This is a genomic window from Vibrio salinus, assembly GCF_021272385.1.
In the GTDB taxonomy this organism is placed as follows: Bacteria; Pseudomonadota; Gammaproteobacteria; order Enterobacterales; family Vibrionaceae; genus Vibrio; species Vibrio salinus.
This window is the reverse complement of sequence record NZ_JAJSDZ010000005.1, coordinates 173,015-230,685: the sequence shown is the minus strand read 5'-3', so window position 1 is coordinate 230,685 and position 57,671 is coordinate 173,015. Positions and strand designations below refer to the sequence as shown.

The 57,671-nt window shown below is 40.3% G+C and carries 50 protein-coding genes (1 of these 50 cut by a window edge); 28 read left to right on the top strand and 22 right to left on the bottom strand.

Going from position 1 to position 57,671, the window contains the following annotated elements; all coding sequences use genetic code 11:
• Positions 1 to 453: the beginning of an MFS transporter gene (locus tag LRQ06_RS01190; protein WP_232764617.1), read on the bottom strand. 765 nt of this gene lie to the left of the window's left edge; only the first 453 of its 1,218 coding nucleotides appear in the window; it begins with the start codon at positions 451 to 453; its stop codon lies beyond the left edge, outside the window.
• A gap of 750 nt (positions 454 to 1,203) precedes the next feature.
• On the opposite strand from LRQ06_RS01190, the gene LRQ06_RS01185 reads away from it, so the two are divergent.
• On the top strand, positions 1,204 to 1,881 hold the full coding sequence (locus tag LRQ06_RS01185; RefSeq protein WP_232764616.1) for a hypothetical protein: 678 nt from the start codon (positions 1,204 to 1,206) through the stop codon (positions 1,879 to 1,881).
• Between the two features lie 85 nt (positions 1,882 to 1,966).
• Here the strand turns inward: LRQ06_RS01185 and LRQ06_RS01180 are convergent, their stop codons facing one another.
• Genes LRQ06_RS01180 through nagB form a run of 3 tightly spaced genes read right to left on the bottom strand, consistent with a single transcriptional unit; the run spans position 1,967 to position 5,149 of the window.
• Positions 1,967 to 3,184: an ROK family protein gene (locus tag LRQ06_RS01180; protein WP_232764615.1), complete on the bottom strand. Its 1,218-nt coding sequence runs from the start codon at positions 3,182 to 3,184 to the stop codon at positions 1,967 to 1,969.
• 5 nt (positions 3,185 to 3,189) lie between these two features.
• The gene (gene nagA, locus LRQ06_RS01175; protein ID WP_232764614.1) at positions 3,190 to 4,335 is read right to left on the bottom strand and encodes an N-acetylglucosamine-6-phosphate deacetylase; all 1,146 of its coding nucleotides are present in this window, start codon (positions 4,333 to 4,335) and stop codon (positions 3,190 to 3,192) included.
• 4 nt (positions 4,336 to 4,339) lie between these two features.
• Positions 4,340 to 5,149 (bottom strand): glucosamine-6-phosphate deaminase, encoded by an 810-nt coding sequence (nagB, locus tag LRQ06_RS01170; RefSeq protein ID WP_232764613.1) that lies wholly within the window; start codon positions 5,147 to 5,149, stop codon positions 4,340 to 4,342.
• Between the two features lie 216 nt (positions 5,150 to 5,365).
• On the opposite strand from nagB, the gene nagE reads away from it, so the two are divergent.
• From nagE to LRQ06_RS01145, 5 genes are all read left to right on the top strand, one after another.
• Positions 5,366 to 6,874 carry an N-acetylglucosamine-specific PTS transporter subunit IIBC gene (nagE, locus tag LRQ06_RS01165; RefSeq protein ID WP_232764612.1) on the top strand — a complete coding sequence of 503 codons (1,509 nt, stop codon included), beginning with the start codon at positions 5,366 to 5,368 and terminating at the stop codon, positions 6,872 to 6,874.
• Between the two features lie 152 nt (positions 6,875 to 7,026).
• Positions 7,027 to 7,374, top strand: a complete 348-nt coding sequence (locus tag LRQ06_RS01160) for a hypothetical protein (protein ID WP_232764611.1) — start codon at positions 7,027 to 7,029, stop codon at positions 7,372 to 7,374.
• Between the two features lie 11 nt (positions 7,375 to 7,385).
• On the top strand, positions 7,386 to 8,129 hold the full coding sequence (locus LRQ06_RS01155) for an alpha/beta hydrolase family protein (protein WP_232764610.1): 744 nt from the start codon (positions 7,386 to 7,388) through the stop codon (positions 8,127 to 8,129).
• A gap of 24 nt (positions 8,130 to 8,153) precedes the next feature.
• The gene (pncA, locus tag LRQ06_RS01150; protein WP_232764609.1) at positions 8,154 to 8,780 is read left to right on the top strand and encodes a bifunctional nicotinamidase/pyrazinamidase; all 627 of its coding nucleotides are present in this window, start codon (positions 8,154 to 8,156) and stop codon (positions 8,778 to 8,780) included.
• A gap of 2 nt (positions 8,781 to 8,782) precedes the next feature.
• On the top strand, positions 8,783 to 9,742 hold the full coding sequence (locus LRQ06_RS01145; RefSeq protein WP_232764608.1) for a ketopantoate reductase family protein: 960 nt from the start codon (positions 8,783 to 8,785) through the stop codon (positions 9,740 to 9,742).
• 538 nt (positions 9,743 to 10,280) lie between these two features.
• Here LRQ06_RS01145 and LRQ06_RS01140 read toward each other — a convergent pair.
• Positions 10,281 to 11,168 carry an AEC family transporter gene (locus LRQ06_RS01140; protein WP_232764607.1) on the bottom strand — a complete coding sequence of 296 codons (888 nt, stop codon included), beginning with the start codon at positions 11,166 to 11,168 and terminating at the stop codon, positions 10,281 to 10,283.
• 192 nt (positions 11,169 to 11,360) lie between these two features.
• Here LRQ06_RS01140 and LRQ06_RS01135 point away from each other — a divergent pair, with 192 nt between their 5' ends.
• The 3 genes from LRQ06_RS01135 to LRQ06_RS20990 all read left to right on the top strand — a co-directional run bounded on the left by LRQ06_RS01135 (position 11,361) and on the right by LRQ06_RS20990 (position 12,695).
• The gene (locus LRQ06_RS01135; protein ID WP_232764606.1) at positions 11,361 to 11,642 is read left to right on the top strand and encodes a DUF134 domain-containing protein; all 282 of its coding nucleotides are present in this window, start codon (positions 11,361 to 11,363) and stop codon (positions 11,640 to 11,642) included.
• Between the two features lie 130 nt (positions 11,643 to 11,772).
• Positions 11,773 to 12,264, top strand: coding sequence for a NifB/NifX family molybdenum-iron cluster-binding protein (locus tag LRQ06_RS01130; RefSeq protein ID WP_232764605.1), 492 nt, complete (start codon positions 11,773 to 11,775; stop codon positions 12,262 to 12,264).
• Positions 12,265 to 12,410: 146 nt separating this feature from the next.
• Positions 12,411 to 12,695 (top strand): PaaI family thioesterase, encoded by a 285-nt coding sequence (locus tag LRQ06_RS20990; protein WP_232764604.1) that lies wholly within the window; start codon positions 12,411 to 12,413, stop codon positions 12,693 to 12,695.
• 17 nt (positions 12,696 to 12,712) lie between these two features.
• Here LRQ06_RS20990 and LRQ06_RS01120 read toward each other — a convergent pair whose 3' ends face one another.
• From LRQ06_RS01120 to LRQ06_RS01110, 3 genes are all read right to left on the bottom strand, one after another.
• Entirely contained in the window at positions 12,713 to 13,063 is a 351-nt protein-coding gene (locus tag LRQ06_RS01120) for a DnaJ family domain-containing protein (protein ID WP_232764603.1), read from the bottom strand.
• 21 nt (positions 13,064 to 13,084) lie between these two features.
• Positions 13,085 to 13,798 carry a DUF554 domain-containing protein gene (locus tag LRQ06_RS01115; RefSeq protein ID WP_232764602.1) on the bottom strand — a complete coding sequence of 238 codons (714 nt, stop codon included), beginning with the start codon at positions 13,796 to 13,798 and terminating at the stop codon, positions 13,085 to 13,087.
• Between the two features lie 392 nt (positions 13,799 to 14,190).
• Entirely contained in the window at positions 14,191 to 15,384 is a 1,194-nt protein-coding gene (locus LRQ06_RS01110) for a class I SAM-dependent methyltransferase (RefSeq protein WP_232764601.1), read from the bottom strand.
• A gap of 203 nt (positions 15,385 to 15,587) precedes the next feature.
• Here LRQ06_RS01110 and yccX point away from each other — a divergent pair, with 203 nt between their 5' ends.
• Positions 15,588 to 15,860, top strand: a complete 273-nt coding sequence (gene yccX / locus LRQ06_RS01105; protein WP_232764600.1) for an acylphosphatase — start codon at positions 15,588 to 15,590, stop codon at positions 15,858 to 15,860.
• A gap of 11 nt (positions 15,861 to 15,871) precedes the next feature.
• Here the strand turns inward: yccX and LRQ06_RS01100 are convergent, their stop codons facing one another.
• The 6 genes from LRQ06_RS01100 to LRQ06_RS01075 all read right to left on the bottom strand — a co-directional run bounded on the left by LRQ06_RS01100 (position 15,872) and on the right by LRQ06_RS01075 (position 21,475).
• Positions 15,872 to 16,201, bottom strand: a complete 330-nt coding sequence (locus LRQ06_RS01100) for a TusE/DsrC/DsvC family sulfur relay protein (RefSeq protein ID WP_232764599.1) — start codon at positions 16,199 to 16,201, stop codon at positions 15,872 to 15,874.
• Positions 16,202 to 16,376: 175 nt separating this feature from the next.
• A complete protein-coding gene (locus LRQ06_RS01095) occupies positions 16,377 to 17,039 on the bottom strand; it encodes a Bax inhibitor-1/YccA family protein (protein WP_232764598.1) in 663 nt (220 codons plus the stop codon).
• A 237-nt stretch (positions 17,040 to 17,276) separates the two neighbouring features.
• Positions 17,277 to 18,038, bottom strand: coding sequence for an amino acid ABC transporter ATP-binding protein (locus tag LRQ06_RS01090; protein WP_308218810.1), 762 nt, complete (start codon positions 18,036 to 18,038; stop codon positions 17,277 to 17,279).
• A gap of 22 nt (positions 18,039 to 18,060) precedes the next feature.
• Entirely contained in the window at positions 18,061 to 19,158 is a 1,098-nt protein-coding gene (locus tag LRQ06_RS01085) for an amino acid ABC transporter permease (protein WP_232764597.1), read from the bottom strand.
• Between the two features lies 1 nt (position 19,159).
• Complete coding sequence (locus tag LRQ06_RS01080) at positions 19,160 to 20,365, bottom strand: amino acid ABC transporter permease (RefSeq protein ID WP_232764596.1); 1,206 nt, start codon at positions 20,363 to 20,365, stop codon at positions 19,160 to 19,162.
• A 78-nt stretch (positions 20,366 to 20,443) separates the two neighbouring features.
• Positions 20,444 to 21,475, bottom strand: coding sequence for an amino acid ABC transporter substrate-binding protein (locus tag LRQ06_RS01075; RefSeq protein ID WP_232764595.1), 1,032 nt, complete (start codon positions 21,473 to 21,475; stop codon positions 20,444 to 20,446).
• 452 nt (positions 21,476 to 21,927) lie between these two features.
• Between LRQ06_RS01075 and LRQ06_RS01070 the strand changes: the two genes are divergently transcribed.
• The gene (locus tag LRQ06_RS01070) at positions 21,928 to 22,878 is read left to right on the top strand and encodes a precorrin-2 dehydrogenase/sirohydrochlorin ferrochelatase family protein (RefSeq protein ID WP_232764594.1); all 951 of its coding nucleotides are present in this window, start codon (positions 21,928 to 21,930) and stop codon (positions 22,876 to 22,878) included.
• Between the two features lie 84 nt (positions 22,879 to 22,962).
• Here the strand turns inward: LRQ06_RS01070 and LRQ06_RS01065 are convergent, their stop codons facing one another.
• Complete coding sequence (locus tag LRQ06_RS01065) at positions 22,963 to 23,445, bottom strand: YajQ family cyclic di-GMP-binding protein (RefSeq protein WP_232764593.1); 483 nt, start codon at positions 23,443 to 23,445, stop codon at positions 22,963 to 22,965.
• Positions 23,446 to 23,679: 234 nt separating this feature from the next.
• On the opposite strand from LRQ06_RS01065, the gene LRQ06_RS01060 reads away from it, so the two are divergent.
• A complete protein-coding gene (locus LRQ06_RS01060; protein ID WP_232764592.1) occupies positions 23,680 to 24,576 on the top strand; it encodes a putative PEP-binding protein in 897 nt (298 codons plus the stop codon).
• Positions 24,577 to 24,605: 29 nt separating this feature from the next.
• Here the strand turns inward: LRQ06_RS01060 and LRQ06_RS01055 are convergent, their stop codons facing one another.
• Positions 24,606 to 25,955, bottom strand: a complete 1,350-nt coding sequence (locus tag LRQ06_RS01055; protein ID WP_232764591.1) for a hypothetical protein — start codon at positions 25,953 to 25,955, stop codon at positions 24,606 to 24,608.
• Between the two features lie 130 nt (positions 25,956 to 26,085).
• Between LRQ06_RS01055 and LRQ06_RS01050 the strand changes: the two genes are divergently transcribed.
• On the top strand, positions 26,086 to 26,925 hold the full coding sequence (locus LRQ06_RS01050) for a CvfB family protein (RefSeq protein WP_232764590.1): 840 nt from the start codon (positions 26,086 to 26,088) through the stop codon (positions 26,923 to 26,925).
• 183 nt (positions 26,926 to 27,108) lie between these two features.
• On the opposite strand, the gene rsmF is transcribed toward LRQ06_RS01050, so the two are convergent.
• The 3 genes from rsmF to LRQ06_RS01035 all read right to left on the bottom strand — a co-directional run bounded on the left by rsmF (position 27,109) and on the right by LRQ06_RS01035 (position 32,438).
• Complete coding sequence (rsmF, locus tag LRQ06_RS01045; protein ID WP_232764589.1) at positions 27,109 to 28,533, bottom strand: 16S rRNA (cytosine(1407)-C(5))-methyltransferase RsmF; 1,425 nt, start codon at positions 28,531 to 28,533, stop codon at positions 27,109 to 27,111.
• A 99-nt stretch (positions 28,534 to 28,632) separates the two neighbouring features.
• Positions 28,633 to 31,278 carry a PqiB family protein gene (locus tag LRQ06_RS01040; protein ID WP_232764588.1) on the bottom strand — a complete coding sequence of 882 codons (2,646 nt, stop codon included), beginning with the start codon at positions 31,276 to 31,278 and terminating at the stop codon, positions 28,633 to 28,635.
• Complete coding sequence (locus LRQ06_RS01035) at positions 31,275 to 32,438, bottom strand: paraquat-inducible protein A (RefSeq protein WP_232764587.1); 1,164 nt, start codon at positions 32,436 to 32,438, stop codon at positions 31,275 to 31,277. Before LRQ06_RS01035 ends, LRQ06_RS01040 begins: the two co-directional genes overlap by 4 nt.
• 142 nt (positions 32,439 to 32,580) lie before the next feature.
• Between LRQ06_RS01035 and msrC the strand changes: the two genes are divergently transcribed.
• The 13 genes from msrC to rmf all read left to right on the top strand — a co-directional run bounded on the left by msrC (position 32,581) and on the right by rmf (position 53,179).
• Positions 32,581 to 33,066, top strand: a complete 486-nt coding sequence (gene msrC, locus LRQ06_RS01030; protein WP_232764586.1) for a free L-methionine (R)-S-oxide reductase MsrC — start codon at positions 32,581 to 32,583, stop codon at positions 33,064 to 33,066.
• A 97-nt stretch (positions 33,067 to 33,163) separates the two neighbouring features.
• Positions 33,164 to 33,790: an RNA chaperone ProQ gene (gene proQ / locus LRQ06_RS01025; RefSeq protein ID WP_232764585.1), complete on the top strand. Its 627-nt coding sequence runs from the start codon at positions 33,164 to 33,166 to the stop codon at positions 33,788 to 33,790.
• Between the two features lie 17 nt (positions 33,791 to 33,807).
• Positions 33,808 to 35,814: a carboxy terminal-processing peptidase gene (gene prc / locus LRQ06_RS01020; RefSeq protein ID WP_232764584.1), complete on the top strand. Its 2,007-nt coding sequence runs from the start codon at positions 33,808 to 33,810 to the stop codon at positions 35,812 to 35,814.
• A gap of 125 nt (positions 35,815 to 35,939) precedes the next feature.
• Entirely contained in the window at positions 35,940 to 36,617 is a 678-nt protein-coding gene (locus tag LRQ06_RS01015; protein WP_232764583.1) for a hypothetical protein, read from the top strand.
• 237 nt (positions 36,618 to 36,854) lie between these two features.
• Positions 36,855 to 39,461 (top strand): aminopeptidase N, encoded by a 2,607-nt coding sequence (pepN, locus tag LRQ06_RS01010; protein WP_232764582.1) that lies wholly within the window; start codon positions 36,855 to 36,857, stop codon positions 39,459 to 39,461.
• Positions 39,462 to 39,512: 51 nt separating this feature from the next.
• The gene (locus tag LRQ06_RS01005; RefSeq protein WP_232764581.1) at positions 39,513 to 39,731 is read left to right on the top strand and encodes a DUF2835 domain-containing protein; all 219 of its coding nucleotides are present in this window, start codon (positions 39,513 to 39,515) and stop codon (positions 39,729 to 39,731) included.
• Between the two features lie 148 nt (positions 39,732 to 39,879).
• A complete protein-coding gene (locus LRQ06_RS01000) occupies positions 39,880 to 44,721 on the top strand; it encodes an NAD-glutamate dehydrogenase (protein ID WP_232764580.1) in 4,842 nt (1,613 codons plus the stop codon).
• A gap of 43 nt (positions 44,722 to 44,764) precedes the next feature.
• Complete coding sequence (gene pyrD, locus LRQ06_RS00995; protein ID WP_232764579.1) at positions 44,765 to 45,775, top strand: quinone-dependent dihydroorotate dehydrogenase; 1,011 nt, start codon at positions 44,765 to 44,767, stop codon at positions 45,773 to 45,775.
• Positions 45,776 to 45,953: 178 nt separating this feature from the next.
• Positions 45,954 to 46,502, top strand: a complete 549-nt coding sequence (locus LRQ06_RS00990) for a cell division protein ZapC (protein ID WP_232764578.1) — start codon at positions 45,954 to 45,956, stop codon at positions 46,500 to 46,502.
• A 462-nt stretch (positions 46,503 to 46,964) separates the two neighbouring features.
• Positions 46,965 to 49,100 (top strand): bifunctional 23S rRNA (guanine(2069)-N(7))-methyltransferase RlmK/23S rRNA (guanine(2445)-N(2))-methyltransferase RlmL, encoded by a 2,136-nt coding sequence (rlmKL, locus tag LRQ06_RS00985; RefSeq protein WP_232764577.1) that lies wholly within the window; start codon positions 46,965 to 46,967, stop codon positions 49,098 to 49,100.
• 71 nt (positions 49,101 to 49,171) lie between these two features.
• Positions 49,172 to 51,082: an ABC transporter ATP-binding protein gene (locus LRQ06_RS00980; protein ID WP_232764576.1), complete on the top strand. Its 1,911-nt coding sequence runs from the start codon at positions 49,172 to 49,174 to the stop codon at positions 51,080 to 51,082.
• A gap of 10 nt (positions 51,083 to 51,092) precedes the next feature.
• Positions 51,093 to 52,844 carry a DUF3466 family protein gene (locus LRQ06_RS00975; RefSeq protein WP_232764575.1) on the top strand — a complete coding sequence of 584 codons (1,752 nt, stop codon included), beginning with the start codon at positions 51,093 to 51,095 and terminating at the stop codon, positions 52,842 to 52,844.
• A gap of 161 nt (positions 52,845 to 53,005) precedes the next feature.
• Positions 53,006 to 53,179, top strand: coding sequence for a ribosome modulation factor (gene rmf, locus LRQ06_RS00970; RefSeq protein ID WP_232764574.1), 174 nt, complete (start codon positions 53,006 to 53,008; stop codon positions 53,177 to 53,179).
• 157 nt (positions 53,180 to 53,336) lie between these two features.
• Here rmf and fabA read toward each other — a convergent pair whose 3' ends face one another.
• Positions 53,337 to 53,855: a bifunctional 3-hydroxydecanoyl-ACP dehydratase/trans-2-decenoyl-ACP isomerase gene (gene fabA, locus LRQ06_RS00965; protein WP_232764573.1), complete on the bottom strand. Its 519-nt coding sequence runs from the start codon at positions 53,853 to 53,855 to the stop codon at positions 53,337 to 53,339.
• Between the two features lie 66 nt (positions 53,856 to 53,921).
• Positions 53,922 to 55,583, bottom strand: a complete 1,662-nt coding sequence (locus tag LRQ06_RS00960; protein ID WP_232764572.1) for a S16 family serine protease — start codon at positions 55,581 to 55,583, stop codon at positions 53,922 to 53,924.
• 174 nt (positions 55,584 to 55,757) lie between these two features.
• Here LRQ06_RS00960 and matP point away from each other — a divergent pair, with 174 nt between their 5' ends.
• Positions 55,758 to 56,207 carry a macrodomain Ter protein MatP gene (gene matP / locus LRQ06_RS00955; protein ID WP_232764571.1) on the top strand — a complete coding sequence of 150 codons (450 nt, stop codon included), beginning with the start codon at positions 55,758 to 55,760 and terminating at the stop codon, positions 56,205 to 56,207.
• Between the two features lie 18 nt (positions 56,208 to 56,225).
• Positions 56,226 to 56,546, top strand: coding sequence for a DUF3634 family protein (locus LRQ06_RS00950; protein ID WP_232764570.1), 321 nt, complete (start codon positions 56,226 to 56,228; stop codon positions 56,544 to 56,546).
• A gap of 9 nt (positions 56,547 to 56,555) precedes the next feature.
• Here the strand turns inward: LRQ06_RS00950 and LRQ06_RS00945 are convergent, their stop codons facing one another.
• A complete protein-coding gene (locus LRQ06_RS00945; RefSeq protein ID WP_257794070.1) occupies positions 56,556 to 57,671 on the bottom strand; it encodes an ABC transporter ATP-binding protein in 1,116 nt (371 codons plus the stop codon).

Sequence of the window (57,671 nt, the reverse complement as noted above, 5' to 3'; positions counted from 1 at the left end):
TGCAACCGTTGTGCCCAGGCCAAAATAGCCCATGCCTTCCCCTTTTCTTGACTTAGGAATGATGATCGCAGCCAGTGTGGCATAAAAGGTGGTTGCAATACCGAAACCGACGCCATGTAGTATCCTTATAGCCAGTATTCCATCAACAGTATTGAACAGGGAGTATCCCCAGGCACAGGCAAACGAGATCACAATGCCGAGGAATAAACAGCCAATAGTTCCAATGTATTTTTTACCAACATCAGAGAACATTCTGATGATAATCGCTGAGAAAACGAAAATACCGGCGACTAACCCAACTTGCGTTGCTGATCCTCCCATCTTGGATACATATAGAGGAAGTACTGGTAAGAGTAGGTGAAAACCCGCAAAAAATATTCCATTAGTGATAATGAGCGAAATAAAATTAGCGCTCCATAATCGGGTATTCCCCGAATTAAAATTGTCTGACATATATTTTTCCTTGAATACGATGCTTATTAAAATAAGCATAAATACATTGCAGGAAATAAATATATAACAATAATTTGTTATAAAATATATTCTGCTTTTAATAGGGATATTTATTGGATAATTAAAATATTGGGTAGTAACGAAAGATTATTACTGAAGATTTAATTATAGAAATATATTAATTGGTACTTTAAAAATTACTAAATGATATTATCATGTACAAGTATTACCACCACGATCTATATTCAACGAGCTTATTATCTGGTTATTTACGGAATGTGTCAACACAAGCATGGATAGTTTTGATTTGATAATTTAATTACAACTATCTAATAATTTAATTGTTAGATTATTATATTATAAGTATTGATGACATGCTGAGAATGAGGTTAACAAAAGCCTATCGTATCGGGAAGGATATCAGGATGGTAGAAAGCCGGTAACTTTGCGGTTCGGTTAAGATTCGAATAAGATAGAGCTGGTAAGTTGTAAAGAACACTTCATTGATGCTTTGATTTGTTCTGATTCGTACCGAAATCATTATTTATTCAGATAGACCTTGTACTCGTGCTCTATTCTGATATAACAGTTCACCATTAGAGTCGTGTTAGAAAATTTTGAGATATGTTGAGTAAATCGATAGCGTTTTTCTTCGTTTGTGTGTCCCTGGTACTGTCGGGCTGTACCACTTTTCACTCACAGGTGACCGCTAAAAAAGAAATTTATCAGCAAATAACGATAGATCCGCATGTGAAAGATCATTTAGTAAAAATTATTAATGATTCATATGGTCCGGGTGATAAGTTATTGAATCAATTATTAACATCTGATGTTAATGTTGAAGACCATGGTAGTTTTTCTGTGATTTCGGCAAGATATATTACACCGACCAGCCCCATAAAAATTCAGACTCAAATAGACAGTTACTGTCGCTCTGAACGTGGACATCTGGTGAACGGGGGATGCGAATTAAGAACAAATCCGATAGCTCTTGCTTTCTTTTATAAATTATCCGGTTCCCTTAACAGTAAGTATGTTAGCGCTTATGACATTGACTTTTATGCGATTGTTCCTAAGAGTGCTGATCAGTCTGATGTTCTGGGATTGGCAAGAGAGCAGGGATATGTCAGCTCTGTTGATGTAAAAAAACAGAAGCGTAAAATATCAAAAAAAGAGAAGCAGTTGGCGAAAAAGAAAGCCGAATATGATCGGGAACTAGAGAGACAGGCCAGATTAGCGGCTATGCAGAAAGCAAGCATAGATACAAGAGCCCAAGTTTTAAAAAGAGGCACAAAAGTGTGTCAGGTAAGTCTGGATCATGTTGTTGTTGGGTATACAGAAGACTCTGCAAACGGAAAAGTAAAAGTGTTGGTTAACAATAAGCTGATTTGGGACTGGCCGGATAACTGGTTTGCCTGTGACAGATAAGCTTTAAATTAAATTACCAGCTACCTCAAATTTTTATTCCGATGATCGATCATGTCCCAATCTGTTATGCTGTCATTGGGTTTGTTTATGATTGTGTTTCCAGGATTTTCGACAGCAACTCCCCGTTGTGCATGGCTCTTTTCACTAATGCGTATCCGCCCATCGTGCCTTGTTTTTGATATTTTGCCATGCACAAATGCATTTCTTTATTGAATTTATTTAGTGCTTGACGTTCTATCTGTGTCTGTAGGACGGGGAACAATATTTTTTTTGAGTTCTGTATGATTTCACCGGCCAGTAAGACTTTCTCCGGATTAAAAAGATTTACAAGAGTGGAAAGAACTTGTCCCAGGTATCTGGCTGTTTCTTCTACGATGTGGATGGCTACCTCATCGCCAGATTCCGCTGCCTGGCATATGGTTTCTACAGATAACGTTTGGTTTGACAGAATCGTAGGATGACCACGCTTAATTAACTGACTGGTCCTTGATACGATAGCATCATTAGAAACCAGAGTTTCGAGACACCCAAAATTGCCGCAATGGCATTGCTCCCCGAATGGATCGATTTGGACATGGCCAATTTCGCCGACGGTTCTTTGTTTTCCGCTTAATAAATTACCATTAGAGACAATACCTGCACCAATTCCACCATGGATAGTGACGAGAATAAAATCATCACACTGCCTGGCATGCCCAAGATAATATTCGGCCAGAGCAAGAGCTCTGATGTCATTACCAATGAAGACTGGAAGGCCGAAATGATTGAGCGAACTGATAAGATTCAATCCGCCGATCTGGTGATTAGGAGAATAGTTAACTAAACCGGTATTTGTGTCAACTAACCCAGCCATTGTGACTGAAATTGCAATCAGATTTTTTTGATTACTACAGGAAAGGCATTGTGAGATTTCCTGCTTAAGTGTGGCGACAATGTTTCCGGCATCGTGACTGAGGATAGGAGTTATATGGTGAAATATAATATTTCCAGCAAGATCCATCAGACTTGAATGAATATCTGTTCTTCCTAACCGGCAAGAGACGAAATAAAAATCTTTTTGATTTGTGGTTAGTGCTATTGCCGGCCTTCCTCCGGTCGATGCTTCCTGAGACAGCTCCGAAACAAGATTATGTTTCATAAGCTGTCTTGTCAGATTCGTGACACTTGCCGGGGCAAGGTCACTTTTCTGAACAATATTGACTCTTGATATCGGGCCGTTTAAGTCGATGAGTTGATATACCAGTGCGGCATTATTGTATTTTACTTTTTCGTACGCATTTTTTTGACCACTGATATTACTCATCGAAATCAATTCCTTACTATGACTCCATTCACTATGGATGCCGATACTTTATAGTCTTGATTCATAACAATCAAGTTAGCCACAAAACCGGGTTTAATACATCCCAGATGGTCTGAGACTCCGATGGCTTTTGCAGGATAGAGAGAGGCCATGCGAAGAGCTTCATCCAGAGATACGCCAGCGTTTTCAACCAGTCTTTTTACTCCTTCATTCATCGTCAGAGATGACCCTCCGAGAGTTCCTTTTTCATCAAGACATTTGCCATTTTTGATATAGATAGTTGTACCGCAGAAGTCGAACTTATCCAGTTCTTTGGGGGCGGATGAGCCAGCGGTACCATCAGTAACCAGACACAAGCGGTTACCGAGAGTTTGTTTTGCAATTCTTATATTTGCCCAGTGAACATGATGCCCATCGGCAATGATTCCAGCGTATAGGCTGCCACTATCAAGTACTGCACCAACTGCGCCAGGTTCTCTGGCTCCTGATATTGGGCTCATGGCATTATACAGATGAGTAGCGAAGCTTATTCCGTAAGAAAACGATTGTTTTGCTTCTTGATAACTGGCTGCGGTGTGGCCGATACTGACTATTATCCCGGATCTTACCAGGGCTCTAATATGCTCCGGTTTATTCATCTCCGGTGCTAAAGTCACTTTTTTTAACCATGGCGTCTGTCCACTAAGCCATTCAACCATATTGTCGCCGGGAGCCCTTAACTGTTCCTGTGGATGTATCCCTTTTCTGACCGGGTTGGTATATGGACCTTCCAGATGCATGCCTAAAACATGGTTTGGATTTTCATTCATGTATGCTTTGCAGGCATTAATTCCATTACGGATGGCTTCATCACTATCGCTTATCAACGTAGGAAGAAAACTGGTTGTTCCGGTTTTGATATTCGTCTTATGCATGTGCATAAGCGTCTGTTTGCTTGGTGATGTATTGAACATGACTCCCCCACAACCATTTTGTTGCAGGTCAATGAAGCCGGGACACAGTATTTGTCCCTTAAGGTCGATGTGTTTTACGTTTGTTGGGATATTTTCTGACGGGACGATATCAATAATAGTACCGGAATCTATGAGTACAGAATGAGTTGTCAGACGTTGTTCGCCCGTAAAAATAATGCTGTTATCAAGGGAAATCATTAAATTACAACTCCTTTGCTATATTTATTTCGGATGCTTCCAGTTGTTGAAAATAGCGGAGTGTTTTTACTTTTAATTCCATCGATGCTGGTTCATCACATATCAGAATACTTTTTGCGTGTAACTGGAGCGCTGAAATTGTCCAAAGGTGATTAACCGCACCTTCTACGCCAGCCTGTACCGCCTGAGCTTTATTGGCACCTGTCGCCAGAATTAAAATTTCTTTCGAATCAAGCAATGTTCCCACACCAACAGTCAAAGCCATTTTTGGAACCTGTGAAATATCATTTTCGAAAAAACGGGCATTATCTATAATGGTTTCAGGAGTCAATGTTTTTATTCGTGTTCTTGAATTAAGAGAAGAAGCCGGTTCATTGAATGCAATATGTCCATCGCTACCTACACCGCCAAAGAAGAGGTGAATACCGCCATAATTTTTTATTTTCTCTTCGTAATTACGGCATTCTTCTTCAAGATTGTCTGCCATTCCGTTCAAAATATGGATATTTTTTTTATTGATATCTATATGCTTAAAGAAGTTTTCGTACATGAAATAGTGATAGCTTTGAGGGTGTTCTGCTGGAAGTCCAACATATTCGTCCATATTAAAAGTCACTACATTTTTAAAACTGACTTCTCCTTTTTTATATAGCTGAATTAATGCTTCGTATGTTGTTAAAGGTGTACTGCCTGTTGGAAGTCCCAAGACAAAAGGACGATCGGATGTAGGTGCAAATTGTTGAATTTTTTTCACTATATAATTTGCAGTCCATTTTCCGACTTCGGTTTTATTTTTTAGTGGTAATAAGCGCATGATACATCTCCGTCTACAGTAAATTAATCTTACTTAATTTATATATTGAATAAAGTTACAGGATTAAGCAAGGGATATCAGAGATAATTTTGCAATCATGATTAAAATGTGACATATATATTAACGCTTAGTTTATTGGATGAACTAAGATGTGTGAGAACAATTGGCAAAGTGATTTAGCTTTGACCACAGTACAGAATTCAATTGGAGGAAGTTATGAACGTACTGGGATATACGCAAAAACTCGGGAAGGCGATCATGCTCCCGATCGCTATCCTACCGGTTGCGGCGATTCTGCTTCGTCTCGGACAGCCAGATATGCTAGGTATTGCATTTATGGCTCAAGCCGGCGGAGCGATTTTCGGGCAGTTACCACTTTTGTTTGCCATCGGTATTGCGATTGGGCTATCTAAAGATGATGCCGGTGCTGCAGGTCTGGCGGGTGCGATAGGTTACCTGGTTTTAACTGAGGCTGCTAAAACAATCAATGCGGACATCAACATGTCCTTCTTCGGTGGCATTGTGGCTGGTATTGTTGCCGGGCATTCATACAATCGCTTCTATAATTATAATCTTCCAGCTTATTTGGCATTTTTTGGCGGTAAGCGTCTAGTACCCATAATGACAGGTCTTATTTCTCTCATTCTTGCTGCGATTATGGGTGTTGTCTGGCCTTCGATTCAACATGGTATTGATTCATTTGGACATGCAGTTGCCACATCCGGTGCTTTTGGTCAGTTTGCTTACGGGACGCTCAACCGGGCTCTTATTCCAGTAGGCCTTCATCATGTTATGAATTCTATTTTCTGGTTTGGTCTGGGGGATTGTACAAAAGTAACTTATGAATTAGCCGGAGCATTGCAAAATGTTTGTGTTGATCCGTCTGTTGCGAAATCTTTTGTTATTGGTTCTTCTGTTCCTGGTATTGATGGCAGTATTATTAAGGAAGTTGCTGAACAGGCCACTCGTGGTGACTTAAACCGCTTCTTTGCCGGAGACCCGCACGCCGGTGTATTTATGACCGGATTCTTCCCTATTATGATGTTCGGGTTGCCAGGCGCAGCGTTAGCTATGTATTTTGCTGCTCCTCAGAATCGACGTAAACAAGTCGCCGGGCTACTTGCATCCGTTGCATTAACCGCATTTTTGACTGGTGTAACAGAACCGCTTGAATTTACCTTTATGTTCCTGGCTCCGGTACTTTATATTGTTCATGCAGTGCTAACCGGGCTTTCTCTGGTTGTAACTAATTATCTTGGGATTTTGGATGGCTTTGGTTTCTCTGCCGGTTTGTTTGACTTTATCATTAACTGGGGACTTGCGACAAAACCAGCTTTGCTTATAGTTGTCGGGCTGGTTTTCGGGGTCGTGTATTTTGTTATCTTTTACTTTTCGATTAAAGCATTTGATATTAAAACGCCCGGAAGAGAAGACGATACAGACGAAAACGAAAAAGTATCCGGTAGTGGACAGAGTGGCGATATGGACACCCTTGCCCGTCAGTATATAGAAGCGTTAGGAGGGCAGGAAAACCTTTCTCAGATTGATGCCTGTATAACCCGTTTACGTTTGTCTGTGAAGAGCATGGATGTGGTTAATGATGCTTCTCTGAAATCGTTGGGGGCTAAGGGAATTGTAAAACTTAATGCAACAAATATTCAGGTTGTCATTGGACCTCAGGCTGAAATTATTGCTGATGGGATGAAAGAAATTACTCAAAGTTAATGATTTCGTAAATGATTGTTTGTACCGGCCAGATACGTCAGTATCTGGCTTTTTTTTTGAGTTACACTGGCAGAAAAGCGGTTTTCCGTTTTCATCAGACTTGATATGCTTGAAAAGTGAGGATAAATATTTTTAGGTAAGGCTCTTAGAACATGAAAAAACTCAGTGTTATTATGATGTTAACATTAGTACTGACAGGTTGTAAAAACGGTTTTGAAGGCGAGTATTCAGCAAAAACCGGTTCAGATAACGAAGTTCTTAGCAATATTGCTCAGTATGCGCCTCATGACAATATTGTTATTGGCGAAAATTACATTGATGTTGAAGGTCAAAGAACTCAGTTTGATAAAATTTTTGAACGCAAGTCCGGTGGCAAGCGTTATCTTGTCTTTGTTAAAAATGGGAATGAAGACGTTTGGAAGATTATTGATGATAATACGCTGGTGCAGGAAAAAGGTATTCTGAACGTCACTTATCATCGGATAAAGATTGTAAAATAAGGAGACTGAATATGGCGGCCTTAGTTACTACCTATCAGTATGGAAGGAGTGAAAGCCAGAGTGGCGATTTGTTTTTACCAAAAGGCGGGGTTTCTAAAGGTTTTGTCTGTTTAATCCATGGTGGATTTTGGAAATATCCCTATGGTAAAGATCAAATGAACGAACTGTCAGCTCACCTTGCTCAAATGGGGTATGGTGTCTGGAACATTGAATACAGAAGAACAGGGGAAAAGGAAGGCGGTTGGCCCGGTACATTTGATGATGTGGTTGATGCTGTGAACTATCTTGGAACGCTGGATGTTTTTAACAAAACGAATATTAGTATCATTGGTCATTCTGCCGGAGGACATTTAAGCTTGTGGTTATCTCACCAGCAACATCGTTTGAATTTAGCAATAACAGAAGTGATTGCCCTGGCTCCCGTTGCGGACTTAATTGGCGCTTTTAAGAAGAATATGGGAAATGGAGCAGTATATGATTTACTCGGCGTAACCCCATCGGAGGATATTAACCGTTACCTTGTCACATCACCCATGGAGTTATTGCCCGGAAATATTCCTCAGTATGTGCTGCACGGGACCGACGATGAGTACGTTGATATTAATATGACATATTCCTACTCAGAAAAAGCGCTGGCGCTCAATAGTAATGTCATGTTTTTGGAAATTGAAAAAGGTACCCATTTTGACTTTCTTGACCTTTCGTCGCCCTCGGTAGGAAAGCTATTTGATATATTAAATGGATTATTAGACTAGTAATTGGTTTTTCAGGAGATAATTATGAGCAAGGCGCTTTTGTTGGTTGATATACAAAATGATTTTTCACCGTCAGGTACATTACCAGTGCCTGATGGCGATGAAATTGTTCCTGTTATTAATAACATATTAGATCAGTTTGATTATGTTGTGGCGACGTTGGACTGGCATCCTGAGAACCATGGCAGCTTTGCTTCACAATATACTGGCAAGAAACCCGGAGATGTTGTGAATTTGTCCGGTACTGAGCAGATTTTATGGCCAATGCACTGTGTTCAGAATAGCGAAGGCGCAAAGTTCATTCCAACACTGAATACAGCCTCTATTAACCATATTGTTCACAAAGGTACGCATCCGGATGTAGATAGCTATAGCGGTTTTTATGATAATCAGAAACGCCATATGACAGGTCTGGCTAAGTATTTAAAATCAAATGCTATCACGGATGTTTATGTGGTCGGTCTGGCGGCTGATTATTGCGTAAAATTTACTGCCTTAGATGCAGTAGCTGCTGGTTTTAATACTTTTGTCATTAAGGATGCTACCAGAGGAGTAAACGTCCAGGATGGTGACGTAGATGCTGCTTTTTCGGTAATGGAAAATGCAGGCTGTAAAATCATTCAGTCTGAAGAACTGAAGGGTGAGAAATAAAGATGAAATTTGCAATATTAGGTGCCGGAGGTATCGGTTGCTACTATGGTGCAAGACTGGCGGCTGCTGGTCATGATGTGGTGTTTGTTGCCCGTGGGCTGCATCTTAAGGCGATGCAGTCGCAAGGCTTGTCAGTGACTCAAAATGATTTTTCTTTTAATTCGAATGTGATTGCTGTGGATTTGGACACTCTGATGTCTGAATTTAACTGCGAAGAATTTGATCTCTTGATTCTTGCTGCGAAAAGTGCAGCAACGAAGCAGATAATGGGTGATTTGAGTGATTGGTTGTCATCAGGTTCAACTCCCGTGTTGTCCATTCAAAATGGTGTTCGTAATGAAGAAAAAATTGCTGCAGTTGTAGGTAAGATGCGCACCCTTGGTGGTTTGGCGGTCAGAATCGGTGGGCATATCGTTAATCCTGGTGTCGTGCAGGTAACCGGTGTTGCTGAAATTGAGATGGGAATATGGCCAAATAGTAGGGTTCATCCTGATTCAGAGCGTTACGTTAACTCTCTCGGAAGTGTATTTAATGAAAGTGGAATCCCAACTAGTATTCAGGAAAATATTGAGTATGCGCTATGGAAAAAACTGATCATCAATAACAGTGTTAATCCATTGTCCGCGTTAACCGGACTTGATACCCGGCAAATGCTTGCTGAAAAAAGCCTGAGAAATGTGGTGTATCAGATGATGCTGGAAACGGCTAAAGCTGCAAACTATGCTGGTGTAGAAATAGTAGAAAAAGACGTTGATGAGATGTTTGACTTAATTTCTAATTTTGCGGCAATTAAAACATCGATGTTAGTAGACCGGGAAAAGGGCAGACCATTAGAGCTTGATGATATATGTGGCCCTGTACTTGATTATTATCGTATTAATAATAATGAGGCAAAAACAACGTCGTTAATAAAGACATTACTTGAGTCTAATTTACATTTTTGTGCCTTCAATGTCTCCTGAACAGCCTTTTGAATGTATGGTTTGATTTTTTCACATTATCAGATTGATCTGAATTTTTTCACAGTTGATAGTAAAGAATTCGATATGAGATCAAGTTCAAATTTTTTGGAAATGTTTAATTTTTGTTCGTTTTTTAAGGGCGATTTTCACAAAAAATTCATCAATTATTAGAGTTGGTCAAATTTATTTATGGTAAAAACGACTAAGTTGTTTTTATGAGAGTGAAAAGAGGACTACACATCAACAATAATAAAGGTCATTAAGAGCGAACACTATATCTTATATAGAGATAGAGAGATTAGACGTATGAAAATATTATCGAAATCTTATAATGTATTGGAACAGCTTTTAAAGCCACTTCCACTTTCTGCTGTTATCACAATTCTAATTTTTGCCTCAATGTTATACATGAAGTTACATGGGTATGATCAATCTCTTTGATAAAAGCTGAAGGAGTTCGTTGGAGTTGAATAGACGTGTTTAGCTCCAATGAAAAATAACATTTCTTGGATTCCCCAATCCGAAATGCCGATGATTACTATTTCACAACTGAAAGCGCGTACCATAATAAAATCGGCATTGTAATAATCGACAGAAAATTGCCATACAGAACCATCGAGGCAACAGTTGGTCCATCGAGTTTGTATCTTTCGGCAAATAAGTGATTCATTACAGCAGGAGGAAGCATAGTAAACAGAACCATCATTTGTTTTTCTAAAACAGGCAAGTTTATTGTGTGAATGATCATGATGTATGCCATAGCGCCACTTAGTAGTGAAGTGAATGTACTTAATATACCAATTTTTATTCCTGAACGGTTTAGGTATATAAGTTGCGAACCAAGAGAAAAAAGCATTAGGGGTATTGAACTTTCCCCAAGCAAAGTCGTTGCTTTTAATAACGGCGTCCATATATGTATACCACTGTAATTGATTGCTAAAGATAATATGGTGGCGTGAATCATCGGCATGCGAATCAGTGTTTTCAGTCCCTGCTTATTTAGTCCACTGATAATAATAAGACCTATAGTCACCTGTAGACAGGTTGAAACAACCATGAGGAGTACAGCATCTGACTTGGCTATTTCACCAAAAGTGTATACAAACAGGGGAATAGCCAGATTACCGCTGTTGCGAAACATGTGTGGTGGAACCCAGACTTTGTGATCGAGTTGTCTAAATAGGGTAAATAACCATATAACGATTCCCGGAACAATAACAGCCAATATACCGGCATTAATTAGAGCGATTTGTTTATTTCCAATTGGCATATCTACCAGGCAGGAAAATACCAGAGCGGGTGCAAAATAATCAATATTAAGGCGATTAATTGGTTTCATGTCGATTGACGTTTTTTTTGCGCACAAATAGCCGACAATAACGACAAAAAACATCGGGAATAAGATTTCAATGACTCGAATTAACACGGCTGAAAGGATTTTGTGAAAAAAGTATAGCCATTACAGCACTTTCTTGGGATCATGACTAGTATCAAACTGAGAAATAAAATTTAAGAAAACTATCTCAGATATGGTGAATTTGCTTGAATTCTCATTCACTTTCTTGTTGAATACGGCGATGATATCAATTCTCATATTTACGACTAAAGAGGCTAAGCTATGGGACGACCTAAAATCCCGAGAAAAATATGTGGTGCTCCGGCTAATAGCTGCTTTAAGCCCAATGGAATCCAAATGGGGGACTTAGAGCAAGTTACCCTGCATCCTGATGAATTTGAAGCCATTCGTCTTGTTGATTATCAGGGGATGTTGCAGTTGGAAGCAGCATCAGTGATGGGTGTATCAAGACAAACGTTGGCCAATCTGGTGAAATCAGGCAGACAAAAAGTTTCAGATTGCTTATTAAATGGCAAAGCTTTGATGATGACTCCTTCCGAATAAGAAACTACTTGTTATAAAGCCGCATGATGGCTTTCTTTACCAATTATTATTGGTTCTTTCACACATAAAATATTGGCATATGCTAATTATGGGGGTATGATTGTGTATATTTTTATTGTGAGGACCAAGTATGATTACAGCAGTACCTGTGATGGATAACCGATTATCGAATCATTTTACGAAAGCACACCACTTTATTTTTGTGAAAGACACCGGAGAACTTGTTAGTTCGGCACCAAATCCGGCACTAGATTCCGGATGTTCAGGAAAATCGCGCCTTCTTGAAATGTTAAAATCCAATCATGCCAAAAGAGTATTAGTAAAAAACATTGGTTCGAGAATGCTGTCCCGCCTTTTTGAATGTGAAATAAAAGTGATCATGGCAGAAAAAGGTCAGTCAGCAGACCTGCTTAGTTTGCTTCGGGGAGAAAATGTAACAACTTTAGTTGATTTGTCACGAGCTCGTATATCAAAGAAATACGAAGATAAAAAAGCGGCAGGTCAGCTATGTTGTCATTCCGGTAAAAATCATTCAGGTAAAAATCATTCAGGTCATTCTTGTTGCCACTCAGACAACCATTCTCAGTCCGACAATAAGAAAAAATGTTGTTGCAGAAAATGATCGGAGCAGAGATTTCAGAAAGAAGATCCGAAGCTGATGCTGTTTTGAAATTGCATTCAGGCTGTTTTGCCTGTGGCTTAGAATCGCCAGAGCTTGGTTTGCATTTTTTTCCTTTGTCCTCTGGTGGGCTGAAAGGAGAGTTTATTGTGGCTCAAAAATATCAGGGTTATGGTGGTTTGCTTCATGGTGGTATTGCAGGAACAATGCTTGATTCAGTAATGACGCACTGCTTGATGCAGCGGGGAATTAAAGGTCTAACGGCTGAGCTGAATATTAAATATCATAAACCGATTGAAGTTGGCAGTATTGTTTCTATTTATGGGAAAATAAACAAAAAGTTAAGAAAGGTTTATTTCTTATCTGCATATTTGGAAACAGAGCAGGGTATTTGCGTTAGCGCACACGGTAAATTTATTGAACCCAAAAAGTAGAGACAAAAAAATCACTTCTATTTAGTTTTTGAAAGGTATTGATAAATAAAACGGGTGTCAATGCCTTTTAGCCTCATTTTTAATTCGAGCGTCTTTAACTTATTTGAGATGTCTTTTATTGTTGTATCAGTAGCCTCGACACTATTAATCAAATCACATAACCGTAAAGCATGATTTCGATCTTCTAATTCCGGTGGAAGGTATCCCGAATTTTTAAGAATTCGGTAGCAAGCTCTTAATTCTTCGGGAATAAAAGTTTCATCTTCAAAGTCAACAGGTTTACCTTTCCCTGGTAGGTTATCTAATTTACCTTCCTCTATGGCTGACTGAATTACTTTTTCTGCTATCTGATCGATCAGAAGAGTCAATGTTACAGTACCTCCGGATATCTAAACAATAGATGCCCATAAAGCAGATATTGGCATTGCAATGATAAGAGCCGGGAGCATATTTGCTACCGGGAATTGTAATATACCACAAATGCGAAATCCTGTTGCAAGCATAACTAGCCCACCAACAGCGGAAAAGTCAGCAATCATGACATCATTAGTGAGAGGCATAATGCTTGATGCAGAATAATAAAGAACTGCTTGTACGATTGTCTGTGGGATAGCGAGTGATGCGACCGGAAACCCCAGACGAATTGCAAAAATAATGGCTGTAAAAAAATCCAGAAATGATTTTACAATGAGCAGCGTAGGGTCACCTGTTACCCCTTCGTTCATGGAACCGAAAATACCGGTTCCACTTACACTAAAAAGAATTAGAACAGAAATAAATGCTTCAATATATTCATTCTGACTGATACTGGAGTTGGGTTTTGGCAATGTGCGTTCGATAAAATCTTTCAGAAAGTGAGCCAAAGATTTGATTTTTTCTTCTAAGTCGAATATTTCTCCGATAAGAGTACCAATGAGCATGGCAAGAACAACGGCCGGCAATAGTTTCACCTTCATTATCATAGCGATACCTAATCCCATTGATGTCAGGCCAAATACCATCGGCATGCGTTCTCTTATTCGTTGTGGCACTTTTGTACCACCTACAGTACCGATTATGCCACCTAAGATGATTGCAGTTGCGTTTATCAATGGACCGATCATTAAATATCCTTATGATTTTAAAGACTAATTTGTTGGGAGAGTATTGCCGGCAAGATTCATCATTGGCAATAATGTGATGATTGTCACTATGTAAGTTGGTTCGATCAAGCTTTATATCTATATTGTATTGCTAATGTTATATTTATTCATAATTTAAATTGATTAATTTTATCCCTAAATAACATCATGATTCAGAACTTAATAAATGGTTTGGTTCTGGGGATATATTGTCATCAGCAGGTATTCCTTCTGACAAATTCAGTGATTACTGTGACTTTTCTGTTCATTTATAAACAAAGAAAATATGATTTAGCGCTGCTGCCATCAATAAAAGCGCTGTAGGATAGAGCGCTTTTATTGATAAGAATCTGACTGTTATTTACCTTAGCTTCTTATATCACCTTGCAGGCAAAACCTTTCAGATAGAATCCTTCCGGATAGGCTGTATCGATAGGGTGATCGGCGGCCTGTTCAAATCTTTCAACGAATCTTACGGTACGACCGGAATCAACTGCTGCATCAGCGATGATTTTTTGAAACAAAACCTGATCCATAAGTCCGGAACAGGAGTATGTCAGCAATGTGCCACCAGACTTAAGAATTTGCATAGCCAGCATGTTAATGTCTTTATACCCACGGCAAGCACCATTTAGTTGTGCTTTAGATTCAGCGAATTTTGGTGGGTCCATTATTACGACATCAAATTTTGTGCCCTGATCACGGTATTCTCTTAAAAGCTTAAAAACATCGGCATTCAGAAAAACGGCTTTTTTCTTACTTATATCAAAGTTATTCAGAGTTGCATTGTCTTTTGCTATATTTAGTGCTGGTTGAGAAACATCTGCATTAATAACCCGTCGGGCATTGGCTTTTAAGGCATACAGCCCAAATCCTCCGGTATAAGAAAAGCAGTTAAGGACTTCTTTATCTGCAACATACTTCATTGCCTGAAAGCGGCTGTCTCTTTGATCTAAATAAAATCCGGTTTTGTGGCCATTTTTTATATCGACCTGAATCTTGATGTCGTTTTCTTCAATAACGACGAATTTAGGTGGTTCATTACCCCGTAGAACCCCTGTTATTTCTTTCAATCCTTCTTTTTTACGAACAGAAACATCAGAACGTTCATAAATATTGTGTTCTGGAAAGCAAGTTAACAAAGCATCGCAAATTGTCTGTTTGAGTTTATCTGCAGCTGCACTAAGAAACTGACAAACAAGATAATTATCGTATTTATCTACAGTAACTCCCGGCATTCCGTCAGATTCAGCTGCAATGAGACGGTAACCGGTTAGTTTACCCTGTTCAATAATATCATTTCTTATTCGTTGAGCTTGCTGAATGCGCTTAGTAAAAAAATTCTGATCAATATTCTGCTTATTAAATGTCCAGACTCTGGCACGGATTTGAGAGTGAGGTGAATATCCGGCTTTAGCCAGCCATTGTCCTTTATTGCTAAAAACATCAACAGTATCTCCGGGTTCAGGTGATCCTTCGACTTTTTCTATTGCTCTGGAGAAAATCCAGGGATGTTTTCTGAGAAGGGACTTTTCACGACCTTTAGCTAAATAGACGGCTGCTGACATGGGTTAAACTCTGTGTTTTTAACATGGGCGGGTATTTTCATAGAACTAATTCGGAAAAGCAAATGGTAAGGCATTCTTACTGGGAAATAATAATCTCGATGGTGTAATGATTTTTGAATAAGTTAAGTAGCTAAATATGGCGAAGTTAAGTTACAGTAACCATACTGTTTTATAAACAATCTCGGTTTTTCTGGAGGCCCGTTATGACCAAAAGTGAAAAGTTTATTGTTTCCGGAATCGTACAGGGTGTTGGATTTCGTTATTTTACTGCTCATCAGGGAATCAACCTGGGGTTAACCGGTTTTGCCCGAAATTTAAGTAATGGTAATGTAGAGGTTATAGCAACAGGAGAACCCGAGCAGTTAGATGATTTATATGAATGGCTGAAACAGGGCTCACCAATGGCATCGGTGGAAAGTATTCAAAGGGTTGAGTATTTTCCGGAGAAGCCTTTTAAGGGCTTCTCAATACATTGAGATAATCAATTTTACAGGCATTTGGCCGGTTTTGGTAACCCTGCAAGTTTTGTCGCTTGTTTAGCCGGCCCTTCGCGAAATAACTTAAACAGATATTTGCTGCATCCTTTTTCGGGACCGTATTCTTTTGCCATTGCCTTAACCAGCATTCGTATGGCTGGTGATGTGTTATATTCTTCATAAAACCGGCGAACGAACATAATAATTTCTATATGGTCAGCGGTTAATTCAATACCTTCCTGCTTTGCCAGAATAGGAATCAGCCCTTCATCCCATTGTGAAAAATCAACCAGATAACCTTCATTATCAGTCTCAATATTTATGTCATTATAAATTAACATATTCGAAATAATGCCTTCTCATAAATCCTATTTACAAAGGTGGATTGTTTACGTTACTGCTCGCAAGTTTACGCTGATAGATGTGAGATGCCAATAAGGTGTTTCCAACAAAAATCCCCTCGCTTAAGAGGGGATTTGATAGTTATTTCGTTAATAACCAAAGTTGTTAACGGAATTAATCGTCGTTCATGACACCAAGAATACTTAGTAAGCTGATGAACAGATTGTAGATTGATACATACAAAGTAATCGTCGCTGAAATATAGTTTGTTTCACCACCACGAACAATTTGCTGAGTAGTTAACAAGATTGCACCGGTTGAGAACAGAACAAACAACCCACTCATTGCAAGATAAATCATTGGCATTTGTAGGAAAATATTTGCAATCATACCAACCAGTAGAACAACAAAGCCAGCTAATAACAGCCCATTAAGGAAGGACAAATCCCGTTTAGTTGTCAGAGCATAAGCAGAGGCAGCCATGAAGGTTAGCGCTGTGCCGCCAAGAGCAGTGATAACAACATCGCCCATACCATGACTGACGTACATGTTTAAAATCGGGCCCAGTGTGTACCCAAGAAACCCCGTAAACAGGAAGGCGAAGACGACGCCAAGGGTGCTGTTACGATTTTTTTCAGTAAGAAACAGTAAGCCATAAAATCCGACAAGTGTAATGATTAGTCCTGGACGTGGTAAGTCCATTGCCATTGAAATCCCCGCAATGACAGCAGACCATAAAAGTGTCATTGATAATAATGCGTAAGTGTTACGTAAAACCTTATTGGTTTGTAAAACACCGCTTTGAGTTGATGCTTGAGAATACATAGGTCTGTTCATACTCTTCCTCGTATGGTGGTTACCTTTTGTTTATATGACATTTATGAGGGCAAAAGTTCAAAAATTCAAGCCCGGAAAATGTTTTTTAAATTCTTTCCTTAATATGATACTCAATTTCAGTTAACAAGTAATGATTAAGTTGTAACACGATTTTTCTATATTGAGTGATCAAAAAAAGAGACACTGTGAATAGTGCCTCTTATTTCTCCTGATAGCTAACTCTAACTCATGAACGAATTAATGAGAAAGAATCTGAGATAGGAAGTTTTTCGTACGGTCCGACTGTGGATTTTCGAAGAAGTCTTTTGGATTGTTCTCTTCGATAATCTCACCTGCGTCCATGAAGATAACTCTGTCCGCAACTTCTTTCGCAAATCCCATTTCATGTGTTACGCATAACATTGTCATGCCTTCTTCCGCCAATTCTACCATTACGTCCAGAACTTCCCGAACCATTTCCGGGTCGAGTGCAGACGTTGGTTCATCAAACAGCATAACTTGCGGGTTCATACATAATGAACGGGCAATGGCAACACGTTGTTGCTGACCACCAGACAACTGGCCTGGATACTTCAGAGCCTGATTTGGAATTTTTACACGTTCCAGATATTTCATTGCGATGGCTTCCGCCTCTGCTTTAGGCATTTTTTTTACCCAGATTGGAGCCAGCGTACAGTTTTCTAAAACTGTCAGGTGAGGGAACAGGTTAAAGTGCTGAAAGCACATACCAACCTCACGGCGGACGGTTTCAATATCTTTCAGATCTTCAGTTAATTCAGTTCCGCTAACAATGATTTTGCCTTTCTGGTGTTCTTCCAGGCGATTAATACAGCGTATCATGGTTGATTTACCTGACCCGGAAGGACCACAAATAACGATCTTCTCTCCTTTGGTTACGCTGAGGTTAATGTCTTTCAGTACGTGGAATTCTCCATACCATTTGTTCATATGTTTAATACGAATCATTAGATCGTCATTTTTTTGAGTTTGTAGCGTCATAATACGTCCCTTTCATTTTTGCTTATCGTTTGTGGCCGGTATTTAATTTATTTTCTAGCCATATCGAGTATCTCGAAATGCCGAAACAAAATATCCAGAACACTAACGCGACAAATACATAACTTTCTGTTGCAAAACCAAGCCATGATGGATCGGTATTTGCTGCCTGCCCAATCCCCAAAACATCAAACATACCGATAATAAGAACCAGACTTGTATCTTTAAATAAACCAAGAAAGGTGTTCACTATTGAAGGAATGGTAATTTTCAGTGCCTGAGGCAGGATAATTAGCACAATTTTTTTCGTATAATTCAGTCCAAGAGCATCGGCGGCTTCATACTGGCCTTTAGGTATAGCCTGTAATCCTCCCCGGATAACTTCGGCCATGTAGGCAGCGCTAAACATAACGACACCAATTAGCGCCCGGACTAATTTATTTGCCTCTGCACCATGTGAGAGAAAGAGTGGAAGCATGACCGATGCCATAAACAAAACGGTAATCAACGGCACACCACGCCACACTTCAATATATACAGTACTCAGGCTACGGATTACGGGCATATCCGATCGGCGGCCAAGAGCCAGCAAAATACCGATGGGAAGAGATACCACGATACCAACAAGAGCAATGATTAATGTAATCAGTAAGCCGCCCCATTTATGTGGTTCTACAACCGGCAAACCAAACAGAGTTCCTTCAAGCAATTCTGCCATCAGAAATGGATAAATTGTTACGGTAAACAAAAAGATCCAGGTACGCTTAGGCGTCTTATGATAAGCAAGTAATGCTGTCAGGATAGCCAGGGTGGCAAAAAAGAGTTTTGGTCGCCATAATTCCGCTTCAGGGTAGAAACCAAACATAAACTGTTCAAAACGAACACTTATAAATACCCAGCACGCACCACTTTTCGTACATGCGTCACGGGTAGTTCCTATCCAGTTAGCATCCAGAATTGCCCAGTCGAATACAGAGATAATTCCTTTACATGCGAAGAATGCAATAACGAAAGTCAGAATTGTGTTCAATGGACTGTTGAACAGGTTTTTAAGCATCCATCCCATCATACCGCGAGTGTTTGCCGGTGGTGGGAGATCAGGAAGAAATTCGTGTTTTTTCATTTTATCTTTCCACCAGTGCAACTTTTTTATTGTATATATTCATTAACACGGAGGTTAATATACTCAAAGTCAGGTAAACACCCATTGTCATTGCGATGATTTCGATTGCCTGTCCGGTTTGGTTGAGGGTTGTGCCTGCAAATACCGATACCAGATCCGGATAACCGATAGCCATTGCCAATGACGAGTTTTTTGTCAGATTTAGATATTCACTTGTCAGTGGAGGGATGATGATCCTCATCGCCTGAGGAATGATGACCAGTTTCAATGTCTTAGAGCGCGATACACCCAGAGACATTGCCGCTTCGGTTTGCCCGTAATTTACGGCATTGATGCCGGAACGAACGATTTCTGCAATAAATGCAGCCGTATATACACTTAGTGCCACTAGCAGTGCCGCCAGCTCAGGAATGATGGCAATACCGCCTTTAAAGTTAAATCCTTTCAGGTGAGGATATTCTGTGGATATTGGCATTCCTGAAATGAAATATACAATCAGAGGTAAACCGATAATCAGGCCAAGAGCTATCCGTATCATTGGTGTCTGCTGACCTGTCTGTATCTGACGTTTGTTTGCCCATACTTTAATAAATAAGGTGGCAATAATTCCAACAATCAGAGCTGCCAGTACAAAACCACTTCCTGATTCGAACACCGGAGCCGGCATATATAGCCCTCTGACATTCAGGAACAAGGCATTGCCCAGTTCGTAGCTTTGTCTGGGAGAGGGTAGAGCCTGAAGTACAGCAAAGTACCAAAAGAGAATTTGAAGCAGGAGAGGAATATTACGGAAAATCTCAATATAAACGGCAGCCATTCGGCTGACCAGCCAGTTTGATGATAACCGGGCGATACCGACTAAAAAGCCAATAATTGTGGCAAAGAAGATACCCAGAGCGGATACCAGAGCAGTGTTAAGAAGCCCTACAACAAAGGTCCGGGCATATGTGTCCGTTTCATTATAATCGATCAGTGATAAACCTATACCAAATCCGGCAGGTTGATCCAAAAAGCCAAAGCCTGTTGCGATACCACGTGCTTCCAGGTTTGATAGTGCATTATTCACTAACGTATAGATAAACAGAGCAAGTGCAACAACAGTAATGACCTGGAAGGCAACTGATCGAAAAGTGGGATTGTATAATAAGTTTGTACTTCTGGACGGGCTGGTTTCCATCTCAGAGACATGACTATTCTCAGGTTTCATACAGCTATAACCTCAAATCCATGTTTTCGATAAATGGGCGGAGAAAGGTTCCGCCCAGTTTTTAGCTTAGAAAGGCAATTAACGAAGTGGAGGCGCATACATAAAGCCGCCTGCGTTCCAAAGTGCGTTGACACCACGAGAGATTTGAAGTGGAGAACCCTTACCTACAGTTCTTTCGAAGACTTCGCCATAGTTACCAACCTGTTTGACAATTTGGTAACCCCAGTCATCACGGATGCCAAGTCCTTTACCTTTAGGTCCGTCTTGTCCCAGAATGCGTTTAATATTTGGATCAGTTGATTTCAGCATTTGGTCGACATTCTTTGAAGTGATGCCATATTCTTCTGCATTGATCATCGCAAAAAGTGTCCATTTGGCAACGTTAAACCATTTGTCATCGTCCTGACGAACTACCGGGCCAAGGGGCTCTTTAGAAATGATTTCTGGTAGTACGACTGCTGAGCTTGGATCTGCCAGGTTCAAACGAAGTGCGTATAAACCAGATTGGTCAGTTGTCAGAACGTCACAACGGCCTGCATCAAAGCCTTTGGCTGTCTGAGCACCGGTATCAAATACCACTGGTTTGTAACTCATACCGCTTTTACGGAAATAATCTGCAAGGTTAAGTTCGGTAGTTGTACCTGATTGAACACAAACTGAAGCTCCATCAAGTTCTTTTGCACTTTTAACGCCAAGATCTTTTTTCACCATGAAACCCTGGCCGTCATAATAATCAACACCGACAAAGTTCAGACCAAGAGTGGTATCTCGTTGAAGTGTCCAGGTTGTATTACGGGAAAGAACGTCAATTTCACCAGACTGAAGGGCAGTAAATCGTTCTTTTGCTGTTAATGGCACGTATTTAACTTTTGTTTTATCTCCTAAAACTGCAGCTGCCAAAGCCTGGCAGTATTCAACGTCGATGCCTTCCCATTCACCTTTTTCATTTGGGTTTGAGAAGCCTGGCAGACCAGTACTTACGCCACAAGATAAATAGCCTTGAGAAAGTACTTTGTCTAATGTGCTTTCAGCAGCAGATGCCGATGCAGAGGCTGCCAGTGCGGCAGAAACGGCTACCGTTGAAGCAAGAAGTTTAAGTTTATTTGCCATTTGTGTCCTTCCTGTATGATCCATATATAAACAGGTAAACCCTGTTATCAATATAATAGTCTGTTGTGTTTATTATTTATTTTTACTGCGTTATGAAGCATTTTACGTGCCTCTTAATAGTGCAGATTTTTTCATAAGTTAGGTTTAAATTTTTCTCAAATATGTGGTCTTAAGACTTATAATAGAAACCCGACCTATGTAATTTAGAATGGCGAATTGTTATTCAAATGTAAATGGTGCAAGTGAGCTCCATTGTGGTGCAACAGAATGTCCTGTTTTGTATGGAATAGCTTTTTGGTATTAAATGCCTTTATTGAATATTAAAATGGAATTAAATTTTAAAAGAACATTAAATTCAAACGATCATTTTTACCGAATGGTATTTTAGAGCGTAGCATGCACATTTTTAGGTAGTGTCATTTTGACCAAAATTAAGGAGATTTTTAGGATAAATGCGATATTTTCCACTATTTATGGATCTTGTGGACAAACCGGTATTGGTTATTGGTGGCGGTGAAGTTGCAAGTCGAAAAGTTGAAGCTTTGATTAAAGCTCAGGCTGACGTGATGATTGTATCTCCTGAATTGTCTTCTTTTTTAAAGACTTTAGTCAGTAGCAAAAAATGCAAATGGCTAAACGAGCCGTATGACGAAGACAAACTGACTTTACAACCATTCAGGCAGGTGTGGGCGACAACGGATAACAGGGAACTGAACCACAGGGTTTATGAAGATGCCAGAAAAAGAAATCTGTTAGTTAATGTTGTTGACGATCAGCCCTATTGCGATTTTATTACCCCGTCCATGATAACCCGTGGAAGGATTCAGGTTGCGATTTCCAGTGGGGGTTCCTCACCGGTTCTGATTAGGAACCTGAGAGAAATGATTGAAACGGTTTTGCCTCAGAATGTGGGGCTTCTTGCTGATTTTGGTGCATCAAAACGTGATGATATCAAACAAAAATTACCAGAAGTGGATTTAAGAAGAAAATTTTGGGAAATGTTTTTTGCTGATGCCCGAGTCAAAGAATCTACTGAGTATCAGGATCTGGATAATTATTATCAGGAAATGAGCCGTCATCAGGTTTTTGAAGCAGACGATGAACATTGGGTTGTTATTGAAAGAGATGTTGAGCTTTTACCGATCAAAGCATTAAGATATATGCAGCAGGCTGAAGTCGTTTTTTATGGTAATCATGACTGTCAGACCTACCTGGAATTATGTCGTAGGGACGCTGAGCGGGAACAGTATAAAAACAGGAAAGAGCTTCTGGAGCTACTTAATCAGTACCGACAGAAAAAAGCCAGGATTATTGTATTAATTCATCCCACGCTTCGTTATCTTCATCAGCAATGCAGCGATGGAATTGCCCCTCTGTTTCTTAATGGACGAATAGAAAAGTAGGGTTTAACCGGAAATCACAAATCAAGATGTAATACAAACGCCATTAAGTTACGACGTAACTTAATGGCGTTTAAGTTTCGAAATTTAATCACGAAAATTATTAAACTGGAAAGGTTGGTCAAAGTCACTTTCTTTAATCAGAGCAATAACGTTTTGCAAATCATCCCGTTTTTTCCCTGTGACCCTCACTTTATCTCCCTGAATGGAGGCCTGAACTTTTAGTTTTTTATCTTTAATTAATTTGATTATTTTTTTTGCAACCGGTTGTTCTATGCCTTGTTGAAAACGGATGTCCTTCATCCAGCTTTTCCCTGACTGCTCAGCTTTTTGTGGATCAGCGGAACGTGCATCAATGTTTCTTTTTGCCATATTGCCACGAAGTATATCCATCATCTGAGTAAGCTGAAAATCGCCTTCAGCTTTCATTTTGACGACTTCATCTTTTAGTTCAAAACTGGCATCAACATTACGAAAATCAAAACGTGTTGCCAGCTCTCTGTTTGAGTTATCGACGGCATTGCGTAGCTCTACGGTATCAATTTCTGAAATAATATCGAAAGAAGGCATTATTTTCTCCTGGTACGTAATCCTGATGGATTGGTGTGAATGTTAATATGCTCAGTAAGATAGCTCATATCGTATGGCTAATAAACCCAAAGATAGGTTTACCAGTGAAATCTGATACCGATGTACCGATTTTTAATCTTAAATTCGGAGATTTGTATTGATTCCCCTTGTATTTATTAGCGTCTGTCGGTATTTTTCAGTGATAGATGATGATAATAATGAATTGGAGCGGTAATGAGCTTAGAGCATCCTCAGGTTGCTAACAAAAGAGTGAGCAACGGAAATGTCTATCCATCTGAAATCAAAGATACAAGTGCCAGTCACATGTATATTTCTATGTCAGAACTGGTGGCGGAAAAAGTTTTTTATCATCCTTCTCTGGCAAAAGAACAAGAAGGATGTTTAAGTGAGAAGGATCAACAGGCATTGAATGACATTGTTGGTTCTGAGTCTACGTCTGAGCATTTTGTTGCTGTTTTAGTTGCCAGTATCACAGAGGAATTTAAATCCCAGTCTTATGAATCTGTGAAAATTTGTCTGAGCGATGCAGATAGCTATGAATACGGTGCTTTAATTGGTGGTCCTCATGAAGAAGAACATGAGGTTAACCCGTTCATGGGAGTTCGTGGCGTTTCCCGTTTCGCTTCTGAAAAATACACCCTTGCTTTCGCCCTTGAATGTGAAGTAATCAAATCTCTGCGTCAGCAGGGGATTGACGTCGAAATTGTTGTTCCGTTTGTCAGGGCGTTGAGCGATGCTGCAACTATTATTGATCGTCTTGCCGAGAATGGCTTGCCCAGAGGGTTAAATGGGTTAAAGGTCTTTTATTCCTGTGATGTCCCATCATCTGCTTTGCTTTCTGAAAAACTTCTTCAGTATTTTGATGGTGTGGTTATTAATGTTGACCATCTTACGCAATTTACATTGGGCGTTGACCGTTTCAATGAACAGCTTGCTCATTTGTTTAAACCAGATAATGAAGCCGTTACTTCATTAATCGATACTGCGATAAAATGTGCACATATTGCTAAAAAATCGGCTGCAGTCGTGTACGATGCATCGAATGAAAATGTAAAATTTGAACATTATGTCTCTGAGCATTGTCATGCTGATGTGAACTATCGCTTTTGATATTTTAAGTGATGAAAAGTAGAGCCCGGTCAGTCGAGCTCTATTTTCTCAATATCGACAATTTTGCTTCTGTTTAAGACTACTTTCCAGCGATAGTAGTTGGGAGGCGCGAGTCGGTTGTTTTCTTTAATTACAACGTTCAACAGATGACGTTCTTCTACTTTTTCTTTACTGACCTGATTATTGTTCAGCACATAGATATGATCAGAGCGTTTATCAAACAGCCGGGTTAATGTCCGAAAGTCAATGTGCAGTGTGTCTCTTGTTTCTTCATAGCCGCTTAAAAATCTTGATGTACTCATTTCTGTTTCTGAACGATAATGAATGATCTGTTCTCCTCTCTGAACAATGCGTTTTTTGCGTATGTACTTAATTCGATCCGGTAATTCAGACAGACTTACATAATCCAGCCATTCAGTTTTCTGTCCGATTAATTTTTTTGTTGTCGGGTCATAATAACGCCTCTTCCATTTGGGTTTTCCTTTCCTTAACCAGCGCCATAGAATTTCTCTTAAATCATCTTTAAATATTTCTCTGACAGCGTAGAGTAGTGACATCGCCAGAATAAATGAGGCGGTGATTTCTCCAAGGTAATCACGTGCGGTTACCGCGGTTATGGTGACAAAGACCATAACAAGACCGGTTGCCAGTCCCTTTACTGCTCTCCGGATATTTTTACCTAACGATACCATTTGTTGCTTCAGCACTACCGGATGTTCAATCAAGCGTCTGAGTAAACGCATTTTATTTGCGAGCCGGTTAATGTTTTCTGATGCTTTTTTTGAGTTGTAATGATTCAGTGTCCGGTGGGCTTCTTCTTTTTCTGCCAGAGTTATCAGACGTTTTTTCGCTGTGGAATAGATATCATTTCTTGGCATATTCGAAACCAGACTCAAAAAATTTTGTTCTGTGTACCAGGAAAGATAGTTATCAATATTAGTATAATAACGTTTCAGGTTTTCATCATAAGGAATGGTTCTTCTCAGGCGTCTTAAAATATCAATAGAAAGTTCAATGACACTATCAATTTCATCCTCGGTTATTGAATCACCATGCTGAGATAAATCGTGAATGGCTTTGTCTAATGCCACCACATACTGGTAAGCAAACAAACTTAAGCTAACACGATATTGGGTGGAAGACAGTCTTCCTCTCTGGGCCAGACGGCTGTGAATAAGGGGTAATAGGATTTTGTCACTGTAATAGGTTCGTTTCTGACTGATGCAGTTATAAAAAAAATCTGTTTCAGATAAAACATGACTTGTGAGTCCGATTTCTCCGGGAACAAAAAAGTAGATGTCTAAATCGCATGCTTTTGCTTCGGGCATTGCGTTGGTTATTTTGAGCGTGATTGCATCGTGTTTCCCGACGTTAATCAAAGGTTCTTTCTCCTTTTTTCTCACCTGTTAATCGGTTTAACCCCAAGAGGCTGAGTTTTTATTATTTTTATTAAAAGCATATCAGAGATGACGTATAATCGCTGTAAATTTGAAGTGAGACTGAAATAACATGGCCGACATAGGACGAATCAATAAACTAACAGTGACACGTATTGCCGAATTTGGTGTGTTTTTAGATGCCGGTGACTATGGTAGTGTCCTTCTTGCTAATCGTTGGTTACCAGATGAAGAAGTGCAGATTGGTGATGAATTAGATGTTTTTATCTATTTTGATTCCGATAACCAGGTAGTGGCAACGACTCAGAATCCTATAGCCCAGGTGGGTGAATGGGGATTAATGAAGGTTGAAGGGGTAAATAGTACAGGCGCATTTGTTAACTGGGGAATCAAAAGTAAAGATTTGCTGATTCCGTTTAGTGAGCAGCGGGGCCGGTTGTCAGTTGGGCAAACACGCTTAGTGTATGTTTATACAGATAAGGCATCAGGACGTATTGTCGGAACAACAAAATTTAATAAGTGGTTAGATAAAACTCCTGCAAGATATACTTGCAATCAACAGGTTGATATTCTGGTAGCAGAAAAAAGTGAGCTGGGCTTTAAAGTCATAATTAATGAGAGTCATTGGGGAATGCTGTTTCCAAGTGATGTCTTTGGTAAGGTTTTTGTTGGTAAAAAACTTAGAGGATATATAAAACAGATCCGCGATGATGGCAAAATAGACGTATCGTTGCAAAAAATAGGTGTTGCTAAGTTTGATGATCTGGGTGAAAAAATCTTACATAAACTTGAGCGAAATAATGGCTATCTGCCATTAGGTGATAAATCCTCTCCTGAAGACATTTTTGCTGAATTCAGAACCAGCAAGGGCACATTTAAAAAAGCGATTGGTACATTATATAAATCAGGAAAAATAAAGATTGAGCCGGATGGGATTCACCTTGTTTCTTAACGAGATAATAAATAACTAAAAAAACCCCAAATCTGTGAAGAGTTGGGGCTTCGTGTAGTGGCTCCGGGGAAAGAGCCTGCGCTAATCGGTTATTTCGACGTACTGCGCTTCGTCTACTTCATTGTAGTACATTAATTTCAGAAACGTAAAATTTTAAAGTATAGAATTCTATAAACTAATGATTCAGAATAGATTTTTGTCTCTTACCAATTCCCGGGGAAGGCCATTTTTTATTCTGTTACCAACCCATTTACCCAATCCAATGATCATGTTATCGAAACTGACTAATACTTCTCCTTTTCCCGGAGTAATGTCAGGCCGAACATCTCTTCCCATATACCATTCCCGGGCTTCGTTTTCAGATAGTTGTATTGTCACGGATTGGTTGTTGTGGGCTGCTAGTGCCAATGCAACCTGATGCTGCCACCTGTAACCATTTTTATGGGCTTCGGCCAGTTTAATACCAATTCTGGAAAATCGTAATCTGCCTATTAAGGGTTCAAACTCTTCAGGAAACAGCCAGATTTCTTTATCCCGGCGCCATAATTTCTTATCAGAAGGAATAGAAATATGAAATGTATGGTGTAGCTGTGTGATGATATCGTCTGCCTGTTTCTTTGAAATTATCTGGAAAGGGAATTTACCCGCTTTTTTCTTATTTTCCGGTGTCGGTACCGATGTTGTTTTTTTAATTCTGGCGACGAAAAATCCTTCACTATTATATAATTGAGGGAAAATATGCAAAAAACCTTCTTTTGTGGCCGCTTCTGAAGCATTAGGGAATAGCTTACTCAAATTATCAAATACGACACTATCGCCAAAGACGTTTTTTAAGTGGTAACAGACGTGCTGATTTTCTTCCATACTAAGGGCACATGTTGAATAAACGAGTGTGCCGCCAGGTTTAAGTGCGTAAAAGGCGGATTCAATCAACTCTTTTTGAGTTTGGGCAATGTCCTGAGAAGACTCCAGACTCCAGTTTTTTAGTGCATCGTTATCTTTTCTAATTGTTCCTTCGCCAGAGCATGGGGCATCAAGTAGTATTGCATCGAATGTTTCCGGTAGCCATGAACCAAAAATTCGCGCATCGAAATTGGTTAGGGCGCAGTTTGAAATACCACATCTTTCGATATTAGCGTGCAGTGTTTTTACCCGGCTGGCAGAAAATTCGTTTGCGACAAGGATTCCGTGATTATCCATCAAAGCCGCCAGTTGAGTCGTTTTTGAACCTGGTGCTGCTGCCATATCCAGTATGACGTCCCGATTACTTAAATCATTGAACAAAGCAATGGCCGGCATCATTGAACTGGATTCCTGAATATAAAAAAGTCCTGCCATATGTTCTGCTGTATTTCCTAATGGCGTTTGAGATTCGTCTGCATCTATCCAAAATCCGTTTTCGCACCATGGTATTGGTTCTAGGTTCCATCCTTTATTTGAAGCTCGGGCTTTAAAGTCTGCGACCGAAGTTTTCAGTGTATTGACTCGAATTGATTTTCGTAATGGTTTCTGGCAAAAATCGATAAAATCCTGAATTGAGAGATGATCGGGAAGCGAGTTTTGAATATGCTCAATAAATTCATCAGGAATGTAGGCTCTGTTTTGCACTTGTCTGGTCTCATTATTATTTTGACGCGATTATATACGTTATTTTTGATGAGAGGTAGACGCGCCGTAGCTCATTGATTTGCGCTACGGCGTTACCGATTAAGGTTTAGGAATAGGTTGATTCCAGGTTTGCCATTCAGGTTGCTTACTCTGGTTTAGCAAATAGGCATCGTTAGGTTTTGCTGTGGGGGTCAGAGTTTCCGTATTTGGTGTATTGAAAGCGATTGAACCTGTCATCAATGTTTGTAAAGAGCCGGTTCGGATGTCTGCACCTGTGAGTCCGACGGACATATCAACACCTGTTTCATTCCAGAAAATACTGTTTTCTCTGACTAAGTACTGATATTTACTCTCAATATTGATATAGATAAGCACTCTGTCAGCCAGATCACCCAAATTGACTTTTGTCACCTCCCCAACCTGAATACCTCGGTAGGTGATTGGCATACCGACCGAAACTGAGTTTTTATTTACTGATTGCAGTACCAGCGGTAATCCAGGTGTTTTGTAAGGCGACTCATATAGGGTAAAACGAAATTTTGTTTTACCGGTTCCAGGGTGAACCTGGATTGTTGGTTTTATCAGATTTTTAATGTCTTTAACGGCATTGACCAATCCGGCTTTGTTATTCCCAAACCAGAAATAGCTTTTAGCTCTGGCTATTTCACCCTGATATTTTGGTAATATATAAGCCGAAATGATGACATTCTGATGCCGGAAGTCAGGAGTAACCGACGATACCTGTCCTACTTTTACGCCCTGAAATATAAGATCTGAACCTTTGTCGATTCCATGACTTTCGGAAGAAAGTAGGGTAATGACCGTTCCGTGCTGCTTTGCCTCATCAAGACTATTGAACAGACGGTAATGATGGTCAGTTGTATTTTCAATTCCACGAATCGAATCAAATTCGATTCCTCCTTTAAGGATGGCCGCCAAGGGTTTTGATTTTAATCTGACGCCATTTAAAGATGCGTCCATTTCAAAGCCTGACGCTCCCCAAAAAACAGTATCACTATTAATTAAGTGCTTGTAGTGATTCTCAATGAGTAGCGATACTTTTACGCCGGTAGAAGTCAGTACATGGTTTTCGACTCTTCCGACTTTTATATTGTGATAGAGAACTGGCGCATTGTCTCTGAGCGGTGGAAGTGCCGGAGCGATGAGCTCAATCCGTGTTGAGCCGTTGTCGTCTGACCTTGCCAGTTTTGCTGACGCTTTATTGTTGTATAACTGATAAGAGGGGCTAATATGCGGCTTACCTTCGCTGATAAAGCTAATGCTTCCACTAAATATATCTGAGGGTGGTGGGATGGAAACATCAATACCATTATCCGTCAGTTGAGCTGATGCTGAACCATTGACATAAAATTTATTATGATTTTTAATCAAGTGCTTATATTTGTTTTCCACATAAGCCATTATTGTGACGTCGTCACCTTTAAGGGCTACTTTGGTAACCGCGCCAACAGGAATGCCCCGGTAACGAATCATGCTTTCTTCTGATAATCCGTAAGTATTATCTGCCGATAATTTGATGATGACGGATTGATTCATCTGCTGGTTATATTGGTTTTCACCGATCGCTTTAAAGAATCGAACTTGTTTTTTCCCACTTTTATTTGGAATCAGAATTAAATCATTTCCTTTGATGAGATTGGGAAGTTTATGAATGCTGGACAGAGATAACTTTGTTTTGTCGATGATAAAGTGACTGCCATTGACTAACATATCGCTGAAAGCCGGTTGGATAGCGATATTTGCAATCACTTTCGTTTTGGTCGGATTAAGCTCTAAATCGAGGACCTGACCAATTTTTATATCTTTAAATAATACCGATGATGAGCGTTCTGCGAGGCCGTGATGTTTCGGTAGTTCAACCTGAATGTGTACGCCACGCCCAGCGGAGCGAATGTCTTTATATAACGGAAATTTATGGCCGGATTGAATGGGTTTACCACTATCCGGAGAGTCGACAGAGATAGCACCTGTTAACAGTGAGGACAGGTTCTCCAGTTGAATATCAATATTATTCAGATTGATATTCGCGCTGATACCACTGACGTTCCAGAAACGGCTTTTATCCGTTATCAGTGATTTATACTCATCTTTTACTGAGGCCTGAATCAGGACTGACTGAGAATCTTTTGCCAGGTGGTAACCAAAAACTTCGCCAATTGGTATCTTTTTGTAAAGAATTTTAGAACCAATATTTATCCCCCCAAGATCGTGGGAAGTAAGATTTACGGTAAGATCGTGGGAGTTTTGTGAAATATTTGGTGCATTTTTAAGAGCATAATAAGCATCTTTTATGTCTGAATTGTCATTAATGTTTGATGGCAGAAGAGAAATATAATTACCTGAGACCAGTGCATCCAGCCCAGAAACACCGGATAAGCTTGCAGAAGGTTTTACCAGCCAGAACTGAGTATGTGAATTGACCAGATATTGAGCTTCCGGATAAATTTCAGCTTCAACATAGATGCTGTCGGTTTTCTTGTTTAGCTTAATATCATTGACCATACCGACTTCAAGGCCCTGATACCGGATTGGAGTTCTTCCGGCAATTAATCCCTGTGCATCATCAAAATAGATATTGATTATTTCACCGGATGCATTGATTGCCCTGAATACCAGCCATCCGGTAAGAATAAGAGTCACTAGTGGCAGGATCCATAACGGAGAGATTGTGCCTGATGATTTTATTTCTGGTTGTGGAGGAGGATTTTGCTCACTTTTACTCATTCACTAGCCTTTTTTTCTATTTTTTGCCATAACAGCCGGGGAGAAAATGTTTCCGTAGCCAACATGGTGAATACAACGACACCTGCAAACGGGATTGCAGCATAACCGGGTGTAAAGTCAAGAAGTTGTCCCCGATCAACTAAAGTCAGGGTAATCGCAATAACAAACAAATCAATCATTGACCACTTACCGATCCACTTCAGAACAAAATACATTTTTGTGTTTTGCCGCTGATAGCGCTGGACATTAAAGTTCGAGCAAAAAAGTAAATATCCCAGCCCCAGGATTTTAAGAAGTGGAACAATAATACTGGCAATAAATATGATTGCAGCAATGCCGGCCATACCACTGGTTATCAGCGATATAACTCCGGAGAAAATGGTGTCTTCTACTCTTGAACCATTGGACATCAAAATTGAAATTGGAATGACGTTAGCAGGAACAAAACAAATGGCTGCACATAAAAGCAAAACTGTGCTTAATAACAGGTTTGGTTTCCTTTTTTTACTGGCCAATAGTTTGCTTAGTCTTGACGGCAAAATTGTTTCAATATAGTGAAAGTAAATTTTAGGATGGGAACGAATAATTAATAATACCGTCAGCACCTGAAGAATGATGAATGAGTATAGTCCCGGGGTTGCCTGAATTTGCGCGTAGTCACTAAGCTTGATACAGGCAATAGCGATGCTAATTAGGAATACATCAATCATCACCCATGAACGGATATGCTTTGCAATGATTAATGAATGTGATAGTAATTTAATATTTTTATTTGATAATGAAATATGAATAATTAACAAAGTTACGCAGTAGGCGGTTGGTGTCAGCAGTCCACAAAAACCGATTAATATAGCCAGTATACCAAATCCTTCATGGAACATTGCGAGTAGCATGGATGGAAAAGAGGCAGAGATCTTCATTCCCAAAAGATAAATAGTTAAATAATTTAATGAGTAGGCTGGAATGAATAGAAACAGACAACATACGACCAGAATTAAATTACCGGATAATGAAGGATAGCTGGATTTATATAGTTGTGTCTGACAACGGGGACAGTTTGCCCTTGTACCTTTGGATAAAGGTGTTTTTAATAGGGTTAAGCCACAGGTTGGACAGCGGGTTTTAGGATGTATTTGCGAATGTTTTACCACTGCATCCATTATTTTTAATCTCAAATTCATACTTAGCTGTTCAAGTTTACAGCAATTGCCATCAAATTTGCAAAATTCGCTTGCTCAGTGATGCGATTCTTTCTTTTATGCTTTATTGTATTAAGTCAGTCACGAATATATGAAAATGAGAATGAAATCAGAACAATACGAACTATTAGCAAAACAGGCTGTCGCTCTGATTGAATCGGAACCCGATCTTATTGCTAATCTGGCGAATATTAGTGCATTACTTTCACTTGAATTGACAGATGTTAATTGGGTAGGATTTTATTTAGTGAAAGGTGATGAATTGGTTTTGGGGCCTTTTCAGGGTAAACCCGCTTGTGTCCGGATTCCGTTAGGTCGGGGAGTTTGTGGTTCGGCTGCGCTTGATGAGCGGGTATTAAGAATTGATGATGTTCATCAGTTCGAAGGACATATTGCCTGTGATGCTGCAAGTAATTCGGAACTTGTTGTTCCCTTTAAAATTGATGGTGAGATTGCCGGGGTTCTGGATATTGATAGTCCGTTTGTAAAACGATTTACTGAAGTAGATGAAAAAGGACTGGTTATAATGATGAAACAAGTAGAAAATGTGCTTAATTCACATACGAATAATTCAGAATTTCTCGATTGACAGTGGTTTTTCCAATTTAGCTCACTATAATACCGAAAATATTTAATAAACATATTTATACATGCTTAGCGGCGAAGCCGCATAACCAGGAACCCTCATGGAAAACACTGAAAAGTTAAAAAACAGCAAAGAAGTGATTGCATATATTGCTGAATGTTTCCCTAAATGCTTTACTTTAGAAGGTGAAGCCAAGCCATTAAAAATTGGTATTTTTCAGGATCTTGCTGAACGCTTAAGCGAAGATCCAAAAGTCAGTAAAACTCAGTTGCGTGCTGCCTTAAGACAGTACACATCATCTTGGCGTTATTTACATGGCGTAAAACCTGGTGCTGTTCGTGTCGATCTGGATGGAAACACATGTGGTGAGTTGGAGCAGGAGCATGTTGAGCATGCCCAGACTGCACTTGCTGAAAGCAAGGCCAGAGTAAAAGCTCGTCGTAAAGAACAACAAGCAAAAAAAGGCCAGGATGATAAGGTTAAAGCTAAGCCTAAAGCGAAAAATAACCAGACTCGTAAGCCAAAAAATAGTAATAGAACAAGTAATAAGGTAGCAGATACAAAACCTTTGACCATGGATGACTTGAATGTGGGTAAAACCGTCAATGTCAATATGGGTAAAGGTAATATGTCCGCGACTATCGTAGAAATTAATAAGGAAGAAGTGCGAGTTCAGTTAGTAAATGGCCTACAAATGGTTGTGAAAGCGGAGCACTTGCGCGCATAAAGGAGAATCTCCTACGCATGAAATGCCGTTCAAAATTGACGATGATTGCTACTGGCTTATTGCTGGTAGCTTCTTCAGTATATGCTGTTGAGCCTACAATTAGTGAAAAAGATCTTCCTGTTCTTTCTCCTGAAGCACAACATGCAACAGCAACCAAGAGAATCACTTCTCGTTTTACTCGTTCTCACTACAAACATATTGATTTGAATGATAATTTTTCAAAGAAAATGTTTGAACGTTATCTTGAAGCACTGGATTATAACCGGAGCATTTTCACTCAGAAAGACATTGATAATTTTAAAAAGTGGTCTGTTGAGTTAGATGACCAATTAAAATCCGGTAGCGATCAAATTGCTTACGACGTATACAACCTATCGGTTAAGAAGCGATATGAGTGTTTTAAGTATGCGTTGTCATTATTGGATCATAAAATAACGTTTGATGCGGATGAATATATTCAGGTTGACCGTACAAAAGCGCCCTGGCCGAAAAATCAAAGTGAAATAAAAGAACTTTGGAGAAAACGGGTTAAGTATGATGCCTTAAACCTGAAATTAGCAGGTAAGACCTGGCCGGAAATAAAAGAAACGCTTGCTAAAAGGTATAATAACGCCATTAAGCGGCTTGCACAAACGCATAGCGAAGATGTGTTTCAGGCTTATATGAATGCTTTTGCAAGACAAATTGACCCTCATACCAGTTATTTGTCGCCACGTACTGCAGAACAATTTCAGTCTGAGATGAATTTGTCTCTTGAAGGTATTGGTGCTGTTTTGCAAATGACGGATGATTATACTGTGATTCGTTCTTTGGTTGCTGGTGGGCCTGCATCCAAAAGTAACCGTCTCTCTGATGGTGATCGCATCATTGGTGTCGGACAGGAAGATGGTGATATTGTTGATGTCATTGGGTGGCGTTTAGATGACGTTGTTGAACTGATCAAAGGTCCGAAAGGAACAAAAGTCAGATTGCAAATCTTGCCTGAAGGAAAGAATGCAAAAAGCTACGTTGTCACAATTGTTCGAGATAAAATTCGTTTAGAAGACCGGGCCGTTAAATCAAAGATTATTGATAAAGATGGCAAAAAAATAGGTGTTCTTGAAGTACCAAGTTTTTATGTCGGATTGTCGCGGGATACCAAAGTTCTTTTGGATGAGTTCCACAAGAAAGGTGTTAATGGCGTTATTGTCGATCTACGTAATAACGGCGGCGGCGCACTAACCGAAGCAACGGCCTTGACGGGTTTATTCATTAAAAGTGGCCCTGTGGTTCAGGTTCGGGATAGTTATGGAAGAGTGAATGTAAACAGCGATACTGATGGAGACATCAGCTATGCTGGTCCGATGACAGTGCTTATTAATCGGTATAGTGCATCAGCCTCTGAAATATTTGCTGCCGCAATGCAGGACTATGGACGCGCCGTTATTTTGGGTGAAAACTCTTATGGTAAGGGAACTGTTCAGCAGCATCGTTCACTAAATCATATTTATGATTTGTTTGATGAGAAACTTGGATACGTTCAGTATACCATCCAAAAGTTTTACCGGATAAATGGCGGCAGTACGCAGAACAAAGGGGTAGTACCTGACATTGCATTTCCTACAGCAGTTGATCCTAAAGATACCGGGGAAAGTGTTGAAGATAATGCGTTGCCATGGGATCAAATCAGCAAAGCTGATTATCACAAGGTTCTTGATGAAAGTGGATATATTGCGCAGTTGCGTAGGGATCACAAAGCAAGAATTCAGCATGATATGGAATTTAAATTTATTGATGAAGATATTGCTCGTTACCGTGCTGATAAAGACGATAATGAAGTCTCTTTAAATGAAGCGAAACGGTTGAAGAAAATGGACGATTCAGAAAATCTGGAACTGAAGCGTGTTAATCTTCGCCGAAAAGCCAAACACGAAAAACCTTATGCGTCTTTCGAAGATATTCCTAAAGATTACAAAGCCCCTGATGCTTATTTAGATGAAGCCGTTTCTATTACCAGTGAATTGGTTTCATTAGAAAAAGCATAGCTTGTATCATTATTTCCTTTGTTAATAACGGGAGTTGCGTTGCAACTCCCGTTTTTTATGCGGTTTATGAAATTCGCTTAATGTATTGGTCTTGCCTAAGCTTAAAGAAAAGTGAGGGGATTTATATGAAAAAGCTTTTTCAGTGGCTATCACTGACATTACTTTTGATATCGACTCACGTTACGTTGGCAAATGAAAATCGAATTACCAAAGATTTAACTCAGTTTGATTATCCTTTTTTGTTGGGAGACTGGGTATTAATCAACAGAGCACCAGTCGATGAAAGTCAGGATTACCATTCAATTCATTTAAAATTACAATCGGACTATTCTTTTTTTATTCAGATTCAAAAGCTGGATAATACGATGGAATACTGGGATGGTTCGTATGAGGTTAGTGGTGATACATTAGTACTTGGTGCCAACAGTCTGGATCCTCAGCAATATTCTTTTGTGAATTCTCATAACCGCCTTATGCTAAATGGTGTTACTTTTTTTAAAATGTTGTCCAGGTCATTATCAGGTGCCTGGATGAGCGAAAAGTTGACAGGCGATGATATGAATGCGTTGAGTGTAAATAAAATGCTGCTAATACTTCAACCCGATTTTGTCTTCTACTTCAAAGCAAGTAATGCTCATGGTAAAGAAGTTCTGCATAAAGGTGTGTATTATCTGGAAGATGATCATCTTGTTCTTGTATATGAAAATGGAGAGCTAAATACGACATTCTCTGTAAAGAACAATGAAATGAAGTTGAGTTCGGATGATGGCGGGATGACAGCTTTATTGACTAAATTGCAATAATATCAGGTACATTTTCGTCTTTTGACCATATAGTGGGTTGATTATTCTTATGTTGTCCCCAAATAATATGCATTATGCTCTGAAAACTATCTGCATTACGTCTGTCAGGTTTACTTTGTATAAAGTTCGTAAAACATACCTGAAAGGTTAAAAGACAGTCAATGCACAGAGTAAACGTGTTTTTTCATACATTCTTATATCATTATTTTCTATGATAAAGAGAAAAGGATTCCTGCCATGGCTAATGTTCCTCAAGCTAAGTACAGAAAAGATTATCAGCGACCCACTCATACTATTACGGATATTAATTTAACGTTCCATCTGGATGCGTCGGTAACTCAGGTTACCGCTGTTTCGTCGGTGAAACAGCAGGGAGATGACAATACCCTTGTTTTAGATGGTGACAATTTAGTGTTGAAATCGGTGACAGTGAATGGCGCTGAATGGGAGCATTATCAGGAATCTGAAGGTCATCTTATTTTGACTAAACTTCCTGACGTTTTCGAATTATCGATAGTAACCACGATTGATCCTTTGAATAATACCGCATTAGAAGGGTTGTACATTTCAGATGGGGCATTTTGCACTCAGTGCGAAGCCGAGGGATTCAGAAGAATCACCTATTATCTTGACCGGCCCGATGTGCTTGCCCGTTTTATCACAACGATTATTGCCGATAAAACGCGTTATCCTTATCTGTTGAGTAATGGCAACATGGTCGAGAAAGGGCAGACGGATGACGGAAAACATTGGGTGACCTGGAAAGATCCTCATCCGAAACCCGCCTATTTATTTGCACTGGTTGCCGGTGATTTTGATGTTCTTAGAGATCAGTTTACTACCCGGTCCGGACGGGACGTCGCTCTGGAAATCTTTGTCGATAAAGGCAACTTAGAACGTTCTCACCATGCGATGGTGTCACTGAAAAACGCCATGAAATGGGATGAAGAACGGTTTGGGTTAGAGTATGACCTCGATATTTACATGATTGTTGCCGTTGACTTCTTTAATATGGGAGCCATGGAGAACAAAGGGTTGAATGTGTTTAACTCAAAATATGTTCTTGCTAACGATCAAACTGCAACCGATAGCGATTATTTAGGCATTGAATCCGTTATCGGACATGAATACTTTCATAACTGGACCGGTAACCGGGTCACCTGCCGGGACTGGTTCCAGCTAAGCTTGAAAGAAGGCCTGACGGTTTTCCGCGATCAGGAATTTTCTTCTGACTTAGGCTCCAGAGTAGTGAACCGGATTCATAATGTCCGTATCATTCGAGGCCCTCAGTTTGCTGAAGACGCTTCGCCGATGTCACATCCAATTCGCCCTGAAAAAGTAATAGAAATGAATAACTTCTATACTTTAACTGTGTATGAAAAGGGCAGTGAAGTGATCCGGATGATTCACACGCTTCTGGGTGAAGAAAATTTTCAAAAGGGAATGCGTTTATACTTTGAACGGCATGACGGAACGGCCGCAACCTGTGAAGATTTCGTCTCAGCGATGGAGGATGCCTCCGGAGTGGATTTAGCGCATTTTCGCCATTGGTACAGTCAGTCCGGAACACCGGTACTCGATGTTGAAGGAACCTATAATGACGTTGAGAAAACCTATACTCTGAAAGTTAAGCAGCAGACCAATCCTACCGTTGATCAGCCTGAAAAATGTGCGCTTCATATTCCACTGGATGTGGAGTTATATGCACCTGATGGGACCATTATTCCGTTACAATGTAACGGTAAAAAAATAGCGAATGTACTCAATATCAAAGAGTCTGAACAGGTCTTTGTTTTTGATAACGTCGAATCTAAGCCGGTTCCTTCATTACTGAGAGAATTTTCGGCTCCGGTAAGATTAAACTTCTCCTACACCGATGACGAATTATCATTTTTGATTGTGAATGCAACGAATGATTTTGCGCGTTGGGATGCCGGACAAATGTTGCTGGCTAAACATATTCGCAGCAATATTTCCCGGGTCGAAAAAGGTCAGGATGTGATTTGGCCTGAGTCCATTATTACTGCTTTTAAAGGGGTATTAACAAACGATTCTCTCGAAGCGGCATTTATTGCTGAGATGCTAACGCTCCCGGGACTTAGCGAAGTGTTTGGTTGGTATGAACAGATTGATATCGACTATATTGATACCGTGCTTACTTCTCTGAAAAAAACGCTGGCATCCGAATTAAAAGAAGCGTTTGCACAATGTTATCAGGCTCTGTTCCTGCCTGAGTATACGACTGACCACGGTTCTATCGGGAAACGGGCACTTAAAAATGTCTGTCTTTTATATCTTGCATATACAGAAGATGGTGATGCGCTGGTAAATGAACAATACCGGACTTCCAATAATATGACCGATACCATTGCGGCTATGACGGCAGCGAATCATGCTGAGCTGCCATGCCGTGAGCCTTTGATGGAAAGCTACAGTGAACACTGGAAACACGATGGGCTCGTGATGGATAAATGGTTTATTTTGCAAGGTTCCAGTCCGTCAGAAAGTGCATTGTCTGTCGTGAAGCAATGCATGAATCATGATGCGTTTTCCATGAAGAACCCAAACCGAATCAGAAGCTTGATTGGTTCATTCATGAATCAAAACCCATCCCAATTTCATAAAAAAGATGGCTCCGGTTACCGGTTTGCTCTGGATATCTTAAAACAGCTGAATGTATCAAATCCGCAAGTAGCCGCAAGACTGATCGATCCTTTGCTGAAATTTAAGCATTATGATGTTGCCCGGCAGGAACTCATTCGTTCGGTGCTTGAGGAACTTCATACCATGCAAGGGCTGGCAAAAGATTTGTATGAAAAAGTATCGAAGGCGTTAGAAAGCTAAATCAGGACGAATATACAGGACCATGTTTATGGTTCTGTATTCTTTATAACCATGAAGCATTATTATTTTTCTGTTTATATCAGTTATCTTGAGTTTCAAAGATTGTATACCGGATCGGCTTCTGTTGTGGTAGTCACGACGGAGGACGGTCTGAAATTACAGCTACCGGCGATTAAACTCAGACCGTATTTATCTCAGTTAGGTATTCGGGGACGCTTTCGACTCACTGCCGATAATAACAATAAATTTATTGAATTACAGCCCGTCTAGTTCGTTCATTTAATGAGAAAAAAGTAATTATTAGACCTTAATCATCAATCCGAAATAAATTTCCTTTTAAAACATTTCTTTTCTACATCACCAACTATTATTAAGTTACGACAATAATAATCAGTTTCAATAGGATACGAGGTGGTGTATGGGAGCAAATGACTCTTTACAACCAGTACTAATCGAGAAAGTTAAGCAACTTATAGAGCAAAAATTCGAATTAAAATTACAACCATTAGTGATTCGTTTTGCCCATCACTTGCTTAAAAATATTGCCTTTGATGATTTGGTGGATAAAACCGAATCGGATTTATATGGGGCAATCATCAGTTTATGGCATCACATTAATGAAGTCGATCCAGACAAAACCTCAGTCAGAGTATTTAACCCACAGGTGAGTAAGCATGGCTGGCAATCCAGTCATACGGTGATTGAGATTGTTCGTCCGGATTCTGCTTTTCTTGTTGATTCGGTAAAAATGACGCTGGCCCGTTTGGATTTGGCGACACATATTTTATTACATGGCCCCATTAAAATTGATCGCAATGACAGGGGAGAGATTTCGGAACTCGGAGGAAAGTCAGGAGCATTGACATCAATGTTTCACATTGAGATCGATCGGTTGAATGACAGGAAAAAAATTACCGAGCTGAAAAACGAACTGTCTTCCGTGCTGGATGATACTGAACTGGTTGTCCGGGACTGGAAGACAATGGTTGAAAAACTGAATCATGTGATTGATAACCTTGAAAAACAAAAAAGTATCATCCCATTGAGTAGTCAGCTTTTTACTGAGAATATGGAATTTTTGCGCTGGCTTGTCGATCATAATTTCACGTTCATGGGTTATAAAGAATACGATCTGGTTAATATCAAAGGTGATGTTGAATTACGGCCAACGAAAGTACCGGGGTTAGGTATATTTTTCAAAAAAGAAAGAGTCCGTAGTGTCAAATTATCTGAATTTTCAGAGTCAGCCAGACTTGAAGCGACAAAACCTTATATTACCATTTTGACAAAGGGAAATTCCCCATCCCGAATTCACAGGCCTGCTTATACCGACTATATCGGCATTAAAAAATTTGATGAGAAAGGAAAGGTGGTTGGCGAGCACCGGTTCACCGGATTGTATACGTCAGCGGTTTATAATCAGGCCGTTGAAGCGATCCCATTAATCAGAGAAAAAGTGGAGCGTATTCTGGAAGCCAGTGGTTATTATGTCGGATCTTATGCTTACAAGGCATTGCATAATATTTTAGAAAATTACCCACGGGATGAATTACTTCAGGCAAAAGAAGAGGATCTTCTCGCTGTCGGGACCGGTGTTGTGCAAATGCAGGATCGGGACATGTTAAGAGTGTTTGTCCGGCGTGATCCATTCGGCCGCTTTTTTAGTTGTATGGTGTACATCACGAAAGAGCGGCATACGGCAGAGTTACGAAAAAAAACTCAGGAGATACTCGCGCAATATTTTGGTTCAACACAAGAGGTAGAGTACAGCGTTTATTTCTCAGAAAGTTCGTTAGCCCGAACGCACTACATTATACGTGTTGACAGTAATGTAATGGACATCGACATAAAAAAAATAGAGCAGAATTTAATGGAAGCTTCAACAAGTTGGGATGATCGCTTATCCGGAGCAATTGTGACAAATCATGGAGAGAGTAAAGGATTGCCTCTTTCTAAAGAATATCTGCAAGCTTTTCCACGATCTTATAAAGAAGCGACGCTCCCGGATAGTGCGGTTGCCGATATTGATGAATTAGAACGCCTTAGTGAAGACAACAAACTGGGTATGGTTTTTTACCGTCCACAAGAAGAGTCGTATGCTTCCAAAGTGGTCAAATTAAAAATTTATTACCGTGATGAGCCTATCCACCTTTCTGACGTGATGCCCATGCTGGAAAATTTAGGGCTGAGGGTGATAGGTGAAGCGCCGTATGAAATTATAAAATCAACCGGGCAGACTTACTGGATCCTTGATTTTTCAATGTTACATCGTAGCGATAAAGTCATTGATATTAAAGAATCAAAAGAGCGCTTTCAAAATGCTTTTTCTGATATTTGGTACGGACGGATTGAAAATGACGGGTTTAACAGTCTGGTTTTAAATACCGCACTTAGTGGAAGGGAAATTTCTATTATGAGGGCCTACGCAAGATATATGCGCCAGGTCGGATTTCCGTTCAGTCAGAAATACATCGAAGAAACCCTTAATCACTATCCGAACATTGCCACCTTACTGGTGAATTTATTCTGCTATCGTTTTCAACCCTCTCATCAGTCGGATAAAAAACAGGATGAGTTAGTTAAAAAATTAACGGATCAGTTGGAAGAGGTGGAAAGTCTGGATGATGATCGTATTATCCGGCGCTATATGGATATGATCCTCGGAACGCTGAGGACGAATTATTTTCAACAAGACGCAAATTCGGATCCTAAGTCATGGATTTCCTTAAAATTAAACCCTAAACAGATTCCGGAAATACCGGCGCCGGTACCCGCTTTTGAGATCTTTGTGTATTCTCCTGACATTGAAGGGGTTCATCTGAGAGGTGGTAAGATTGCGAGAGGCGGGCTGCGTTGGTCAGATCGCTATGAAGATTTCCGGACCGAAATCCTGGGGCTGGTTAAAGCGCAGCAGGTGAAAAATACCGTAATTGTACCGGTTGGAGCGAAGGGCGGTTTTGTTTGTAAGAAGCAGCATGAACTTGAAACCCGTGATGAAATTTTCAATGAAGGACAGCGCTGTTACCGGCAGTTTATCTGTGGTCTGCTTGATCTTACCGATAACATTATCGACGGTGCGGTGGTTACTCCGGATCAAATCATAAAATACGATGAAGATGATCCTTATTTGGTGGTCGCTGCAGATAAAGGCACCGCTACTTTTTCTGATCTGGCGAATTCGGTGTCGGATGAATATCAGTTCTGGCTAGGGGATGCATTTGCTTCCGGTGGATCAAATGGCTACGACCACAAAGCCATGGGGATTACTGCAAAAGGGGCATGGGAATCAGTAAAACGCCATTTCCGTGAGGTCAATATTGATTGTCAGTCAACTGATTTTACTGCCGTCGGTATTGGTGATATGGCTGGTGATGTTTTCGGAAACGGAATGTTGTCATCCAAACACATTAAATTACTGGCGGCATTTAATCATATGCATATCTTTATTGATCCAACGCCGAATGCGGCAGTGAGTTGGCAAGAACGTAAGCGTTTGTTTGATCAACCCCGATCATCCTGGAAAGATTACAATGCCGAGTTGATTTCGGCCGGAGGCGGTGTCTTTTCAAGAAAACTCAAAGCCATCAAATTAACGCCGGAAATGAAATCGATGCTTAACACTGCAAAATCAACGCTGACACCCAATGAGTTGATTCATCTGATACTGACGATGCAGGTTGATCTATTGTGGAATGGCGGCATCGGAACATACATTAAATCCACTAAGGAATCGCATTCGGATGTTGGCGATCGTTCCAATGATGCCGTTCGTGTTGATGGTGGAGAAGTCCGGGCGAAGATCATTGGTGAAGGGGGCAATCTGGGGGTAACTCAATTAGGGCGTATTGAATATTCATTAAGTGGTGGACGTATTAATACGGATTTTGTTGATAATGTTGGTGGTGTGGATTGTTCTGATAACGAAGTCAACATCAAAATATTCCTTAATAGCCTGGTCAATAATGGGGATTTAACGGTTAAACAACGAAATATTCTTCTTCAGAAAATGCAGGAAGAAGTGAGCCGGATTGTCCTTGATGATGCTTATCAGCAGGCGGAATCGATCTCCGTATCTGAAAGTCAGAGTGTGACGGTTGTGAAAGAACAGATCCGGTTTATCCACTATTTAGAGAAGTCGGGGTATCTTGATCGTAATCTGGAATTTTTGCCCGATGATGAAACGTTACTGGAACGGGAAAAACGGGGAGAAGGAATGTCGAGACCAGAACTGTCTGTTCTGGTCGCGTATGGCAAGATGTATCTTAAAGAGAAGCTTGCCACCGACAGCATTGCTCAGGAACCGTATCATGCAAAATTGCTGACGCAATATTTCCCTGATGAGTTACAACGTCACTATAGTGATGAATTTACCTCTCACCCATTGAGCAAAGAAATTATTGCAACAACATTAGCCAATCAGATTGTTAACGAGATGGGGTGTAATTTTGTTGCTCGTTTGAATGAAGAAACCGGCGCTGAATCGATAGATATCACCAATGCTTATAGTGTTGTCAGAGAAGTGTTCTCCATAGATAAGATTATCCATAACGTAAGAAACCGCGATTTGGCGGCCTCATCTCAGATTCAGTATGAAGTTCTGGTTTATTTGCGGCGTGTTATCCGCAGATTATCAAGATGGATCCTGAGAAATCAGAATACACATCAGCCGATTACCGAGTTAGTTAGCCGTTATAAGATGAACGTAGAAAAGATCTCGGAAAATCTGGATGATCTTTTGGTGTCGACGGAAATTGAAGAGCACAACCGGTTAGCCGAAAGCTGGATCGAATCGGGTATTGATCCGGAGACGGCTCACTGGGTTTCACGCTTATCGAGTCTGAATTCAGCGCTGGATATCACAGAAGTGGCAGAAGCTCATCAGACCGATGTTGTGAAAACTGCTAAGTTGTACTTTCATCTGGGGGATCGGCTATCGCTTCACTGGTTCCTTAATCAGATCAACCAACAGGTTGCCGACAACCACTGGCAGGCACTGGCACGATCCGCATTCCGTGAGGATCTGGATTGGCAGCAAAGATCGCTGACGTCACTGGTACTGAGTTGTTCCTGCCAATGGGATGACGATCATGCAGTTCTAGCTGGTTTGGAGGAATGGATTGAAGCGAATAGTAAAGCTTTATTGCGATGGGAAAATATCCTCCGAGAGTTCAAGGTTGGCTCTGTACATGAATTTGCGAAATTTTCAGTCGCATTAAGAGAATTAGCACTTTTAAATTTGAATTGTACGTCAAATAAGTGATAATAAGGCCCCGTTTATACGGGGCTTTTCTTTCGGAGGCACAATGCTCTACCGCTTAGCCAGAACTGGCTTTTTTCAACTCGATGCCGAAAAGGCACATGAACTTGCTATTGAAAATTTTAAACGATTCACTGGCACACCACTTGATCTGTGTTATCGGCAACATCTTCCAAACCGACCGGTTGAATGCATGGGGTTAACATTTAAAAACCCAGTTGGTTTGGCCGCAGGTTTGGACAAAAATGGAGAATGCATCGAAGCGTTTGGTGCAATGGGATTCGGGTTTGTTGAAGTCGGAACAGTGACACCAAGGCCTCAGCCTGGTAATGATAAACCTCGATTGTTCAGGCTTATTGAAGCTGAAGGTATTATTAACCGCATGGGATTCAACAATAAAGGTGTTGATCATCTGGTTGAAAACGTAAAGAAGGCAAAATACGACGGTATTATTGGTATCAATATTGGTAAGAATAAAGATACTCCAATAGAAAACGGAGCCGATGATTATCTGATTTGTATGGAGAAAGTCTATCAATACGCCGGTTATATTGCGGTGAATATTTCTTCACCAAATACTCCTGGATTAAGAACGCTTCAGTATGGCCAGGCATTGGATGATCTTCTTTCTGTGTTAAAAGAGAAACAAAAGGAATTAGCGGAGAAATACAACAAGTATGTTCCTCTGGCGTTGAAAATCGCTCCAGATTTGACGGATGAAGAATTGGTGCAGATTTGTGACTCCCTGAAGAAAAATGAAATTGATGGAGTTATTGCGACAAACACAACATTGGACCGTTCCGTTGTGGCCGGAATGAAACATGCCAACGAAACGGGTGGTCTGAGTGGGAAGCCGATTCAGATGAGAAGCACTGAAGTCATTAAGAAAATATATCAGCAGCTTGGTGATGAGATTCCAATCATTGGTGTGGGAGGAATTGATTCATTTGTGTCGGCAAAAGAAAAAATGCTGGCTGGTGCTAAATTGGTTCAGGTTTATACTGGGTTTATTTATCAGGGACCTGGTCTAGTTAAAAATATTGTTAAGAATATTTAAGATAATTAAAAGCCAACGGGTATTTTTCAACTTATCTTACTGAATCTTTAAGAGGAAATGGTTTTCTATTTCCTCTTTTTTTTTTATTAATCGTTTATAAAATAATTAGCAATCGTTGGTAAATATAGCAGTCTTTTACCAGATCAATTTAGTAATCGATAAGTAGAGAATTTGAGCAATGCTAAAACCGAGTGACAAATGGAGTTGGTACTTCTGTGATAGAGAAAGTCACCTGATGCTTGATTTGGGAGCTGATATGCTTTTCAGAACGAACTTCCCGGCTAAAGTGCTCGTCGATTGTGCTTTCTCTACTAATGAATTTACTGTTGATGATGCAGGTGATTATCAGGCATTCTGTGAATCGACATCATTTCTACCGTTGATTGATGCCCGTAAAGCTGAGTTAGTATTGAATTGTGTTGCAGCAAAACGATTTTATAAACCAATTCAGCCTAAAAGTTGGTTTTTTGATACTCAGACCGCTCATGAAGTGCTTGCGCCTAGAGAAGGTGAACTAGTTTCTCTGAAAAATGACTTTAACGATGGTCATTTTATCGTTATAGAGTCAGGGGACAGTTCAAGTATGTGTATTTGTGTTGAGCCGGATGGTTTTGCTTTGAATTCGACAAAGAATCTTAAATTTTCGGATGTCATTAAAGTGATGCATGACCGGATGGGAATGCCCAGTATTAAATTTCAACCAGAGACATTTTCTATGGTGAGTTAGTTTTCATACATTAGCTATTTTTATTTTTCCATTAATGTTTTAAATCGGCTTCGGCCGATTTTTTTTTGTTTGTAATCTGGTCTATCAATGATACAGCGTACATCTTATTTGTGAGATAGCTGCAGAAAGAATAAAAATCAGGCAATTATTTTTGCTAGAACCTTATCGGTTATTTTTCAGTTTTACCTATTTTCTTCCGCTTTTATCGTAATTCTGTAATCTAATTACAGCTGAATTCGCCATTTGGTATATACCAATATTTGACGTGAATAAATACTCACTTACTTTGTAGCGCTTGATTTTATGTATCAGTAAAATTGATAGTGAAAATAATATGGTTTGGCGTTGGTTCGTTTTAAATAAGAAAATGAAGAGAAAAGGTGAGATGTTTTCAGAGAAATTTTCGCTTAATAGAGACGTCTCGGTTATACTGTCGACCGTTTTGATTTCTAGAAAATAATTATGCGTCAATATTTAGCAATAACGTCGAGAGGACTGGAAAATCTCCTCGCGGATGAATTAAAAGAACTGGGTGTCGAGGACCCAAAACCCGTTCAGGCCGGAGTTAAATTTAAAGCCGATCAGGAACTCATATACCGTTGCTGTCTTTGGAGTCGGATCGCGTCTCGTTTTATACAGATTTTGTCAGAATTCACTTGTAATGATGATATGGACTTGTACCTGAGTGCTAATTCCATTGCCTGGCCTAACGTATTTCATTCTTCAAGACGTTTTGTGGTGGACTTTAATGGGACCAACCGTTCAATAAGAAACAGCCAGTATGGCGCAATGAAGGTCAAAGACGCCGTTGTTGATCATTTTGTGAAAAAGAACCTGCCTCGTCCAACGATCGATAAGGATCGTGCTGATCTTCGTCTTCATGTTCGTCTTCATAAAGATCAGGCCATTCTGGGTGTGGATATGGTGGGTGGTAGTTTGCATATTCGCGGATATCGGCGTGAATCCGGCGGAGCACCATTGCGTGAAACGCTGGCGGCTGCACTGATACGACGTTCCGGTTGGACGCCGGATAAGCCATTACTTGATCCTATGTGTGGTTCCGGGACCTTACTTATCGAAGCTTGCCTGATAGCGGCAAATATTGCCCCGGGCAGTATGCGTCACAAGTGGGGCTTCGAATCACTGATTGATTTTAATGCTGATGTTTGGAATACCGTCAAAGCGGAAGCCTCAGTAACGGGAAAACGAGGGCTAAAACAGGCGTCGACGCCGTTTTTCGCGTTGGATATCGATCGAAAATTGATAGAGATAGCAAAAGCGAATGCCAGACGCGCCGGTGTTGATTCTTTAATTGAATTTAAAATAGGCGATGCTGCAAAGTTACAGTGTCCCGAAAATTTTGCGGACGGTTTTATTCTTTCGAATCCCCCATACGGAGAGCGGCTAGGAACTGAACCAAGCCTGATTGCGCTGTATTCCGCATTCGGAGCCCAACTAAAGCAATTTTTCCCAGGATGTCAGGCGGCACTGTTATCCAGCAATGATGAGTTGCTGAGTTGTTTGCGGATGCGTGCCGGGAAACACTATAAAATAGCTAACGGATCGCTACAGTGTCACTTTAAAATTTATGATATTGCAGTCCGGGAAGAGGCTGAAAATGCGAATGCTTCTGGCAGGGAACAACAATCAACTTTGGTTGCCCCCGATTTTTCCAATCGCCTGAAGAAAAACTTTACCAAGCTGGCAAAATGGGCAGGTAAAGAAGGACTGGATTGTTTCCGTGTTTATGATGCCGATCTGCCGGAATATAATGCAGCCATTGATATTTATGGTGAGTTTGTCGTCGTACAGGAGTATGCAGCGCCGAAAAGTATCGCACCGGAAAAAGCGAAGCGCCGTCTGACGGATATGCTTCGTGCGATCATGAATACTCTGGATGTGGAATCCAACAATGTTATTCTGAAGGTTCGGGAAAGACAGAAAGGCAAATCTCAGTATCAGGCTCTGTCAAAACAGTCCGAGCAGTTTGTGGTTCAGGAATATGGGGCCAGCTTTATTGTCAATCTGCAGGATTATCTGGATACCGGGCTGTTTTTAGATCATCGGCTAACACGCCGCATGCTTGGTCAGATGGCCGCGGATAAACGCTTTTTAAATTTATTTGCGTACACCGGATCTGCCAGCGTTCATGCCGCTAATGGTGGTGCAGCTTCAACGACGACGGTGGACATGTCCAAAACTTACCTAGACTGGGCCAGACAGAATATGTCCTTGAATGGGCATGAAGGGGTCCGGCATCAGTTTATCCAGGCAGATTGTTTGCAATGGCTTGAAAAAGCGACGGATCAGTATGATCTTATTTTCATTGATCCGCCGACATTTTCGAATTCGAAACGAATGTCCGCCACATTTGATGTACAAAGAGATCACCTACAGTTATTGTCGCATTTGGAAAGAATTTTGAGCCCGGATGGCACTATTGTGTTTTCAAACAATAAACGTCACTTTAAAATGGATATTCAGGGAATTGAACAGTTGGGTCTTAATGCTGAAAATATTTCGTCTAAAACACTTCCTGTTGATTTTTCTCGAAATAAGCAGATTCATAACTGCTGGTTAGTGACCCGAAATAAATAAGAAACAAGAATCTGAACAAAGGGCCCGGTAACAGGCCCTTTGTTATGTGTAGACATAATGGTTATTTGTATATGGCTTTAATTAATATTCACAATGGGATGCTGGCTTTTGGCGATCATCCATTGCTCGACAATGCCGACTTTGCATTAGAAGAAAATGAACGGGTGTGCTTGGTTGGTCGTAATGGTGCAGGTAAATCAACGCTGATGAAGGTACTGGCCGGCGATGTTCTGCTGGACGACGGAAAAGTGGTGGTGGCGCAGGATGTGACAGTGTCCCGTTTAGAACAAGATCCACCACGAAATGAGTCGGGCACGGTATTTGATTATGTTGCCGAAGGGCTGGCCGAGTCGGGGGCGTTACTGAAACAGTATCAGGAGCAGTTAGTTAAAGTCGAGACGGATCCGACGGAATCCAATATCAATAAGCTAGCAAAAATTCAGGAACAACTGGAATATGCTGGCGCATGGCGGTTTGAAGATCGAATCACGAATGTTCTTACCTCACTGAGTCTGAATGGATCAACACCGCTGACAGAACTCTCTGGCGGGTGGCAAAGAAAAGCGGCATTGGCTCGGGCATTAGTCTGTGACCCTGACGTATTGCTGTTGGATGAGCCGACTAACCATCTGGATGTCACCACCATCGAATGGCTGGAATCGTTTCTTAAGGATTTCAAAGGGTCCATCATTTTTATTTCTCATGACAGAGCCTTTATTGAATCCATGGCAACGCGCATTGTTGATCTGGACAGAGGGGCTTTGTCTTCGTTTCCAGGTGATTACGACGGGTACCTGCTTGGGAAAGACGAGCTTTTGCGGGTAGAAGAGCTTCAAAATGCGGAATTTGATAAAAAATTGGCCCAGGAAGAAGTGTGGATTCGTCAGGGAATTAAAGCCAGACGCACAAGAAATGAAGGCCGGGTCAGAGCGCTTAAAAAATTAAGAATGGAACGAAGCGAGCGACGTGATGTTCAGGGGAAAGTCAATATCCAAATAGATGATGCGGTTCGCTCTGGGAAAATTGTTTTTGAAGCTGAAAATATTAAATATGAGATAGAAGGCCGGTCAATTATTGATAATTTTAGTTTTACTATTCAGCGTGGTGATAAAATAGCTTTAATTGGCCCGAATGGTTGTGGTAAAAGTACACTTTTGAAGTTGATGTTGGGAGAAATCCAGCCCACAGGTGGCCATCTGCATTGTGGAACTAAGTTAGAAGTTGCGTATTTTGATCAATATCGGGAAATTCTTGATCCTGAGAAATCCGTGATCGATAACTTAGCCGATGGTAAACAGGAAGTCATGGTTCAGGGCCGCCAGAGGCATGCTTTGAGTTATCTGCAGGATTTTCTTTTTGCGCCAAAACGAGCCAGAACACCGGTGAAAGCTTTGTCTGGTGGGGAGAAAAATCGGTTATTGCTGGCAAGGATTTTCCTCAAACCGAACAACTTATTAGTTTTGGATGAACCAACCAATGATTTAGATATTGAAACATTGGAACTTTTAGAAGATTTGCTTGCCAATTATCAGGGAACATTACTTTTAGTGAGTCATGATCGTCAGTTTGTGGATAACACGGTGATGTCGAGCTGGATTTTTGAAGGTAATGGAAAAATTGAAGAATTCGTCGGTGGTTATCACGACGCTCAGCAACAACGTAAACAGGTACAAGCCAGCCGCTTTAACGATGAGAAAAAGCTGAAATCAGAACAAAAACAAGCTGATAAGCCAAAATCTCAGCCGAAAAAGCCCGGTAAAAAGCTTTCGTATAAGTTACAGCGTGAACTTGAAGCGTTACCGGAAAAGTTAGAGCAGTTAGAGGCCCGGGTGGACGAGTTGCAGGCCGTTGTAAATGAAGCCACTTTTTTTACGCAGAGTGTCGACATTACTCAGCCGGTTTTAGATGATCTTGCTAATACAGAGGCAGAACTTGAAGCTGCTTTTGAGCGTTGGGAAGAGTTAGAAGCTTTAGGACAGTGAATAAATAATAATGAAAAATCATTCAATTAAATTAACAGCGTTGACGGTAGCTATGCTTTCGTCTTTTCATGCCAGTGCGGCGCTTTATAGGATTGTTGAGGTGACTCCACCTTCTAGCCTAACGTATGGAACAGATTATAAAAGTTCGTTTGGAACAGCAATTGAGCCTGCAGATGGCTCTGAGGACTGTTTTGATTCAGGAACTGCATGTTATGACGGTTCAGACTATGCCTATATATTATCCGGAGAAACCCGCTATCAGAAAACAATGGCAGGCCAACCAGTGGACGGTTCCAGTTTTAAGGAAGAAGTACCATTTGGTTTATACAACTATAAAGATGATGTTTATTTAAGTTCTGAGTCTGATTTTTCTGATTATTGCTCAGATGAACTTGGATATTCGACTTGTGATAGCTGGGCTACAGTTTTTTGGAATGAACGAAACCGTGAGCTTACTGGAACGACAGTCACTGCTTACCCGTTTATGCAAAGCTCTGGTATTTCTGACGACACAACGACAGAAATGAGTTCATCGTTGTCACTAAGTATGACGACAAGTAGTTTATTTAACAGTGTCGTGACTGGCTCAACTGATTCGGAATCCTATGGTTTCAGGTTGTCATTCAGTAATACTGACAGGCGCGATTCAGTTATTCCTAATCCATCAACAAGCAGCACAACTACTTATCCTAAAGTAAGAGCATTTAAAACAAAAACATACAGTTCAACAGACTATACCGTTGGAAGTGTTTCGACTGATTTTAATACAAGTGATAATAATTACACCAGTAAAGCGGCTATTTGGGAAACTGGGGCTGCTCCTACGGAGTTACCTTGGAAAAACTCGACAAATACCAGTGGTGATGATTATCTGGCTGAAGGAAGTATCCGGGATTTTGTTGTAAATGGTTCAACGATTTATGCTGTGGGATACAACAGCTACTTAAACAATAGATACTATATGACGGCGACTGTATTTACCGCGCCGTTATCTACTTATACGAGTGCTACCTGGTCACAATATTTAGTGAAGAATGCTGAAGTGACATCTGGAGACAGCAATTACTCCAACACCCGGTTAACAGGTATCAATGATAACTTAGTTGCTATTGGTGAGTCTAAACTGGACAATGATCATGCCTCTGGTGGTGCTTATTCCAATAAACTTTTTGTTATTCCAGATGTATCTACTGTAAGTTCCGGTGAAGTTACCGGAGCGACTTATTTTTCTGATGGTACGGGAAATATTGGTTTTACAGGGGCTGGAGGTCATGCTAATGCCATCAATAATAAAAATGAAATAGTCGGTCAGATTGATACGGAAACATCCAGAGAAGTAAAAGGTAAGCCGCGTCGTAAACGAGGTTTTATTTATCCATATTATGATGGTTCTAATGATTACGATAGAGCTATTTTTAGCAATGCTGCATGGATACTGGATGATCTGACTAATGGTGGAACATATAGTTCGGCCAATAATGCTTATCGTATTCTAAGTGCTAATGATATTAATGATGCCGGTGTGATTGCGGCGACAGCGATTAAGTGTCCTGGTGGTTATAGCGCAACAACAAATGATTCATCTTGTAGTGGCACAGAGAAAACAGTGGCTGTCCAGCTTATTCCTATAGCGGGTGCAACCAGTAGTGATATCAGTGCCCGTGGCTATGAAACAACGAGTGTTGAGCGCAAAGGTGGTTCATTTGGATTTTTGGGACTTGCGGGTTTATTTGGTTTTCTGATGTATCGTCGTAAAAAGTGATTTTTTGTCAATAATAGGGGCATGTCACATATCATGATATGCCTAAAATTCCTCCTTGAGTCTGACCGTTTTATGAGCGATTCTTAATGATGTGGTCATAAAAATTCCACACAACTGTCATAGTTGAAATGAATCACATAAAAATGTATGAGGACTTAATTATGAAGAGACAAAAGCGTGATCGCCTGGAAAGGGCTCAGTCTCAGGGATATAAAGCGGGTTTGAATGGACGTTCGAGCGACGCTTGTCCGTATCAACAGATGGATGCTAGGTCTTATTGGATGGGGGGCTGGCGAGATGCCAGAGAAGACAAACATCAAGGTCTTTACAAATAGCTGACGTAATTTTCTACATGCATCAATAAAAATTCAAACAAAAAACTGGCCCCGTTGTATCGGGGCTTTTAAATGCACCGCTAACGCACTATAACTAAATGGTTTGGTAAAAATAATAACGGCAAAATTTACCGTTATTTTTATACTTTCTCAGTTCTTAAAAAGCAGAAGTATCCTGGAAAAGGCCAACTTTAAGATCTTTCGCTACGTAGATTTCTTTACCATCAACTAGAACGTGTCCGTCAGCTAATCCCATAACTAATTTACGGTTAACAACACGCTTCATGTGAATTTCATAAGTCACTTTTTTGGCAGTTGGTAGAATCTGACCAGTAAACTTAACTTCACCCACACCAAGAGCACGACCTTTGCCTTTTCCGCCAACCCAGCCGAGGAAGAAACCAACAAGTTGCCACATCGCATCCAGGCCAAGACAACCAGGCATTACAGGGTCACCAGGGAAATGGCAATCAAAGAACCATAGATCTGGAGTAATATCCAATTCAGCTAAAATTAAACCTTTGCCAAAATCGCCTTCATCTTCTGACATTTTAACAACACGGTCCATCATCAGCATATTAGGCGCTGGTAATTGAGGATATCCCGGACCAAATAATTCACCACGGCTTGATGCCAGAAGGTCGTCACGATTATAAGATTCACGTTTATTTTGCATTATTAATTAACTCCAGTTTATGTTAGCGAGCATGTTAGTGAACACGTGTACGCTAAACAAGTCCGATCAGTGACAAAAATATGTTTTTATTTTTTGCCAGACTGAATTATGTTCTGATATACCATCGAGTTTCTCGATTTTTTTTATAATTTCTTCGACAATACTGAGTTCTTTTGAATTTTCCTGAGATTTGAAAGATCGTTTCAGGATAATAGGTACCGCTTCATCAACATTGGTTACCGGCCATAGATGAAATTCTTTATTTTTTATACTGTTTACAACGTCAGCATGAAGAGACAAATTGATTAGATTTGTTTTGGGTAAAATTACACCTTGCGAGCCGGTAAATCCTTGATGCTTGCATACCCGATAGAAACCTTCAATTTTTTCATTCAGTCCTCCGACTGCCTGAACCCGGCCAAATTGGTCTACGGCTCCGGTCACGGCAATCTGTTGGTCAATGCCGATTTCGGATAAAGCACTTAGCAAGGAGCACACTTCTGCTAGTGATGCACTGTCTCCATCCACTTCGCTATAGGATTGCTCAAAGACAATGGATGCAGAGTAGGGCAATGGGGAATCTAATTTCAGTGCACTGCTTACAAATGCCTGCATGATCATCATGCCTTTCGCGTGCAGGCTGCCGCCTAAATCCGCTTTGCGTTCCACATCACTGATATCTCCGTCTCCAAAATGAACAACACAAGATATTCTGGCCGGTTCACCATAAGAAATAGGGTGGCCAGCCACGTCAATAACCGTTAGGCCATTAACCTGACCAATTTGAGTGCCTTGAGTCTCAATGAGAACTTGTCCTTCAAGAATGTCACTGGCGGCACGTTCAGGAAGATAGCTTTCACGAAAATATTTTCTATCAATGGCATTTTGTATCTGTTGCTCATCGATACAATCATCATTACTGAGTATGCTGGCCTCTTCAAGAATGGAGCGAATCCAGATTAAAGATGTCGGAACATAATGCTGATCTTCAGTAAAGCGAACGCCATGCGTCAGGAGTCGTTTTATGGCGTCAGAGGTGAGTTCGGGTAATTGATACTCTTTAGTTAACCATTTGATATATGAAAGATAATTTTCTATTGACTCACTATTCAAAAAATACTCTGATTCAATTTCACTGTATACTGACAGACCGTCCCTTAATTCGGAATCAATATACTCCAGATTTGCTAGTTGCTCTCTGTCACCAAGCATCACCAGTTTTACATTGTATTGCTTTGACCACTGTGCGTGTATTGGTGAGCGTGGATCACAATTTCTACCGCTAATCGGGTAGCCAAGAACAGCCGCTTTTAAGTCCGGCCAATCTTTAGCATTGGCTAAAATCCAGTTTACGGAGATAACAAGGTAGCCTCCGTTTGCATGGTCCAGCAATCCGGGCATCTCGTTGATGATATACCCTTTTTCGGCCTGAAGAATAGGGAACATTTCAGTAGCAGACAGTGTCTCACTGGTTATAACCGGAGTGTCTTCGTTGTCGATGGTCTGAATGATTTTTTTGGCAAGTAATTCACGGTAAACCGGATTATCGGAGCTATTAATTAAAAGAATACCAGGTAAGTTTTTTAATTTGATTAATGAATCGATAGCAGCAGACAGTCTTGGTTGACATGAAAAAAAGTCAGATTTAGTTATCTTGCTGTATTGACTCAATATTTGATCATATTGATCAAATTGTGGTGTTACCTGTTGCCAGATTTCTTTGAACATTGGTTTCTTACTGAAATGATTTTGTCATGAATTATATAGAAAAACATGAAAGGGTCATAGGTGAGTTTCCATATTACGACAATCATCTATTTTTAATAGATAAAATTTGAATAAATACTCATTTGGGGTTACGCTGTCACCCATGCAATTGTACATAAATGAAGCAGTAAGCAGATGAAATATCAACAACTTGAAAATTTAGAATGCGGCTGGAAATGGCAGTATCTTATAAATCGCTGGAAAGACGGTACCGAAATTACCCGATATATTGATCAGAGTGAGAAAGATATAGCGATATCCGAGCTAAAAGAGATAGAGCATGAACCGACCAAAGTGCTGACATGGATAGAGCAGCATATGGCTGATAATTTGGATAATAAGCTGAAACAAGCTATTCGGGCAAAAAGAAAACGTCACTTTAATGCGGAGCAAGTTCACACAAGAAAGAAATCAATTGATTTAGACTACAGAGTATGGGAAAAGCTTTCCGTTCGTGCGAATGAACTGGGATGTACATTATCGGAAGCTATTGAGTATTTGCTTTCCGAGGCGGCGAAAAGTGAAAAAGCGAGCCAGACAATGTCTTCACTGAAAGAAGATTTAAGTCGTCTCTTGTCTGAATAAAATTGTTGAGAGCAAAAAATGACTACTGTTTTATTTATTGCGGTTGTAGCAATCATATTTTGGTTAACGGTTGTTGATCGACCGATTTTAAAAGTTCACATAACCAAGGGGCACATAGATAAGGTAAAAGGACATATAACACCAAGTTTTCAGCACAACCTTCAGGAAATCATCTCTAAAACACCATTTGATGGCCAGATAAAAGCATACCGGCAGCGAACCGGCATCAAAATCATATTTTCATCCAGTGTTCCTAAAAACGTCAGACAACGGATAAGAAATGTTTTTCCTTTTTCGTCATATAATGCGAATTTAAGTCGTAAGAGACAAAATAGCTAGCTGCGTTATTTATAAACATTCCACATTTTCTGTCCGGGCGGTTATGCTGTTTAAATATGGATAACTCTCTGTAATTATACGCTTACCACTTTCTCGGTCAAAAAGGTGTGCTCTTGGACTGTCGAGACAGATATTTAGCATGTCTCCAATTTTTGCATGAATACGCTGTTTAGATACTACGGTAATATCTTGATTTCCCAGTTGAGTGATAACGTGGGTTTCTGAGCCGGTAGGTTCAAGAACTTGTATGCGGGTTGGCGTTATATTGTTACCATTAAGTGATATATCCTCAGGGCGAATACCGTATAGAATTTCGCTTCCGATCGGTAGGCTGACTTTTAAAGGAATCTCGATTTTATTTGCAATACAGATACTGTTTTTATTAACCACTCCGGGTAAGATATTCATCGCGGGACTACCCATAAAGGTAGCAACAAAAAGGTTGGAGGGGTGATCATACAGTTCTAAGGGCGTTCCGATCTGTTCGACTCGACCAGAGTTAAGAACTACAATTTTATCAGCCATGGTCATTGCTTCGATTTGATCGTGAGTTACATATACAATAGTTGTTTTTAGACGCTGATGCAGTGCTTTGATTTCACTTCGCATTTTAACCCGTAATTTCGCATCTAGATTTGACAGCGGTTCATCGAATAGAAATACCTTGGGATTACGAACAATTGCCCTTCCCATCGCAACCCTCTGTCGCTGACCACCCGACAACTCAGCTGGTTTTCGGTCGAGCAGGTGATCCAAAGATAATATCTCTGCTGCTTTTTGTACTTCTGTTGCAATTTCTTCCGAAGGGCGTTTGGCTAGTTTGAGGGCAAATCCCATATTTTGAGCAACAGTCATTTGTGGGTATAGTGCGTAGTTCTGAAAAACCATAGCAATATCGCGATCTTTTGGTTCCAACTCATTGACCCGATTGCCGGCAATTTTGATTTCACCATCAGAGATGGTTTCCAGTCCTGCGATCATGCGTAGTAGTGTCGATTTGCCGCATCCTGACGGTCCTACCAGAATAACAAATTCGCCGTCATTAATTGGGACATCAACACCGTGCATTACTTCTGTGGTGTTACCGTAAACTTTTTTTACTGCAGATATTTCTACTGATGCCAT

Coding starts and splice junctions, on each gene's coding strand:
- LRQ06_RS01180 (WP_232764615.1), bottom strand. CDS start 3,184: ATGAGTAATATCAGTGGTCAAAAAAATGCGTACGAAAAAGTAAAATAC.
- LRQ06_RS01065 (WP_232764593.1), bottom strand. CDS start 23,445: ATGCCTTCTTTCGATATTATTTCAGAAATTGATACCGTAGAGCTACGC.
- LRQ06_RS00950 (WP_232764570.1), top strand. CDS start 56,226: ATGACTACTGTTTTATTTATTGCGGTTGTAGCAATCATATTTTGGTTA.
- pncA (WP_232764609.1), top strand. CDS start 8,154: ATGAGCAAGGCGCTTTTGTTGGTTGATATACAAAATGATTTTTCACCG.
- fabA (WP_232764573.1), bottom strand. CDS start 53,855: ATGCAAAATAAACGTGAATCTTATAATCGTGACGACCTTCTGGCATCA.
- LRQ06_RS01115 (WP_232764602.1), bottom strand. CDS start 13,798: ATGATCGGTCCATTGATAAACGCAACTGCAATCATCTTAGGTGGCATA.
- LRQ06_RS01090 (WP_308218810.1), bottom strand. CDS start 18,038: ATGACGCTACAAACTCAAAAAAATGACGATCTAATGATTCGTATTAAA.
- LRQ06_RS01000 (WP_232764580.1), top strand. CDS start 39,880: ATGGGAGCAAATGACTCTTTACAACCAGTACTAATCGAGAAAGTTAAG.
- LRQ06_RS01110 (WP_232764601.1), bottom strand. CDS start 15,384: ATGTCAGCAGCCGTCTATTTAGCTAAAGGTCGTGAAAAGTCCCTTCTC.
- LRQ06_RS01085 (WP_232764597.1), bottom strand. CDS start 19,158: ATGAAAAAACACGAATTTCTTCCTGATCTCCCACCACCGGCAAACACT.
- rlmKL (WP_232764577.1), top strand. CDS start 46,965: ATGCGTCAATATTTAGCAATAACGTCGAGAGGACTGGAAAATCTCCTC.
- LRQ06_RS01005 (WP_232764581.1), top strand. CDS start 39,513: ATGAAGCATTATTATTTTTCTGTTTATATCAGTTATCTTGAGTTTCAA.
- pyrD (WP_232764579.1), top strand. CDS start 44,765: ATGCTCTACCGCTTAGCCAGAACTGGCTTTTTTCAACTCGATGCCGAA.
- LRQ06_RS01095 (WP_232764598.1), bottom strand. CDS start 17,039: ATGAACAGACCTATGTATTCTCAAGCATCAACTCAAAGCGGTGTTTTA.
- LRQ06_RS00990 (WP_232764578.1), top strand. CDS start 45,954: ATGCTAAAACCGAGTGACAAATGGAGTTGGTACTTCTGTGATAGAGAA.
- nagE (WP_232764612.1), top strand. CDS start 5,366: ATGAACGTACTGGGATATACGCAAAAACTCGGGAAGGCGATCATGCTC.
- LRQ06_RS01135 (WP_232764606.1), top strand. CDS start 11,361: ATGGGACGACCTAAAATCCCGAGAAAAATATGTGGTGCTCCGGCTAAT.
- LRQ06_RS00980 (WP_232764576.1), top strand. CDS start 49,172: ATGGCTTTAATTAATATTCACAATGGGATGCTGGCTTTTGGCGATCAT.
- yccX (WP_232764600.1), top strand. CDS start 15,588: ATGACCAAAAGTGAAAAGTTTATTGTTTCCGGAATCGTACAGGGTGTT.
- LRQ06_RS01050 (WP_232764590.1), top strand. CDS start 26,086: ATGGCCGACATAGGACGAATCAATAAACTAACAGTGACACGTATTGCC.
- LRQ06_RS01130 (WP_232764605.1), top strand. CDS start 11,773: ATGATTACAGCAGTACCTGTGATGGATAACCGATTATCGAATCATTTT.
- LRQ06_RS01035 (WP_232764587.1), bottom strand. CDS start 32,438: ATGGATGCAGTGGTAAAACATTCGCAAATACATCCTAAAACCCGCTGT.
- LRQ06_RS00975 (WP_232764575.1), top strand. CDS start 51,093: ATGAAAAATCATTCAATTAAATTAACAGCGTTGACGGTAGCTATGCTT.
- LRQ06_RS01100 (WP_232764599.1), bottom strand. CDS start 16,201: ATGTTAATTTATAATGACATAAATATTGAGACTGATAATGAAGGTTAT.
- LRQ06_RS01040 (WP_232764588.1), bottom strand. CDS start 31,278: ATGAGTAAAAGTGAGCAAAATCCTCCTCCACAACCAGAAATAAAATCA.
- nagB (WP_232764613.1), bottom strand. CDS start 5,149: ATGCGCTTATTACCACTAAAAAATAAAACCGAAGTCGGAAAATGGACT.
- nagA (WP_232764614.1), bottom strand. CDS start 4,335: ATGATTTCCCTTGATAACAGCATTATTTTTACGGGCGAACAACGTCTG.
- LRQ06_RS01160 (WP_232764611.1), top strand. CDS start 7,027: ATGAAAAAACTCAGTGTTATTATGATGTTAACATTAGTACTGACAGGT.
- LRQ06_RS01155 (WP_232764610.1), top strand. CDS start 7,386: ATGGCGGCCTTAGTTACTACCTATCAGTATGGAAGGAGTGAAAGCCAG.
- LRQ06_RS01060 (WP_232764592.1), top strand. CDS start 23,680: ATGAGCTTAGAGCATCCTCAGGTTGCTAACAAAAGAGTGAGCAACGGA.
- LRQ06_RS00960 (WP_232764572.1), bottom strand. CDS start 55,583: ATGTTCAAAGAAATCTGGCAACAGGTAACACCACAATTTGATCAATAT.
- LRQ06_RS01080 (WP_232764596.1), bottom strand. CDS start 20,365: ATGAAACCTGAGAATAGTCATGTCTCTGAGATGGAAACCAGCCCGTCC.
- msrC (WP_232764586.1), top strand. CDS start 32,581: ATGAAATCAGAACAATACGAACTATTAGCAAAACAGGCTGTCGCTCTG.
- LRQ06_RS00945 (WP_257794070.1), bottom strand. CDS start 57,671: ATGGCATCAGTAGAAATATCTGCAGTAAAAAAAGTTTACGGTAACACC.
- prc (WP_232764584.1), top strand. CDS start 33,808: ATGAAATGCCGTTCAAAATTGACGATGATTGCTACTGGCTTATTGCTG.
- proQ (WP_232764585.1), top strand. CDS start 33,164: ATGGAAAACACTGAAAAGTTAAAAAACAGCAAAGAAGTGATTGCATAT.
- LRQ06_RS01070 (WP_232764594.1), top strand. CDS start 21,928: ATGCGATATTTTCCACTATTTATGGATCTTGTGGACAAACCGGTATTG.
- rmf (WP_232764574.1), top strand. CDS start 53,006: ATGAAGAGACAAAAGCGTGATCGCCTGGAAAGGGCTCAGTCTCAGGGA.
- pepN (WP_232764582.1), top strand. CDS start 36,855: ATGGCTAATGTTCCTCAAGCTAAGTACAGAAAAGATTATCAGCGACCC.
- LRQ06_RS01015 (WP_232764583.1), top strand. CDS start 35,940: ATGAAAAAGCTTTTTCAGTGGCTATCACTGACATTACTTTTGATATCG.
- LRQ06_RS01075 (WP_232764595.1), bottom strand. CDS start 21,475: ATGGCAAATAAACTTAAACTTCTTGCTTCAACGGTAGCCGTTTCTGCC.
- LRQ06_RS01145 (WP_232764608.1), top strand. CDS start 8,783: ATGAAATTTGCAATATTAGGTGCCGGAGGTATCGGTTGCTACTATGGT.
- matP (WP_232764571.1), top strand. CDS start 55,758: ATGAAATATCAACAACTTGAAAATTTAGAATGCGGCTGGAAATGGCAG.